54 protein-coding genes and 1 pseudogene (2 of these 55 only partly in view) are annotated in these 57040 nt (G+C 55.7%); 29 read left to right on the forward strand and 26 right to left on the reverse strand.

Going from position 1 to position 57040, the window contains the following annotated elements; translation table 11 throughout:
- On the reverse strand, positions 1 to 96 hold the 5' end (the start) of the coding sequence (locus ACMTNU_RS04820) for an alpha/beta hydrolase (protein ID WP_413934091.1). 948 nt of this gene lie to the left of the window's left edge; only the first 96 of its 1044 coding nucleotides appear in the window; the start codon lies at positions 94 to 96; its stop codon lies beyond the left edge, outside the window.
- 24 nt (positions 97 to 120) lie between these two features.
- Between ACMTNU_RS04820 and ACMTNU_RS04825 the strand changes: the two genes are divergently transcribed.
- Entirely contained in the window at positions 121 to 384 is a 264-nt protein-coding gene (locus ACMTNU_RS04825) for a hypothetical protein (RefSeq protein WP_413934093.1), read from the forward strand.
- Between the two features lie 170 nt (positions 385 to 554).
- Here ACMTNU_RS04825 and ACMTNU_RS04830 read toward each other — a convergent pair whose 3' ends face one another.
- From ACMTNU_RS04830 to ACMTNU_RS04855, 6 genes are all read right to left on the reverse strand, one after another.
- Positions 555 to 1514: an aldose 1-epimerase gene (locus tag ACMTNU_RS04830; protein WP_413934094.1), complete on the reverse strand. Its 960-nt coding sequence runs from the start codon at positions 1512 to 1514 to the stop codon at positions 555 to 557.
- A gap of 40 nt (positions 1515 to 1554) precedes the next feature.
- The gene (locus ACMTNU_RS04835; RefSeq protein WP_413934095.1) at positions 1555 to 1857 is read right to left on the reverse strand and encodes a putative quinol monooxygenase; all 303 of its coding nucleotides are present in this window, start codon (positions 1855 to 1857) and stop codon (positions 1555 to 1557) included.
- A 37-nt stretch (positions 1858 to 1894) separates the two neighbouring features.
- Positions 1895 to 2362: a rhodanese-like domain-containing protein gene (locus ACMTNU_RS04840; protein ID WP_413934096.1), complete on the reverse strand. Its 468-nt coding sequence runs from the start codon at positions 2360 to 2362 to the stop codon at positions 1895 to 1897.
- Between the two features lie 323 nt (positions 2363 to 2685).
- A complete protein-coding gene (locus ACMTNU_RS04845; protein WP_413934097.1) occupies positions 2686 to 3252 on the reverse strand; it encodes a DUF3617 domain-containing protein in 567 nt (188 codons plus the stop codon).
- A 448-nt stretch (positions 3253 to 3700) separates the two neighbouring features.
- Positions 3701 to 4558: a nuclear transport factor 2 family protein gene (locus ACMTNU_RS04850; RefSeq protein ID WP_413934098.1), complete on the reverse strand. Its 858-nt coding sequence runs from the start codon at positions 4556 to 4558 to the stop codon at positions 3701 to 3703.
- Positions 4559 to 4815: 257 nt separating this feature from the next.
- Positions 4816 to 5340 carry a hypothetical protein gene (locus tag ACMTNU_RS04855; RefSeq protein ID WP_413934100.1) on the reverse strand — a complete coding sequence of 175 codons (525 nt, stop codon included), beginning with the start codon at positions 5338 to 5340 and terminating at the stop codon, positions 4816 to 4818.
- Between the two features lie 296 nt (positions 5341 to 5636).
- On the opposite strand from ACMTNU_RS04855, the gene ACMTNU_RS04860 reads away from it, so the two are divergent.
- From ACMTNU_RS04860 to ACMTNU_RS04885, 6 genes are all read left to right on the forward strand, one after another.
- Complete coding sequence (locus ACMTNU_RS04860; RefSeq protein ID WP_413934101.1) at positions 5637 to 5957, forward strand: hypothetical protein; 321 nt, start codon at positions 5637 to 5639, stop codon at positions 5955 to 5957.
- A gap of 181 nt (positions 5958 to 6138) precedes the next feature.
- On the forward strand, positions 6139 to 6771 hold the full coding sequence (locus ACMTNU_RS04865) for an inorganic pyrophosphatase (protein ID WP_413934198.1): 633 nt from the start codon (positions 6139 to 6141) through the stop codon (positions 6769 to 6771).
- Positions 6772 to 6934: 163 nt separating this feature from the next.
- The gene (locus tag ACMTNU_RS04870) at positions 6935 to 7243 is read left to right on the forward strand and encodes a hypothetical protein (RefSeq protein WP_413934103.1); all 309 of its coding nucleotides are present in this window, start codon (positions 6935 to 6937) and stop codon (positions 7241 to 7243) included.
- Between the two features lie 12 nt (positions 7244 to 7255).
- Positions 7256 to 7456: a hypothetical protein gene (locus ACMTNU_RS04875; protein WP_413934104.1), complete on the forward strand. Its 201-nt coding sequence runs from the start codon at positions 7256 to 7258 to the stop codon at positions 7454 to 7456.
- 165 nt (positions 7457 to 7621) lie between these two features.
- Positions 7622 to 8218, forward strand: a complete 597-nt coding sequence (locus tag ACMTNU_RS04880; protein ID WP_413934106.1) for a hemerythrin domain-containing protein — start codon at positions 7622 to 7624, stop codon at positions 8216 to 8218.
- Positions 8219 to 8264: 46 nt separating this feature from the next.
- Entirely contained in the window at positions 8265 to 9869 is a 1605-nt protein-coding gene (locus ACMTNU_RS04885; RefSeq protein WP_413934107.1) for a peptide chain release factor 3, read from the forward strand.
- Between the two features lie 163 nt (positions 9870 to 10032).
- Here ACMTNU_RS04885 and ACMTNU_RS04890 read toward each other — a convergent pair whose 3' ends face one another.
- The 5 genes from ACMTNU_RS04890 to ACMTNU_RS04910 all read right to left on the reverse strand — a co-directional run bounded on the left by ACMTNU_RS04890 (position 10033) and on the right by ACMTNU_RS04910 (position 15387).
- On the reverse strand, positions 10033 to 11496 hold the full coding sequence (locus ACMTNU_RS04890; RefSeq protein ID WP_413934108.1) for an integrin: 1464 nt from the start codon (positions 11494 to 11496) through the stop codon (positions 10033 to 10035).
- Between the two features lie 180 nt (positions 11497 to 11676).
- Positions 11677 to 12276, reverse strand: a complete 600-nt coding sequence (locus ACMTNU_RS04895; protein WP_413934109.1) for a VOC family protein — start codon at positions 12274 to 12276, stop codon at positions 11677 to 11679.
- A 107-nt stretch (positions 12277 to 12383) separates the two neighbouring features.
- Positions 12384 to 13913: an aldehyde dehydrogenase family protein gene (locus ACMTNU_RS04900; protein WP_413934110.1), complete on the reverse strand. Its 1530-nt coding sequence runs from the start codon at positions 13911 to 13913 to the stop codon at positions 12384 to 12386.
- On the reverse strand, positions 13910 to 14998 hold the full coding sequence (locus tag ACMTNU_RS04905; protein WP_413934111.1) for a saccharopine dehydrogenase C-terminal domain-containing protein: 1089 nt from the start codon (positions 14996 to 14998) through the stop codon (positions 13910 to 13912). Before ACMTNU_RS04905 ends, ACMTNU_RS04900 begins: the two co-directional genes overlap by 4 nt.
- 68 nt (positions 14999 to 15066) lie before the next feature.
- Complete coding sequence (locus tag ACMTNU_RS04910) at positions 15067 to 15387, reverse strand: hypothetical protein (protein ID WP_413934113.1); 321 nt, start codon at positions 15385 to 15387, stop codon at positions 15067 to 15069.
- 454 nt (positions 15388 to 15841) lie between these two features.
- On the opposite strand from ACMTNU_RS04910, the gene ACMTNU_RS04915 reads away from it, so the two are divergent.
- Positions 15842 to 16021: a hypothetical protein gene (locus ACMTNU_RS04915; protein ID WP_413934114.1), complete on the forward strand. Its 180-nt coding sequence runs from the start codon at positions 15842 to 15844 to the stop codon at positions 16019 to 16021.
- A gap of 127 nt (positions 16022 to 16148) precedes the next feature.
- Positions 16149 to 16499, forward strand: coding sequence for a hypothetical protein (locus ACMTNU_RS04920; RefSeq protein WP_413934115.1), 351 nt, complete (start codon positions 16149 to 16151; stop codon positions 16497 to 16499).
- A gap of 95 nt (positions 16500 to 16594) precedes the next feature.
- Here ACMTNU_RS04920 and ACMTNU_RS04925 read toward each other — a convergent pair whose 3' ends face one another.
- Complete coding sequence (locus ACMTNU_RS04925) at positions 16595 to 17572, reverse strand: cupin domain-containing protein (RefSeq protein ID WP_413934116.1); 978 nt, start codon at positions 17570 to 17572, stop codon at positions 16595 to 16597.
- 205 nt (positions 17573 to 17777) lie between these two features.
- On the opposite strand from ACMTNU_RS04925, the gene ACMTNU_RS04930 reads away from it, so the two are divergent.
- The 13 genes and pseudogenes from ACMTNU_RS04930 (at position 17778) to ACMTNU_RS04990 (ending at position 30294) form a co-directional block, all read left to right on the forward strand.
- The gene (locus ACMTNU_RS04930; RefSeq protein ID WP_413934118.1) at positions 17778 to 18602 is read left to right on the forward strand and encodes a class I SAM-dependent methyltransferase; all 825 of its coding nucleotides are present in this window, start codon (positions 17778 to 17780) and stop codon (positions 18600 to 18602) included.
- Between the two features lie 194 nt (positions 18603 to 18796).
- Positions 18797 to 20443 carry a hypothetical protein gene (locus ACMTNU_RS04935; RefSeq protein ID WP_413934119.1) on the forward strand — a complete coding sequence of 549 codons (1647 nt, stop codon included), beginning with the start codon at positions 18797 to 18799 and terminating at the stop codon, positions 20441 to 20443.
- Positions 20444 to 20704: 261 nt separating this feature from the next.
- Positions 20705 to 21544 (forward strand): aldo/keto reductase family protein, encoded by an 840-nt coding sequence (locus ACMTNU_RS04940; protein ID WP_413934120.1) that lies wholly within the window; start codon positions 20705 to 20707, stop codon positions 21542 to 21544.
- A 4-nt stretch (positions 21545 to 21548) separates the two neighbouring features.
- On the forward strand, positions 21549 to 21914 hold the full coding sequence (locus ACMTNU_RS04945; RefSeq protein ID WP_413934121.1) for a DUF488 domain-containing protein: 366 nt from the start codon (positions 21549 to 21551) through the stop codon (positions 21912 to 21914).
- A gap of 185 nt (positions 21915 to 22099) precedes the next feature.
- Positions 22100 to 22929 (forward strand): annotated as a pseudogene (locus tag ACMTNU_RS04950) (IS5 family transposase).
- Between the two features lie 664 nt (positions 22930 to 23593).
- Positions 23594 to 24910 (forward strand): hypothetical protein, encoded by a 1317-nt coding sequence (locus ACMTNU_RS04955; protein ID WP_413934122.1) that lies wholly within the window; start codon positions 23594 to 23596, stop codon positions 24908 to 24910.
- 69 nt (positions 24911 to 24979) lie between these two features.
- Positions 24980 to 25324, forward strand: coding sequence for a hypothetical protein (locus ACMTNU_RS04960; RefSeq protein ID WP_413934123.1), 345 nt, complete (start codon positions 24980 to 24982; stop codon positions 25322 to 25324).
- Positions 25325 to 25336: 12 nt separating this feature from the next.
- A complete protein-coding gene (locus ACMTNU_RS04965; protein WP_413934124.1) occupies positions 25337 to 26020 on the forward strand; it encodes a C39 family peptidase in 684 nt (227 codons plus the stop codon).
- Positions 26020 to 26625, forward strand: coding sequence for a hypothetical protein (locus ACMTNU_RS04970; protein ID WP_413934125.1), 606 nt, complete (start codon positions 26020 to 26022; stop codon positions 26623 to 26625). The genes ACMTNU_RS04965 and ACMTNU_RS04970 overlap by 1 nt, the downstream gene beginning before the upstream one ends.
- A 44-nt stretch (positions 26626 to 26669) precedes the next feature.
- A complete protein-coding gene (locus ACMTNU_RS04975) occupies positions 26670 to 27923 on the forward strand; it encodes a hypothetical protein (protein ID WP_413934126.1) in 1254 nt (417 codons plus the stop codon).
- A 246-nt stretch (positions 27924 to 28169) separates the two neighbouring features.
- The gene (locus ACMTNU_RS04980) at positions 28170 to 28322 is read left to right on the forward strand and encodes a hypothetical protein (RefSeq protein ID WP_413934127.1); all 153 of its coding nucleotides are present in this window, start codon (positions 28170 to 28172) and stop codon (positions 28320 to 28322) included.
- A 600-nt stretch (positions 28323 to 28922) separates the two neighbouring features.
- Positions 28923 to 29744, forward strand: a complete 822-nt coding sequence (locus tag ACMTNU_RS04985; protein ID WP_413934128.1) for a hypothetical protein — start codon at positions 28923 to 28925, stop codon at positions 29742 to 29744.
- Positions 29745 to 29949: 205 nt separating this feature from the next.
- Positions 29950 to 30294 carry a hypothetical protein gene (locus tag ACMTNU_RS04990; RefSeq protein ID WP_413934129.1) on the forward strand — a complete coding sequence of 115 codons (345 nt, stop codon included), beginning with the start codon at positions 29950 to 29952 and terminating at the stop codon, positions 30292 to 30294.
- Between the two features lie 71 nt (positions 30295 to 30365).
- On the opposite strand, the gene ACMTNU_RS04995 is transcribed toward ACMTNU_RS04990, so the two are convergent.
- The gene (locus tag ACMTNU_RS04995) at positions 30366 to 32000 is read right to left on the reverse strand and encodes a peroxidase family protein (protein WP_413934130.1); all 1635 of its coding nucleotides are present in this window, start codon (positions 31998 to 32000) and stop codon (positions 30366 to 30368) included.
- A 327-nt stretch (positions 32001 to 32327) separates the two neighbouring features.
- Here ACMTNU_RS04995 and ACMTNU_RS05000 point away from each other — a divergent pair, with 327 nt between their 5' ends.
- A complete protein-coding gene (locus tag ACMTNU_RS05000; RefSeq protein WP_413934131.1) occupies positions 32328 to 33560 on the forward strand; it encodes a TIGR03862 family flavoprotein in 1233 nt (410 codons plus the stop codon).
- A gap of 40 nt (positions 33561 to 33600) precedes the next feature.
- On the opposite strand, the gene ACMTNU_RS05005 is transcribed toward ACMTNU_RS05000, so the two are convergent.
- Positions 33601 to 34314, reverse strand: coding sequence for a hypothetical protein (locus ACMTNU_RS05005; protein ID WP_413934132.1), 714 nt, complete (start codon positions 34312 to 34314; stop codon positions 33601 to 33603).
- Positions 34315 to 34479: 165 nt separating this feature from the next.
- Between ACMTNU_RS05005 and ACMTNU_RS05010 the strand changes: the two genes are divergently transcribed.
- Positions 34480 to 35127 carry a hypothetical protein gene (locus ACMTNU_RS05010; protein ID WP_413934133.1) on the forward strand — a complete coding sequence of 216 codons (648 nt, stop codon included), beginning with the start codon at positions 34480 to 34482 and terminating at the stop codon, positions 35125 to 35127.
- A gap of 9 nt (positions 35128 to 35136) precedes the next feature.
- On the opposite strand, the gene ACMTNU_RS05015 is transcribed toward ACMTNU_RS05010, so the two are convergent.
- The 6 genes from ACMTNU_RS05015 to ACMTNU_RS05040 all read right to left on the reverse strand — a co-directional run bounded on the left by ACMTNU_RS05015 (position 35137) and on the right by ACMTNU_RS05040 (position 47533).
- Complete coding sequence (locus ACMTNU_RS05015) at positions 35137 to 36108, reverse strand: acetyl-CoA carboxylase carboxyltransferase subunit alpha (protein ID WP_413934134.1); 972 nt, start codon at positions 36106 to 36108, stop codon at positions 35137 to 35139.
- A 66-nt stretch (positions 36109 to 36174) separates the two neighbouring features.
- Positions 36175 to 39639, reverse strand: coding sequence for a DNA polymerase III subunit alpha (locus tag ACMTNU_RS05020; protein WP_413934135.1), 3465 nt, complete (start codon positions 39637 to 39639; stop codon positions 36175 to 36177).
- Between the two features lie 277 nt (positions 39640 to 39916).
- Complete coding sequence (locus ACMTNU_RS05025; RefSeq protein WP_413934136.1) at positions 39917 to 42154, reverse strand: hypothetical protein; 2238 nt, start codon at positions 42152 to 42154, stop codon at positions 39917 to 39919.
- A 3-nt stretch (positions 42155 to 42157) separates the two neighbouring features.
- The gene (locus ACMTNU_RS05030; protein WP_413934137.1) at positions 42158 to 43090 is read right to left on the reverse strand and encodes an OmpA family protein; all 933 of its coding nucleotides are present in this window, start codon (positions 43088 to 43090) and stop codon (positions 42158 to 42160) included.
- A 249-nt stretch (positions 43091 to 43339) separates the two neighbouring features.
- Positions 43340 to 46474 carry a hypothetical protein gene (locus ACMTNU_RS05035; protein WP_413934138.1) on the reverse strand — a complete coding sequence of 1045 codons (3135 nt, stop codon included), beginning with the start codon at positions 46472 to 46474 and terminating at the stop codon, positions 43340 to 43342.
- A 573-nt stretch (positions 46475 to 47047) separates the two neighbouring features.
- Positions 47048 to 47533: a hypothetical protein gene (locus ACMTNU_RS05040; RefSeq protein WP_413934139.1), complete on the reverse strand. Its 486-nt coding sequence runs from the start codon at positions 47531 to 47533 to the stop codon at positions 47048 to 47050.
- Between the two features lie 344 nt (positions 47534 to 47877).
- On the opposite strand from ACMTNU_RS05040, the gene purH reads away from it, so the two are divergent.
- From purH to ACMTNU_RS05055, 3 genes are all read left to right on the forward strand, one after another.
- Positions 47878 to 49431 carry a bifunctional phosphoribosylaminoimidazolecarboxamide formyltransferase/IMP cyclohydrolase gene (gene purH / locus ACMTNU_RS05045; RefSeq protein ID WP_413934140.1) on the forward strand — a complete coding sequence of 518 codons (1554 nt, stop codon included), beginning with the start codon at positions 47878 to 47880 and terminating at the stop codon, positions 49429 to 49431.
- A gap of 186 nt (positions 49432 to 49617) precedes the next feature.
- Positions 49618 to 50892 carry a phosphoribosylamine--glycine ligase gene (gene purD, locus ACMTNU_RS05050; RefSeq protein WP_413934141.1) on the forward strand — a complete coding sequence of 425 codons (1275 nt, stop codon included), beginning with the start codon at positions 49618 to 49620 and terminating at the stop codon, positions 50890 to 50892.
- Between the two features lie 257 nt (positions 50893 to 51149).
- Positions 51150 to 51575, forward strand: coding sequence for a hypothetical protein (locus ACMTNU_RS05055; RefSeq protein WP_413934142.1), 426 nt, complete (start codon positions 51150 to 51152; stop codon positions 51573 to 51575).
- A 14-nt stretch (positions 51576 to 51589) separates the two neighbouring features.
- Here ACMTNU_RS05055 and ACMTNU_RS05060 read toward each other — a convergent pair whose 3' ends face one another.
- The 5 genes from ACMTNU_RS05060 to ACMTNU_RS05080 form a co-directional block, all read right to left on the reverse strand.
- Complete coding sequence (locus tag ACMTNU_RS05060; protein ID WP_413934143.1) at positions 51590 to 51931, reverse strand: FmdB family zinc ribbon protein; 342 nt, start codon at positions 51929 to 51931, stop codon at positions 51590 to 51592.
- Positions 51932 to 51992: 61 nt separating this feature from the next.
- Complete coding sequence (locus tag ACMTNU_RS05065) at positions 51993 to 53186, reverse strand: pyridoxal phosphate-dependent aminotransferase (RefSeq protein WP_413934144.1); 1194 nt, start codon at positions 53184 to 53186, stop codon at positions 51993 to 51995.
- The gene (gene coaD / locus ACMTNU_RS05070) at positions 53183 to 53671 is read right to left on the reverse strand and encodes a pantetheine-phosphate adenylyltransferase (protein WP_413934145.1); all 489 of its coding nucleotides are present in this window, start codon (positions 53669 to 53671) and stop codon (positions 53183 to 53185) included. The genes ACMTNU_RS05065 and coaD overlap by 4 nt, the downstream gene beginning before the upstream one ends.
- Complete coding sequence (rsmD, locus tag ACMTNU_RS05075) at positions 53668 to 54237, reverse strand: 16S rRNA (guanine(966)-N(2))-methyltransferase RsmD (protein WP_413934146.1); 570 nt, start codon at positions 54235 to 54237, stop codon at positions 53668 to 53670. Before rsmD ends, coaD begins: the two co-directional genes overlap by 4 nt.
- A gap of 287 nt (positions 54238 to 54524) precedes the next feature.
- On the reverse strand, positions 54525 to 54698 hold the full coding sequence (locus tag ACMTNU_RS05080; protein ID WP_413934147.1) for a hypothetical protein: 174 nt from the start codon (positions 54696 to 54698) through the stop codon (positions 54525 to 54527).
- A gap of 187 nt (positions 54699 to 54885) precedes the next feature.
- Between ACMTNU_RS05080 and radC the strand changes: the two genes are divergently transcribed.
- On the forward strand, positions 54886 to 55590 hold the full coding sequence (gene radC, locus ACMTNU_RS05085; RefSeq protein ID WP_413934148.1) for a RadC family protein: 705 nt from the start codon (positions 54886 to 54888) through the stop codon (positions 55588 to 55590).
- A 104-nt stretch (positions 55591 to 55694) separates the two neighbouring features.
- Positions 55695 to 57040 carry the 5' portion of an elongation factor G gene (gene fusA / locus ACMTNU_RS05090; RefSeq protein ID WP_413934149.1) on the forward strand. Its footprint extends 778 nt past the window's final position, so 1346 of the gene's 2124 nt are visible here — the first part of the coding sequence; it begins with the start codon at positions 55695 to 55697; the stop codon falls past the right edge of the window.

Consider the following 57040-nt stretch of genomic DNA (forward strand, 5'->3'; position numbering starts at 1 on the left):
ATGCTTACCGGAATGGAACGGCCAAATTGGGTGTTTCGGCAAGATCAGGGGAAATGGCTGGCGCATCCCGAGGGGAATCCGCAGCGGGAAGTTCATGCGGCCTCCTTCGATGAGCTGCAGGTGAAGGTGCAGCAGCAGAGCCAAGAATTCGCAAAAAGTCCTCGCGAACTTCCCCGTGTTGAGCGACCCGTGGTCGAACAACCTCGCCTCGATACACCACGGTATGTCATCTCGCTGGATCAAGACAAGTGGCGAGGTTATCTGCAGGGATACCCGGATCAGTCGGCACAAGGGGATTCCTTCGATGAAGTGGAGTTTAAACTCGGTCTCCTCTGGCGTGATCTCCTCGGTAAAAAGTCTCCCACCCTCCGGAAAGCGGCCTGAGCGGTAGGCTGTTCAAGCTCCACCCGATCAACAGTTGTGGCAATAGTTGTCGTTCGTCGTGTGTGAAGCGTGAAGCATCTTTATCTGGAACGAGATACGCTTCACGTACGACGCGTCACGAAAGTCAAAATTCAAACTGCTTCACGGCGAACCGTCTTGAAGAATATTGGCTAGGCCCCACCTCGGTTTGAATCATCCACAGTCCAGCATCCGGAGAAGGTGGCGCCGGGGGCCAATCGCGTGAGTCCCCATTCCGGATGGTTGAAGGCATCGCTTGCACAGGTCATCGGTTCGATGGCAAGGGCAGCGCGCGGAGCATCCGCGATGGCATCTCCGGTATAGATGACCACTGCCGAAAAGGCTGAGTCCATCGTGATGGTGATGGTTCGGTTGCTTGGGATATGACGAAGAGCGGCCGTGGCAATCCCTTGGGTATTACGCTCCAAGTTCACATAGCAATGGTTGAAACGTTGTCGTGCAATCGGGCGAAACCGCCGATAGTCCCATGGCGTATCCGATACAGGATAGATGGTCCCAGTCGGTACGAGTCGTTCATTGAATTCCAAGAATCCGGTACCGGGGATCTGCGCCTCTGCCTCGTCGATGATGTTGGTGCCGACGGTGAAGTAGGGGTGAAACCCGATGCCAACTGGGGCGGTACGGTCACCTACATTTTCGACCTTGAAGGTACATGACAGCCCGGTGGCATTCAGCTCATAGGTCACCCTGATGTTCAAAGAAAAGGGATACCCGCTAGGCCTGTAGGTCTCGGCATCGAGCGTCACCGACATGACTACTCGATTTGAGCCATGGTCCTGGATGTCCCAGGGCATACTCCGAACGAAGCCATGAATAGCGTTCGGCCCCTCCTTGTCGTTACATTCCAGTTGGAACGTCTGTCCCTCGAATGAATACCGTCCGTTCCCGATCCGGCCGGGAAAGGGAATCAGGACATCACCTTGCCCGCCACGTTTCCCGCTGCCACCAGAATAGCCCCAGACAATATCGATCTCCTGTCCGCTTGTATCAAGGAAGAGGTATCGGCGCAACGAGGCGCCCCAAGGGGAGATGACGGCTCGCTGATTCTGAAATGAGAGCGTAAGTTCAGTGTCTGCTGTCATGGATGCCATCGTCGCGGTCCTCCGTGCCGGTACGGTTTTGCACGGCGGGCTATCGCACGACGCCGTATCGACAGATCTGAGGCTCCGAGGCCAGCAGACCGGTCAGCTGTTGCAGCGTGGTCAATAGATGAGGCGTCACGAAATGCGCCTGTTCGGCCGCAGCGCTGGCCCACCGCTCGACGAACACGAACTCAGTCGCATCGGCATGGTTCTGTAAGAGCTCATAGCTGAGACAGCCGGGTTCTCGGCGAGTCGCATCAACGAGGGTCGTCAGGATTGCGCGCACCTGAGCGATCTGATCGGGCTTGGCCTTGGCGAGGGCAATCACACGGAGAGAATTGTCGACAGTCATGGGCTGCTCCACTGTTGGAATCCGACTGGGTGGACGACTACTTGACAAAAGGGTTGCCGGATGTTTTCCAGTCGTCAAGGTTCATGATGACCGCAGAAGTCTGCGTGAATCCCAGTTCTCCAAGAGTTTGAGCGGCAAGGGTCGCACGTCTCCCGCTTTGACATTGGAGCACGATCGGGCGCTCGAGGTTGGCCTTCTCCGAGGATCCGACATGGTCCCAGATTTGAGAATTGATGACGCCGCGTGGGATGTTGATTGCGCCTGGGACGTGCCCGGCTGCATATTCTTGCGGTTCACGCACATCGATGATCAAGGCTTCCTCAGGATGCTCGACAATTTTGCGATAGTCCTCCATGCCGATGGTTCGGACAGGTTTCTGGGGTGCTTCAATTTTCTGCTTGCCTGCAGGCGGGAGGCCTTGAGCGAGAACGGGAGAAGGTATGGATAGGAATGCGCTGATGAGGACAGCAACGGAGAAGATGGTCAATGGATTCATAATCTTCATGCCAGAACCTCCATACAGATGATTGTGTTGTACCTGGGCTTGTCGGGAAGAACGCGGAAAATGTGTGTGCCCAGAGTCGTGTTGTTCCTCAAGGGCTACATTTCGGAGCGATGTAGAGCGGGTTCTGATTGCTGCATCGAGCAGGGCATTTCTATGATCGCGACTCGAGAGCCGGCTTGGAGCTTCCTGTGGAGCGCTACGGTTAGGCGTCATGTCGGAAAAGTTTATGCCTGGGTGGCTTTCGAAGTGGCATCACCTGAGGAAAGTAGAACGCAAAGAAGACCTTGAATTTTCCTCGTGGAAGAACTGTGTCGGGTGAATAATCATTCTTCAAGCCCATCACAGCCGGTACGGAGCCATTTCCCTTTGATATCGATATGAGCCTTTCCTGATCCTCCCTCGCTTCGTTCTCCGACTGCCACGAAGCTGTCCGTTGTTTTTGTTTCAACCGTGAAATGGGTGGTCGAGCTGGGAGGGCCAGGGCACAGCTGGTCGAGCACAAGTTTGGTCGAGGATTTGGAGAGGACCTTGACCTTGCACTGCACTGCCGTATCCTCATCTTCGTCTTGCATCTCCTTGATGATTCGATCCTGACTCAGATCATCTTTGGTAATGCAGGATTGGGTGGTCATGGTGTGGGGTTTGCCTTCTCGTGACTTGATCATCTGCTCCATCTGAGCTCGTTGGGCCGGCGTCATCTTTGCCGACAGTTCGGGTGATAATTTCATCCCAGAGGTAATAGTGGTCACGGTCATTTCCCATGCCCCTGGTTTGACATTGAAAGATTCGGCCTGTGCCTCCGAGGCCGGTGAAAAAAGAAAAGGATTGAAGGTGAGCATGACCCCAATGAGCGTGATCATGTGAGCAAGCTTCCAACGAGTTCTGTGCATGGGCACCCTCCGGAAAAGCTAGGATGTGGTGAGATGACTGGTGTCTGGACCCATCGCCATTCTATCAATGTCAGTTGGCCCAGTCTATGACCAGAAACTTGAAAGAGATGAACCAGGACAGATTCTATAGCCTCCCAGTGAGAAGCTGGAAGACGGTTTCGGCGATCTCAGTATACCGATAGTCGCTGGTTTTGTGGGTGCAGCCCTACAAGGGAATATGAGAAAAAACAAAGGATGACGACCGTGTACGGCGAACTCCTTACCGGTGATCAGGAGGCTGCGAATGAGCGGACCTCCCGAGAACCGAGTTCGGATGAGAGGGAGGCACCTCCCAACGAGGCCTAACGTTTCCCATAGCTGTGTCGTCTTTTCGATCTATCTTGTGCCCTGTGATGAGGGTAGGTGTTCCCTATTTAATTTTCTTCATCTCCCGGCGGAGTCAGATCAGTTACCGCGTGACCTTCTTCCAGTGATAGGTCCCACCATGTTCGCGTGGTGGAATATTCCTCTGTGTGCCGACTCTGGTATACCACCAGATTCCCTTGGCTTGCGTGCCGTCTTCTGAAAGGAGGACTTCAAATCCTCCCTCTCGATCATTGCCCGGCTGGTGCCAGGTGCCTTGCCACAAGCGATTCGTGATCGTAGTGGTCGTGAAGCGACCGCCATGCTGAGTGTATGGCCCGTTTCCGTTCTTGTCGAACGTCGCTTTATAGCGCTTGTCATCCTCAACTTCGATGATGTCCCATTCTCCAATCAGGTCGATAGCAGATGGGGTTTGGGTATTCTCGCTGGTATGTATTGAGGAACCACTTGATGGTGAGGTGAGCGGGCCGTTCAGCTGAGCAGATCGAAAGGATTCATGCCACGATAATAATTGCCATCGGCCGGCCCGTCGTTCCAGCACGCCGGTTTCCCTCATTGGAAGGACGGTTTGTTTGAGTCCTGACCCGTCGGCCACATAACGAATGTAGTCGAGTTCCATGGCATACCAGGCTAGATCCCCCTTCGTCCATACTTTGAGTTCTTTGATCGGAATCTCAAGTTTCTGAGCATTGAGGAATTCCTCCTTCATGCCCTGCTCAAGCTCAGGCCACCCGATGTATTTCCGACCGGCCACTCCGTAGCTGATGATATCGGCGTCGTGGGCCATCATGTGAGAGAGCGTCGGTAAATCCTTCTCGGCATTGGCACGCACGAGCCGTCGGATAGCAGACTCCGGATCAGTTGGTTCGGAGGCCGGCGCGGTCGTGACGGTGATTATGCATAGCGCCAGACTTATCCAGACCGTACATCGGGAAGCATTCATTGATGACTCCTGTTTCGTGACGGATTATCGATAGCACGGTGGTTGGCTCATAGTCAGTTGTGAGAGGCCAGATGCTCAACTCAGGACCACGGTCGGTATCCCATGAGAAGGGGCGTCGGTGTCAAGTCCTAAGATCATGCAGTGAGGTAGCCGGTGCGCAACGAGGAGTAGATTTGTCGGGAGATCGTCGAAGGGGAGGGCAACCCTGGACTTATTTTGGCCAAGCGGAAGTGACCAATTGCGGACGGACACTCACATCAGCGTTCCCATCGATAGCTGACGAGCAACGGCATGCCGGTCAGGACGGCGAGCACTCCGACCGGCAACATCCCCGCCACAGCATGTTGAAGGGCCATGTACTCATCGATCGTGAGGCCATGAAGCGGAAGGACGACCGCTGACTCCGTGAGAATCATCAAGACGAAGGCCACAAACCCGATGCCGAGCCGTATGCGCGGGAGGGGGGGCAGATGGAAGCGGTCGATCGTCCATTTCGCGCCGATGATCATGGCCAACAGGGTGTTGGGCACTTCGAGTAATCGAGCGATCAGTTCGCTGATGTGGAGGGCGATCACTTCAAGCCGCACGACCTCAAGCACGAATCCGACCCCGAGCGCGACGAGAAAATAGACGCCGCCGGCCCGTACCACCAGAGAGGCGCGGGTCTTGTGCCGGACGTCGGGGATTTTCGCAGGGAGGTTTGCTACGGGAGGGGCAGGGGCGTTGATCTGGTCGGTCGAGGGTTGTTCTTCGTGGTCACGTCTATGGCGTGGTGTGCTCATATGTGCGAGGTCAGTGTAGCGAAAAATCCTGGAGACGGCCAATGTTCTTCAAAGTTGTGCATGAGAGTGGAAGGTTATTTGTTTGTGCTGTTGCTCATCATGCCGGTTGAATAACAAATGCATGTATTGAATCGAACGGCCTTGTACGTTCTTTGCGTAGCGACGGTCGTTCTATCGCGGTCTGGGAATGCGAGTGGAGCGAACGGGGTAGTAGATGACTTTCTTACGTACTCGCGGTAAGCTCAGGCCTCGGAAGGACATCTGCGATCGTGAGAATATTCATCAAGGGGGAGAGGATGCGGAAAGGAATAAGCAGGGCAGTCTGTGCGTGCGCGTTACTCGTCGGACTCGGGATGGCTGGAACATCGGCAGTTGTCGCCGCCGATGAATCAATCATGGATGTGAACAGCCCTGATGCGATGAAATCTCTGCTGGAACAGCAAGTCGGAAAGCGCGTGAAGGTCAAGCTGTGTTCAGGCCAGGACGTCGAAGGCAAGGTCGCCAAGGTCGGTTCGCATGCGGTGCAGCTGACGGAGTTGGTCGGGATGGAGTTGTTCGATGCGACGGTTAAGCTGAATGATGTGGCGGCGGTGATTGTGCGGGCGCGCTCGAAATAGTTAGACCCGACCGGGTAGCGAGTTGGTGATTCGTTTTTGGTAAGCAACGTATGGCGGACATTCTGCGAGAGCGAGGAGAGGTGGCATGAAACACGGCAAAGGTCAGAAACGGGGAGAGGACGGCGATCAAGCCGATGAAGCTCGGAACGGGAGCGACCCGTTTCAACGATTGCTTGGGCTCATGTTCAAGGCACATCCGTGGCATGGCGTGTCGATCGGTCAGGAAGCGCCGGACGTCGTCATGGCCTATATCGAAATCGTTCCAACCGATACGGTTAAGTACGAGGTCGACAAGCGGAGCGGGTTCCTCAAAGTCGATCGGCCACAACGATTTTCGAATTGCTGTCCGGTTTATTACGGCCTCATTCCGCAGACCTACTCGGGAGAACAGGTGGCCGGGATCTTTGCAAAACGAGCTCGTCGGAAGGGCATGGTTGGGGACGGTGACCCGCTGGATATCTGTGTCTTGTCCGAAAAAAACATTCCGCATAGCGATATCTTACTCACGGCACTCCCGATCGGCGGGTTGAGTATGGCCGATGGTGGGGAAGCCGACGACAAGATCATCGCCGTGATGCGGGACGACGCGGTGTACGGCAATTTTACGGACATCTCACAATGCCCGACCTCACTTCTTGAGCGTCTCCAACATTATTTTTTGACCTATAAGAGTGCGCCGGGAACGAATCAGCATAAAGTGGAAATTACCAGTGTCTATGGACGGGAGGAAGCGCTCAAAGTCATTCGTGCGAGCCATGCCGACTACCGGGCCCAATATCCGGAACTCAGCTCCTTGTGGCCGAAGCAGCTGTAGGACGTGCCCTACGCCGCTGTGACTATATTCGTTATTCGTGAAGCGTGAAGCGTGAAGCGTCTGAGTCCGGAACGAAATACGATTCACGTGCGACGTTCACGCTGCCGGTTCTGTCGATTCGCTTTTGCCCACCGCATGATGGTGGTAGGCTATCTATCAGCCTATGCCACGCTCTTCCCTTCACCCGCCGATTGCTGAGACCGCGCAAAGGTCCCTCTTCGATCAACCCATCTCTGACGCGGCTGTGGCGGCCTTGTGGCAAGGTCAAGTCACCGATGCGATCATCTTGGTTCGCAAAGAACAACATGTTGATTTGAAAGAGGCCAAAGCTTCCGTCGATGCCTATCTACGAAGTCAGCCCGCGTTGCAACGTCGAATCGAGCAGGATCAGTCCGATGCTCGAACGGGATTGTTTCGTTGGGCGGTGTTTTTTCTGATAGGAGGCGCCGGCCTGCTGTATTTCCTCACGTAGCGGAGGATCAGTATGGAGACAGTCTACATGCTTCTGGCGCTCACTGGAGCAGCGGCCTCGTTTATCACCTTTTGCCTGATGCGATTCCCTCATATCCGGCGGGCGCGGTTTCAACCGTCCGGTCCGTTTTCCTTTCTGGTGTCATTCTCCACGGCCTTCGTCATTTTCTTCATCTCCGTGTTAGCCGTCTACGCCCAAGCTGTCCGACACTGAACGGATGGATGGGACAGTCGGGACGTCCGATCGCCCTGGATCCGACTGTAACCTGACGATCCAAATACCGGTTGATTCCCTGCAGTTCAGAAGGAGCTATGGAATTTGGACTTTCGACCCGGTATGCTTCGTCGCGTCACATAGCGATGCCGTATGAGTTGATCCTTGATCAAATTCGGAATCATCCGAGAAGCACGTATTGTTGGAGCGGTTGCCGTGGAGTTTGTATCGACGGGGCTTGATGAGGGGCATGGGAACGGCTCGATCACCGAGATTTTGGCGGAAGATCACCGGAGACTTGAGCGATTACTGGACTCGGCGGTTGTTGGAGAGGGGCACGTGGAGCGGGAATCCTACAATCGCTTTCGAGCCGGGCTCTTGCGCCACATCGGGATGGAGGAAAAGATTCTTCTTCCTGCGGCTCAGCGGCGGCGTGGGGGAGAGCCGCTTCCCATCGCGACCAAACTCCGGCTTGATCATGGAGCGATTGCGGCTTTGCTCATGCCGACTCCCACGTCAGGTGTCCTGGCGACACTGCGCATGATCCTTGAACAACATAACCTTCTCGAAGAAGGCTCAGACGGCCTCTACCGGACTTGTGACAGGCTTTTGAGGGACGAGGCTGATCAGCTGATGGCTCAACTTCATGTGGCTCCGGACGTGACGGTCCTGCCATGTTCCGATGCTCCGGCTGTCCTGGGCGCTGTCCGTCGGGCGGTGCAGCGAGCCGGTTTCAAGATTTCCAGCGATTTCCCCGGATGATCAGTCTCCTCTTCCGAGAGCAATGTGATACACTGCCGAGTCAATCATGATGTCTGACACGACTCTCTTGAACGAACTTGCGGCTGCGACCAGGCAACGGCGGACCTTTGCCATTATCAGCCATCCGGATGCCGGAAAAACGACGTTGACCGAAAAACTTCTGCTCTATTCCGGTCTAATCCGTACGGCCGGCATGGTGCGCGGACGCAAGGGTGGAAAGACGACGGCCTCGGATTGGATGGGCATGGAGCAGGAACGAGGAATTTCGATCACCGCGTCCGCGATGCAGTTTCCGTATAAGGGCGCGGTCATCAACTTGCTCGATACGCCGGGTCACCAGGATTTTTCTGAAGATACCTATCGCACCTTGACCGCTGCGGATAGCGCCATTATGGTGATCGACGCGGCGAAAGGTGTGGAAACACAAACCCGAAAACTTTTTGCTGTGTGCCGCATGCGGAGGATTCCGGTCCTGACGTTGATCAATAAAATGGATCTGCCTGGGCGTCCTCCCCTGGATCTCATGACGGAGGTGGAGCAGGCGTTGAATATTCACGCGAGCGCCGTCAACTGGCCGATCGGGTCTGGCAGCGACTTTGTGGGCATTGTGACCAGAGTGGATAGTCAGGTGCAGTTGTTCAGTAAGACCATGCATGGCGGAGCGACCAAGGTGGAGACCGATATGCTGCCGTTCTCGGAGCTTGGCTCACACGGCCGAGTGACGGAAGAGATGTTGGCGCAAGTGCAGCATGATCTGGAGCTCTTGGAGATTGCCGGGAATCCGTTCACGCGCGAACAGTTTCTCAGCGGTGACGTGACTCCGGTGTTTTTCGCCTCCGCGCTCACGAACTTCGGTATTGAGAGTTTTCTGGACGCTTTTGTGGAGTTGGCCCCCAGCCCCGGTGCGCGGTCGGCTGACGGGGAGGATGGAGCTGAACTCACGGTCGACCCGATTGATATGCCGTTCAGCGCCTATGTGTTTAAGCTCCAGGCGAATATGAATCCAAAACATCGTGACAGTACCGCATTTCTTCGCGTCTGCTCAGGACGTTTCGAGCGAGATATGGTCGTGAAACATCATCGGCTGGGTCGCGACATTCGTTTGGCACGACCGCACAGCCTCGTGGCACAGGAGCGGAGTACGGTCGAGGAGGCGTATCCGGGCGACATCATCGGGATTATCAACCCCGGCGTCTTTGCCATCGGCGATACGGTCTCGGTGACCGGCGGCTTCAACTTCAAGCCGTTGCCGCAGTTCCAGCCTGAAATCTTCGCGCGTCTTCGACCGACGGATGTCGGGAAGCGAAAAGCCTTCGACAAGGGTGTCTCCCAGATGGCTCAGGAAGGAACCGTCCAGATCATGCGCAGTTTTCATGATCAGGAGATCTTGATTGCCGCCGTCGGTCGACTGCAGTTCGATGTGTTACAGTACCGGCTGCGCAATGAGTATCGCGTGGAAACGATCCTCGATGCGTTGCCCTTCAGCTGTAGCGCTTGGCTGGAGGGGGAGCCGTCCACCTTTAAATCACCGTCGGCTTCGATGATGGTGAAAGACCAACGGGATCGTGTTGTCGTCCTCTTTGGCGATCAGCTGATGAAGACCATCGCGCGGGATCGAAACCCCGATCATGTGCTGCGGGACATGGGCTAGCAGCTGCAGGCGTGCAGTAATCGACTAGTAACTGTCTTTTCTTTATTTTTCGATCGCACAAGGTCAGCCTCCGCCGAATGTCACGGAGTACAGTGGCGGGCCGTCGATCACTGTGTGAAGTCACAGAGTTGCCCGGCCCGCCATATGAATCTGTCGGCACGGGCTATTGAAAGACATAGACAGCGCCGCTGTCGGTGGCGCTATTGTCCGTCTGAATGCCGTTGATGCCGGTGGCATGGCTGTCTTCTAAGTAGGCTCCACTCACAATCGTGCCGTTGTTTGCGGCAATCGCACTGCCAAATGAGTCTCCCGCCTCTCTATTGGAAGCTTTGACGTAGTCGCGTTGAGTCCACGTCGTGCCGCTGCGTGTGAAGACATAGAGGGCGCCGCTGTCGGACGCACTGTTGTTTGTGCCGTCACCATTGATGCCGGTAGCGGCACTATCTTCTCCAGATGCACCGACGGCGAGAGTGTCTCCATGGACCGCTACGCTGATGCCAAATTGATCGCCATTTTCCGTATTGGCTCCCTGCAGCAGGGCCTCTTGGGTCCAGAGCCCTCCGCTACGGGTAAAGATATAGGCAGTGCTGGCGTTATCAGTGCCAACTGCCAGGGTATTGTTGTCGAGAGAGAGGCTTCCACCAAAGCTTGAATTCGCTGCTGAGTTAGAAGCCTTCACATAGGCCTGTTGGGACCAGGTATTACCGCTGCGGGTAAAAACATAGACCGCTCCGCTGCCGCTGGCACTATTGTCCCCCTGGTTCCCACCGATACCAGTGGCGGCACTATCTTCTCCAACGGCCCCGACCGCGAGGGTGTCATGACTCAGCGCGACACTGTTCCCAAATTGATCCCCGCCCTGGGAATTCGAGGACTTGATATAGGCCTGTTGTGACCAGGTCGTCCCACTTCTGGTAAAGACATAGACGGCTCCGCTCGATGGGGCACCGGTGCCGACTTCGGATCCATTGATCCCGGTCGAGGCGCTGTCTTCACCCTCCGCGCCGATGGCGATGGTGTCTCCGTCAATCGCGACAGTATTGCCGAAATTGTTGAACCCAGCAGTGGAGGGTTTCAGATAGGCTTGTTGGGTCCAGGTGGTGCCGTTTCGGACGAAAACATAGGCGGCACCGGCCTGAGCAACGCTGTTGTCCGACTGGTTTCCAGTGACCCCAGTGGCATTGCTGTCTTCTCCCTGTGCTCCCACGACGATGGTGTTGCCGCTGATCGCCACACTGGTGCCGAAGGTATCTAGATCGTCAGGATTGGAGGCCTTCAAATAGGCCTGTTGTGTCCAGATGCCTCCGCTGCGCACAAAGACATAGACCGCACCGATGTCATTCCCGCTATTATTGGATTGATTGCCGTTGATACCGGACGATCCACTGTCCTCCTCCTGCGCACCGACGACCAGGGTATCTCCGTCTATCGCGACGGCGGACCCAAATTTGTCGTTGGGATCTGTATTTGACGCTTTGAGATAGGCCTGCTGGGCGAGGGAGGATTCTGGAAGCGGGCTGCTGTTCCCGCAGCCAGCCATGCCGAGAGATGCATTGATGATACATGCCAACGCTGCGCTCTGCCAAAGGCGGTGGGGGTGTGGCTGCAAGTGAGGTCCGAACGTCATGTCTGCCTCCGGTCATGTGGACGTTGTGGGATGCAGTGGATTACAACACTGGCGTCGTCCCCGAAAGATACCAATGACCTGTGTGCGTTCAAAGCAATAGGTGGAAATTCGCAGGCACGCAGGAGGAGAGGGAATGAGCAGGAAGGCTTGCGTCTCTCGTGAGAGACTGCCGTATTCAGGTCAGCGGGGAGCCGAGGATTTCATCAGGCTGTCGGCCTGCGGCGGTAGGAAGCCGAGGTAGCCTCGGTGCCGTTCCGCCAACTCCAAGACCGTGAAGGGTTGACCGTCGACCATCTCAGGGGAAGAAAAGATCTGCCGGAGATGGCCGCCAGGCTCTCCGACGATGTTGCCGGCAAAGACCACACCGTTTTGTTTCAACCGGGCGACCGCCTGTTCGATGTCCTCGACTCGTACGGCGACATGGTGAAAGACTTTGTCGCCGTACTTGTTCACCCAGCCGGGAATAATGCTGGTCTTGCCTCGCTCGTCCGGGTAGGCCTGATCGACGAAGAGGCCGGGATAGCCAGGTTTACGATAGACCTTTGCGTACCAGTCGTCATACTGCAACGTCTCATCGTACCCATAGCCTAGCGCCACAAACGGTTCTGCGCCCCGGTCGATGTCGTGCGTCCTGATGGTGACATGATCGATGACCGGCCAGAAGCCCACGCCGGTTTCGTCCAACATCGCCTTCAGGACGCCGGCAGCTTGGTTGCGCGCGACATACTCGGCGACCATGCGTTCCATGAGCGTGTCCAAGGCTGTGGCCTGATCGTTCATAGCGGCTCCTTTCCGAAGAAGAGTCAGGAGTCATTGGTCAAAGGTCATGCGAATGAAGCCATCGTTCTTTTTGCGCGTGACGAATGACCATTGACTGCCGACCGTTTTCATCCTCCAAACTTAATGCCTTGGGCTAGAGGCAAATCCGTTCCCCAATTAACCGTGTTGGTTTGGCGGCGCATATAGGCCTTCCAGGAGTCCGAGCCTGCCTCGCGGCCGCCGCCGGTTTCTTTTTCTCCGCCGAACGCGCCACCGATTTCCGCACCGGATGTGCCGATATTGACATTGGCGATCCCGCAGTCGCTGCCCGAGGCCGAAAGAAAGCGCTCGCTCCGACGCACATCGTTCGAGAAGAGGGCGGAGGATAACCCCTGCCGGACGTCGTTCTGCATCGCGATCGCCTCGTCGATCGTCGTGAACGTCATCACATAGAGAATGGGGGCGAAGGTTTCACGTTGCACGACGGGCCAATGGTTTTGTGCTCGCACGATCGTCGGTTCGACGAAGTATCCAGGGCGGGTCAGCACGCGCCCTCCGTGGAGGATCTCTCCACCTTCTTTCTTGATCTCATCGAGAGCGGCACGATAGCCCTCCACCGCCACCTGGTCGATAAGCGGTCCCATGAGCACCTCTTTTTCCAACGGATTACCGATCTGGACTTGTGCATAGGCCTTCACAAGTCTGCCGACGAGCTCCTCGCACCGCGATTCATGGACAATCAGACGTCTGGTCGTCGTGCAGCGTTGGCCCGCAGTCCCGACGGCCCCGAACACAATTGCGCGCACAGCCATATCCAGGTCGGCGGTCTCATCGACAATGACGGCGTTGTTGCCGCTTAGTTCGAGCAAGGTTCGGCCGAGTCGTTGTCCGACCAATGACGCGACTCTTCGACCGACCGGCACCGAACCGGTAAAGGAGATGAGCGGGAGGCGCTCGTCCTGGACCATCTGTTCGACCAGCGCCGGTTGCTCGGCGATGAAGAGCGAAAAAATACCGGCATAGCCCTGTTGCTGCATCACACGATTGCAAATCTGTTGGACGGCCACCGCGCAGAGCGGGGCCTTCGGCGACGGTTTCCAGATGACGGTATCGCCGGCGATCGCGGCCAGGAAAGCATTCCAGGCCCAGACCGCCACGGGAAAATTGAACGCCGTGATGACGCCAACCGGACCGAGCGGATGCCACTGTTCGCTCATGCGGTGCGCCGGCCGTTCGGACTGCATCGTGGCTCCGTAGAGCATGCGTGATTGGCCGACGACGAAATCGGCCATGTCGATCATCTCTTGCACCTCTCCGTCACCCTCAGCTTTGATCTTTCCGACTTCCAGAGACACCAACGTGCCCAACTGATCCTTCTTCTCTCTGAGGGCCTGGCCGATCAGTCGGACGACCTCGCCTCGTTTCGGCGCCGGGACCATACGCCAGACCTGAAACGCCTCAAGCGATTCTTTCGTGATGCGCTGATAGTCTTCTAACGAACAGGGATAGACCCCGGCGATCTGCTCTCCCGTTGTTGGGTTGATCGAGGGGAGCAACGTTCCATCATTGCGACCCGACCACCACCCAGTGCCGGTACTGCCACCGGAGTTGACGGCTTGAATGCCAAGGTCTCTCAATGCGGAGTGACTCGTGCTCATCGAAAGCAACCTCCCAATTCGTTGTCCAAGAAGTTTCGCAATAAGATGGATTCCTGAGTGATGAATCCATGGTACTGCTCAGGATGACTCAAGACAAGGTCCATGACGCAGCAGACACTGGATGCGGTTGTCATTTGGATGGCCGACCAGAGCCTGCCTTTGATGCATTGCGGGTACACTTTTTTGACGTAATTCTCTTCGAAGAAACCATCTTTGTTTGTGCCCGTGACCGAGGCATAGATCAAGACGACATCTTGTAAGGTCTGCGGCACGGCCCGTTCGAGGACGCGTTTCAAGGTGTCCCGGTCTTCATTGAGCTTGAGGTCCTTCATTAAAAGATGGATTTTTTCACAGTGGCCCGGGTAGCGGAGGGTCTTGTAATTCATCGTGCGGACTTTGCCGGCATAACTATCGGCCAACGTGCCGAGTCCGCCCGACGTATTGAACGCCTCATAGAGCAGGCCGTCCAGCTCGATCGTTTCGTAGCCTTCGAGCGGCTGAAGCGGGACTTTCTCGCCTTCCTCAATCCCATAGCAGACGTTGCCGTATTCGTTGATCAGTCCATCGGTCGACCATGTCAGCGAATACTTCAGGGCATTGCTGGGATGGACCGGCAGCGCACCGACACGCATCTTGACCGTGTCCAACGTATCAAAATGTGTCATGAGCTCGTGCGCCACGATACTGATGAACCCCGGTGCCAGACCGCATTGCGGCATAAAGGCATGGGTGGCTCCTGCGCTGAGCACTTTGATCTGGTTGGTGACCTCGACGTCTTCCGTGAGATCGAAATAATGCAACTGATGGGTCAAGGCCAGGCCGGCGACCGTGGGGTTACAAAAATAGGGGAGACTCGAGAGAATAGCATCAAATCGATGGGCGGAGAGATACGTGCTGACTGCGTCCGGATGTCGAACATCCAGGAGGCACGGCGTCACTCGTTCCAACTTGAGCTGGTTGACGAGATGGGTCGGCGCCTCCAGGGTCATGTCGCCGAGATGAACGTCGTACCGACCGGACTGGTTCAGAAGGCAAGCGATGAGGGAGCCGATCTTTCCAGCCCCAAGCACGAGCACACGATTCATGATGGTGCATTATACTCCACTATCATGTTCCGGCCACGTGCTTTGCACATTAGCGCAACGTTCGGTCGTCAACTCGATTCACGAGAGTCGATGACATATTGTGGAGGGACGGTCGGTTCGGTTGTGACATGAGTATATCGGCAGGGGGGGATATCTGCTTGGAGCCTTCGTAAGAGAGTCGTCATCTTCATCGTACCGGGCACTTCGCAGATCCAGACGTGCATGCCGGATTCCAATTCATCGAAGTGACGTTGTACACGAAAGCTCGGCTGTTCCATGAAGTAAGCGGAGAGAAAACCGTTGATGGCCGTCACCACCCAGGAATGGTCTTTGATGTAGCGGTAGGTGAGCCGGAGTTCTGTCACTGTGATCTGTTCATCGGATTCCATGGCTGCACTCTATCAAGTCTGACCCCGAGACTACCACTGTAGAAACAGGACAGCTTATCACCTCACGGGACGAGGAGATGGCTGGCGTGCTTGCGGAAGGTTGATCACCTTGACGAGGGAGTATTGAAGGTGAAACCGGATGGAGCCCCCCTTGCTCTGTGTACCACTTGAGAGTAGGGTAATACTGTCACGTCGCAACCGCCTCATTCAGGAGGTGGTGATCATGGTCCTCCGTGGAGCACAGTCCTTACGGTTCGGACCTGCCGGGTGTGCATCCCTCACTAGACGGGCCCTTTCCTCGCACCAGACCAGATTCAGACAGGAACAGTTCGATGTCATCCATCCGCCGCAAGAAGGTCGGATGACGAGCGGGCATGGGAATGGACTCCACAGAAGAGATTTGTACTGGCAATCTCACAAAGGACTCGCATCGCATGGTGCGAGCAGGTGATGTATGTCATGGGGATATTGGGGAATCGTCATCGGGCTCACAGCCATGGTGATCATGGTGATTGCGTGTATCCGCTTACTGTCTTTGGATGACGACAAGGAGGGACAGAAATCGAGGTTAAATGCCGGCGGATCGGGTGATCGCACACCGGAACCATCAGCCATCAGCAGGCGAGCCGCATGACGGTACGGTGTTGACTCGATCCTTGTGGGTATGAGCGTGGGGGAATGTTCGGGTAAGACGATGGGATTGGGGACGATGGGTGTGTTCATACACCAATCGCTAACGAGGGGAGGGAGCAATGGGGCCGATGAAGACAATCACCAAAGGAAACGCTCTTTACGAGGTAATGGGGGGCAAGTTGATCAAAGACGGGTTCACCAACCAGCAGGACCTGGAAGACTACGTGAATCATCATTATCTTGTCCTGCCGGTCGTTGATAAACAAGGGCGGCCATGGCTGCTCGATGGAAAGCCGATCTATTGCCTTCGCGGAACTCAATACGAAACAGTGAGTGATGAGCGAGTTCATCTTGCCCGCTGTCCAGATTGTGGTGGCATGGGGATTCGAACCGATGAATTCGTTGTCGAATCGGATTGTATCCACTGCACAGTCTGTGGACATGAATTTGATGCCAGGCTGGAGATGATGGAGACGTAGATCGGCGTGCCTCCAGCACACGGGAAGAAGCGACAGGTTAATAATACAGTCCGAGTCGCCTGAAGGGGATGGCTGCCCCCTAGCCATGCACCCGATTAGTTTTTCTGGTGAGTACGTCTGGTCTGGCTGCGGAACCGTGCGGGCGGGACGCCGAACTCCCGTTTGAACGCACGATTAAAAGAAGGCTCCGACTCATATCCCACCTCGCCCGCTACTTCCGCCACGCTCTTGGATGTGGACGTCAGCACTTGAGCGGCGAGCTGCAATCGCCAGCGAGTCAGGTATCCCATCGGGGTATCTGAGAGATAATGCCGAAATCGCTCGGCCAAGACTGAACGTGAGAGACCGACTGCTTCGGCCAGTGAGGCAATCGTCCAGGGGTGGGACGGTTGCTTATGCAACAGCGCCAGCGCTTTCCCCACATCCGGATCCCTTACTCCGGCAAGCCAGCCGGTTTGCGAAGCCGGCAGCTTCTCGATGTACCGCCGTAGCGTATCGGCGAACAACGCCTCGGATAATTTAGCCACGACGGCGGTGGCGCCTGGGCCCGAGGCATCTGCCTGTTCAACCGAATAGCGAAGCGTCTCTTCAAGCCATTTTCCCGACGGGCTATCCCTCATGTTGATCTTGAGCAGGGGAGGTAACCCCGCCAGGAACATCCGGCAGAGCTGCGAATCGCAGGCCATGTAGCCGCAGATCAATCTGGTCAGTTCGCCTCCCCCGCCAAATTGGGAAACCATTTTCCCCTCCGCAAGAACGTGCTGCAGTTGCTCGGTGCTGTCGACCGGCGTGACGGGATGACCGTTACCCATAAGGTGGGCATCGCCGTGCGGGAACATGACGACGTCACCGGGTGAGAGGGTGACCGGTCGTCCATGCTCCTCGATGCGAGCGTAGCCGTGCCCCTCAGTAAGGAGATGAAAAATAATGACATGGCTGGAAGCGGAAGAAAGATATGACGCCATGGCGCACCCATCCGGCTGGCGCACGCACCATGGAGCAGAGAACTCACCGTGAAAGAACACCGCGCCGTCCAGCTTCACGGTCTTTAGCATTTCAGACAAGACATCCATAGGATCCCGTTCGGTAGCAGAGCGTGACGGCTAAAGAAGTCGGACGCTCGGCTAAGTGATCGCGTAGCTTAGCATTCTCCTGATAAGAGAACTAGACGGTCTGCTAAGACGCTGCAGCGCCTGTCCTGTACAGTACACACAGGGACAGCGTGGCACAGTGGGCCGCGCCATCGAATCAATACGGTGACGAAGGGAGGAGAAGATCATGACGAATGCCACGATGGGAGAAATGGAGGGCCTCAAGGCTCAGCTCAAGAAGATTTGGACAGCCGGGGACTATGATCGTTTTTCCCGATTTATGGAAAGTAGCGCCCGCGAGTTTTATGAGCGACTCACCATCGCGCCGGGTAGCCAATTGCTCGATGTGGGTTGTGGCTCCGGTCAACTCGCGCTGATGGCGGCGAAAGACGGCATCAAAGTCACCGGTGTGGATATCGCCGGGAACTTGGTGCAGCGGGCACAGGTTCGCGCCCAGGCGGAAGGGCTGATGGCTCAGTTCCAGGAGGCCGATGCCGAATTGCTTCCGTTCGGCGACGCGAGTTTCGATGTCGTCGTTAGTCTCATCGGCGCCATGTTCGCCCCACGACCTGAACTGGTTGCCCGTGAGCTGCTTCGGGTGTGCGTCCCAGGTGGCACCATCGCCATGGCCAATTGGACGCCGCAAGGGTTTGTCGGGCGGATGTTCAAGGCTGTGTCGAAGTTCATCGCACCGTCCGGGATGCCGGCTCCGGTGTTATGGGGCGATGAGCCGACGGTTCGTGAGCGACTTGGCCACGGGCTGTCACATCTCAATCTGGCGAGGCGGGAGTACCTCTTCAGTTATCCCTTCCCACCGTCGGAGGTCGTGGAATTCTTTCGGTTGTATTACGGACCGATGAATCGGGCCTTCGCACCACTTGACGATGAAGGACAGGCTCGGTTGCGGCAAGAGCTGGAAAGTCTCTGGGGCGCGCATAACCAGGCCGGACCAGACTGCACGGCGGTTTACGCGGAATATCTGGAAGTCATTGGGATCCGGGGAGAGTGGTAAGTATCCATAGAGAACAGAAGGCAGTTGAATATACGGTCATAGAAAGAACGTGACGACGATTATGCTTGATATGGGAACAGTCGTGATCTGGTTTTGCTTGATCAATGTGGGAATGATCCTGACGATACTGATACCTCGAATACGATAGCTCAAACACAGTACCATACATTCGATGACCAAGAAGGAGGACTGTTATGAAGTTTGATCATATTATTGGATTCACGGCGGCGGTTTTGCTGGGCTGTACGCTGTCCAGTACCGCCACAGAGCCATCAGAGACTGACGTACCTCACACGAACCATGCTGACACGGTTCCTCTTTATAACGATCTTGGCTCCCATCACAAACGTATCTCCACAAAAAGTTCTGCGGCCCAGCAGTACTTTGACCAGGGATTACGATTCGCTTACGGATTTAATCATACGGAAGCCATCCGTTCATTCACACACGCCGTAGGGCTCGATCCCAGCTGTGCGCTGTGCTACTGGGGGATCGCACTCGCTTATGGTCCTCACGTCAACGCTCCTATGGACAGGGCGAGCGGGGTTGCAGCGTATGAAGCCGTGCAGAAAGCGTTGTCGCTCAAGTCCCACGCCTCGGCCCATGAGCGTGCCTACATTGACGCACTCGCACAGCGTTATGAGGCAGACCCACCGACCGATCGAGCCAGGCTGGATACGTCGTACTCGCAGGCGATGGAAAAAGTCGCGAAAACCTATCCCAAGGATCTCGATGCTGCGACGCTGTATGCCGAATCACTAATGGACCTTCGCCCGTGGAATTACTGGAAACCGGATGGGAGGCCCTATCCTGGCACAACTGAAATCGTACATCAGCTTGAACGTGTGCTCGCACGCAATCCCAATCATCCCGGTGCCTGTCATTACTATATTCATGCCGTCGAAGCGGTGAATCCAAAGGCCGCGGTGCCGTGTGCCGAACGGCTCGCACGACTCATGCCCGGCGAAGGACATATGGTTCATATGCCTGCGCACATCTACATCCGTGTCGGACGCTGGAACGACGCCATACAGGCCAATCAACATGCGATCCATTCCGACGAGGTGTTTATCGAAGGGCAGCATCCGATGGGCGTCTATCCGCTCGCCTACTACCCGCACAATATCCACTTTCTTGCCTTCGCTTCCACTATGGCCGGGCGCAGTGCGCAGGCGATCGAAGCGGCTGATACGCTGACGTCCAAGGTGAACCTTGATGCCGCGCGCCAGGTTGGAATGCTTCAAGAAATGCTGCCGTATCATGTCCTCACGCTCACGACGTTCGGGAAATGGGATGAGGTCCTGGCTGCGCCGCTTCCACCTGAAGACATCCGCTTCTCCTACGCCATGGCACAGTACGCCCGGGGTGTGGCTCATGCTGCCAAAGCAGAATGGGCCGACGCGCGAGCCGCGCTCGACAACGTGACGGCGAGTGATGCTGCAACGCCGCAAGGGGCGGAAGGGAAGACAGCGCTCTCCATCGCCGTGCAGGCGCTGTCCGGTGAGATTGCCGTTCGCCGAGGTGAAGTTGATGCGGCTATCACTCATTTCCAGGAAGCGGTCAAGATTGAAGATGCAGGGCTCTATTTCGAGCCGCCCAAGTGGTACTACCCCGTTCGACATTCGCTCGGCGCCGCGCTGCTGAAAGCCGGCCGGTCTGCGGAGGCTGAGATGGTGTATCGCGAAGACCTCCGGCGGTTTCCGGAGAACGGATGGTCTCTGTTCGGCCTTGCACAGGCGCTCCGAGCGCAGGGCAAGAAGGATGACGCGACTGCAACCGACGCGCGTTTTCGCAAAGCCTGGCCTGACGCTGATGTGACTCTCACGGCATCACGGTTCTGAAGTTCTACGGGAAGAGACAAGGGAAGGTTGGGGGAGGTCTTGCGTCTGATCAGCATAAGGCTTCCTGATCCGTTGAATCACCCCTGCCGGTTCACGGAACAATAGGAAGGCCGTCTGTCTCGTGTTTCTGTCTTGGGATTGAGGAGTGGAGTCGAATCAATTTGTTGCGGTGTATAGAGGGCAAACACACGTCATCAATTCTTCCGTTGAGACCACCATTGGGAACTGTGTATGGTACGAGCATCCACCGGAGATGCTGCCATGTCATTGACTACCTATAACAACGTCACGATTCCTTCCTTCATGTACGGGACGGCCTGGAAGAAAGAGGCCACCACCGGGCTGGTGCTTCAGGCGGTGGAAGCTGGGTTTACCGCTATTGATACTGCCAATCAACTCGTGCATTACGATGAGGCACGGGTGGGAGAGGCGCTGCTGCAATTGGCGACGCAGGGCATCACCCGCGACAAGTTGTTTCTGCAAACGAAGTTCACACCCGTCAACGGTCAGGACCATCGTCTTCCGTACGACGCACGCGCGAGTATCACGACACAGGTGCAGCAATCATTTGCCAGTTCCCTCGATCATCTCCATACGGACTATCTCGACTCGTACGTGTTGCATGGACCCTATTCACGGCGTGGTCTCGGGACTGAAGATTGGGAAGTCTGGGCGGCTATCGAGTCGCTGTATGATTCCGGCAAAACCAAAATGATCGGGATCAGCAATGTCTCGGCGGAGCAGCTGAGTCTGCTCTGTACGAAAGCCAGGCACAAACCGATGGTCGTGCAGAATCGCTGCTACGCGGCCTTCCGGTGGGATCAAGGCGTGCGTGAGATATGCCGGTCGAACAACATAATTTATGAAGGGTTTTCACTGTTGACGGCGAACACGGGTATCTTTGCCGAACCGGCCATCCGGACGATGGCGGCCAAGTATCAGGCCGGCCTCGCACAAGTTGTCTTCCGCTTTGCCCAGCAAGTCGGCATGCTGCCGTTGACCGGCACGACGAATCTTCAGCATATGAAAGATGATTTGCAATCTGATCGATTCACGTTACTTCCTGAGGAAATCAATCAGATCGGAACTATCGGCATGTAGTCCAATGGGGAAGATCCTGGTCAAACGTGTCTATGAATCAGCGGCTGAGTCTGATGGCTTTCGGGTACTCGTCGATCGAGTCTGGCCTCGCGGAGTTTCTAAGGCTGAGGCAAAGCTTGATCTCTGGCTCAGAGAGATCAGTCCATCGACGGCTTTGCGAACATGGTTCAATCACGAACCGGCTCGGTGGGAGGAGTTTCAACGTCGATATCGTGCTGAACTCAAAGCGAAGGAAGCGCTGCTTTCCGTGATTACAGAACAGGCAAAGGCCAGCCCGGTCACGCTGCTCTATTCGGCCAAAGATGAACAGCATAATCAGGCCGTCGCACTGCAGAATGTTTTGTTAAGGGAAAACTGTGCTGCTGACTGATCCTGAGAGCACTGCGAGTGTGTACCGTCTTTGATCTCTTTCCACCCGGTAGTCTCTTTTCCCAAGATACGGCAATCTGAACGTAGAGTCGTACAGGCTTCTTAGAGCGCGTAACAAAATGACGGGTGAGGGGCGGATGATGTTTCGGGACGTGATGCCGCATACTGGCAATTATGGAGGAACGAATGCCAGGAACCGTCTCGAAATGGCTCCCCGACGACCTCTGGGAGCGAGTCCACCCCCTGCTCCCTAAGCCGCGCCGGCGGCGAAGCCGGTATCCGGGCCGCAAGCCCCTGCACGACCGCGCCGTTCTCACCGGCATTATCTTCGTGCTGCGTACCGGCATCCGTGGCGCGAGATGCCGGCTGAGCTGGGGTGCGGCTCCGGAATGACCTGTCTGCGTCGGCTCAAGCGGTGGCACCGGAACGGTGTGTTTCAGAAGCTCTACGAGGTGCTCTTGGCTGAGCTCCACGGAGCCGACAAGCTGGACTGGTCTCGCGCGCTGGTTGATAGTGCGACCACGAAGGCACCGAGCGGCGGTGAGCAAACAGGCCCCAATCCCACCGATCGCCGCAAGCTGGGCTCGAAGGTACACGTGCTGGTCGATGCTAAGGGCATTCCGCTGGCAATCCAGGTGAGCGGCGCTAATACCCACGATGTCACCCAGGTGATCTCGCTGGTGGATGGGGTGCCGAAGGTTCGGGGGAAAAAAAGGCAGGCCACGACAAAGACCGGACAGGCTGCAAGGGGATCGAGGCTATGACTCCGAGCCGCTCCGCGATCAGCTTCGACGCCGTGGGATCGAGCCACAACTCGCGAAACGGCGGACCGAGCATGGCGCTGGGCTCGGCAAGACACGCTGGTATGTCGAGCGAACCCTGGCCTGGTTCAAGCGCTATGGGAAGATTAGGATCCGCACCGAGAGGCGGGCCGAGAACTACGAAGCGCTGGTCAAGCTAACAGCCTGCCTCATCTGCCATCGAAATCTCTGAGATCATTTTGTTACGCGCTCTAAGTAGTTGTCATTCGAGTAGGAGCGATAGGGTCCACGAAATTATGGTGAAGGTGTACTATTATGAGACAGATATGAGTCGAAGAGTCTGTCTGGAATATGAACTCTATCCAATTGATACCACGACAGTTTCCATCAATGTCCTATCTAAATAGGGGCGTTTAGCTCCGTCTATTTACGCAACATGGCGTAATTCCACAGAGGCTATTGCTGCAGTAGTCAGGACCGGTCGTGCCATTTTGGTAACCATCTGAAGATCAACATGATTATCTTCCTGCACTGACGAATATGACGAGAAGCGCTCTCTTGCAGTTTCTCTGGATGGCGGCAGGCATTCGCGCCGGTGATGTTACAACACTGAGATAACCAGCAGACTTGCTTTGTTCTATCCACACCATTGTGAATCCTAACAGCATAAGTATTTAATTAGCCTGACTGTTTACGGTCTGGCTCATGAATTGCTCTCTCCATTCTCGAACCGGTGATATGGGCAGTGCGAGATGATCAGTGTCGTTCTAGGGACAGAGTCGAACACGGCAGACGTCAAACTATTGAGCAGGGGAATGTGGATATAAAGATGTGGAAGGGAGGTGACGTGCCGCCGTGATAGCAGCGTGAGTGTGATTGGGAAGTCTTTCATCAACCCATTAACTGTGAGGAGGATGCAATGAAGAACGTGATGATCACGACGGCAGTGGTAGCAGTGGCTTTGGGCCTTGCTCCATTCGCAGGAGCTCAAACGGTCGACAACGGCAGTTCCGTGGCGTCTGACCACTCAAAGGCTATCACCAAGACAAAGAATGTTGATAGCCACGATCAGTATTCGAAGACTATTACCAAGAACGATAATGATACGAAGACCGTGACGAAGGACAGCAATAACGAGTATACGAAGACCATCACAAAAAACGATAACGACACGAAGACGATCACGAAGAATGATAACGATACCTATACGAAGACCAAGACAGCTACGGATAGTTACAACACCGTGAAGGACAGCAATAACGACAACAGCAAAACCGTGACGAAGACTGATAACGACACGAAGACTGTGACAAAAGACAGCCATAACGAGAAGACGGTCTGGGATGGGAAAGCCAAAAACTCCGGCGCGTTCGGAGCTGCAGCCAACAACCATTCAACGGCTCATACCGCCTTGGATGTGAATCTGACCAACGCATTCAATAAGACCCACATCGTCAATGCCACCAAGCTCGATGGGTATGTGTCGCACAATACCGTCCATGGAATCGGGAATTATGGTGGCGATGCTCAAAATAATGGGAATTATGGAGGGTATGGCGGAGATGGCTATGCCAAGGCCAAAGCCCATTCCGGTGAGGCCTACAGTGGCAACGGCGGGGATGGTGGTAAAGCTAAGAGCTACAACGGCGATGCCTACACTGGTGATGGCGGTAAGGCCAAGACCGGCGACGGTGGCTATGCCGATGGCGGGAATGGCGGCAAGGCCAAGGCTGGTGATGGAGGGTACAGCTCTGCCCAGCGTAACGGCAATGGCGGTAATGGTGGTAATGGTAGCGTTGGTCTTGGCGCCGGCGCTGGTGGCCGCGGTGGAGATGCGAATGGCGACGCAACCGCTGGCGGAGGTGGTGGAGGTGGCCAAGCACAAGGTGGGAACGGTGCTGCGGCGACCGGTGGAAACAGTGGTGCAGCAACCGGTGGAAACTCTGGGAACGCAACCGCTGGCAATGGTGGTTCAGCAACGGGTGGGAATGGCGGAAACACCGGCAACGCGGAGAGCGGCTATGCGGCTGCACAGAACCAGGACAGTGGAAACGGCGGGAAAGGTGGTCGAGGAGGGGATGCGCATGGTGGAAGCGCCGGAACCTTCAATGCATCGAACACGCTGTCTGGTTTCACCGGTGCGGCGGGTGTGACCGTGGCCATTCAGAATACGGGGATCGCAGCCTTGCAACAGGTTGGGGTTACCACAATGGCGAATGTGACGGTCGGGCACTAAGCAGAAACTGGCTGGAGGAGCGGTCGCTCCTCCAGCCTTCCTGCCGCATTCACGACCAGAGAGGGGACCATGCGTACCTATTTATCAACAGTGGTGAGTATTCTTGGGTTCTGCGTAGGAATGGCTCATGCCGGTCCGCCGGAGAATCCTGAAATGAAATCCTGGGGCAAACCGCTTCCCGTGGCTCAATTGGAATCTCAACGAGGGGGGACGGATACCGGCCCGGTGACGATCAATGCAAACATGCTGAACGCGAAGCTGTTCAACAATAAAGCGACCGATAACGTAACCGGAACCAATACGATCGCTGGCGGGGCATTTGCGGGGGCGAGCGGTCTGCCGATCGTTATCCAAAACTCAGGGAACAACGTGATCATTCAGAGCGGGACTGTTCTGAACCTCACGATGAAATAGGGATCGATGTCAATGAAACTCGCCATCTGGTGTGTGATCATCTTGCTGTCAACCGTGGGCGGAGCGACGGCGGCGACGGTCGAAGTCTCGCCGGGAGTCGGGGGCAGAATGCTGCTTCAGGTCTGGAGCATGCGCGAGCTCAAGGTCCGGTCCGTGGTCTTGCAGAAATACGACTACAGTTGTGGTTCGGCCGCCATCGCCACGCTTCTCACCTACCACTATGATACTCCGACCACGGAGGAAGTGGCGTTTCAAACCATGTTCGACCACGGCAACCAGGGAAAAATCCAGAAAGAAGGGTTTTCATTCCTGGACATGAAACGATTCTTAGAGGCGCAGGGGTATCCAGCCGACGGATTTGAGGTCTCGTTGGACGACCTCTCGAAAGCCGGCATTCCGGCGATCGTCCTCATGGTGGACAACGGCTATCACCATTTTGTGGTGGTCAAAGGCCTGCGTGGGAATAAGGTCCTGCTCGGCGATCCGGCAGTGGGCTTACGGGTGGTGCCGCGCGAGCAGTTCGAAGCTTCCTGGCCCAGTCGGGTGGTCTTTGTCATTCATGACTCACCGGCACGGGGGGAATTCAACACAGCCCGTGATTGGAGCGTCCGTCCGACCTCGCCGCTGGGACGACCGCTCAGCGCCGACACATTGAACAATATTGTTCTGTTTCGCCCAGGAGGGGGGGATTTCTAATGACTCTCTTATTACAGCCGATCCGTCGGATGCTGCAGCTTGTCATGCTGACTCTTCTAGGCATATCGATCATGACTCCAGTCATGGCGTCCGTGAGAGATACGGACTTTACGTGTGGAACGCCGGTGAGTGACGCAGTCTTGGACAGCATGCGGGGAGGATTTCAGATGGACTCGAAAGGTCCCGTGATATCGTTCGGAATTGAACGAAACGTGTTTCTCAATGAGAAGCTCTTTAGCTCGACGATGCTGAATATTCCGGACATGAAACGACTGTTAGAGCATTCAGAAATAAAAGCATTTGGAAACCGGTCAGAGATAAAGCGGGACATGCACCAAGCGGTCATGCATCGTCCGGACATGAAGGTGCCTGATCGTCAGCCGGATGAGACCTTCACGTTCATTCAAAGCGGACCCGGCAATTCGATCGCTCATGATACACCGTCGCTTCCGCCCCATATGACCGTCATACAGAACTCGCTTGACAATAGAACCATTCAGACCGATACCGTCATCAATGCAACCGTGGAAGCCCTTACGTGGGCTCGATCACTTCACCTCGGTAACGAGCTGTCACAGGCCAATATCAGCGCGATCCATCATTAAGCAAAGTCTTGATCCTGGAAGGATAGGTTACCGACGTGGAGCGAATGATCCGGAACACTCGAGCGGTCGTGTGGTGCGTGCTATCCCTGGGGCTCATCGTGAACCCGATGGTCGAGGAGGTGAGTGCCGCTCAACAGGGATTTCTTGCCAAGCGGATGAGCCGTGTTCTGACACCCAAGGGGGTGAACACTCCAGAAAGCCAGGCGCAGTCTTGCCCAGATCCCTCCGCCTATCTTCTTGTAGATCAACAGGTCGCCCAGACTGTCCACCCGCAGCAGTCTGAACAGGAGGAGCATAGCGGCCAAGGGCTTCCTGCGGAAGCGAAACCTTCAGGCCCAGTGGGAGTCGCTCCGGAGCACAAGAAAGAGGTTCTTCCGTCCTGGATGGTTCGGACGTTTGATTTGCCTGGAGCCGGAGTGCTCACACCTAAGGGTACACTCATTGTCGAACCATCTTTGCAGTTCGCCCATCTGAGCAGCAATCGGGTGACCTTGACCGGGTTCACTATTGTTCCAGCCATTACTATCGGACTCATTAACATCCAAGGCGTCAGCCGGGATATTTATACCGCGTCACTGGTCGGGCGGTATGGCATCACGAACCGGTTGGAGGTCGAAGTGCGGGTGCCCTATCTCTATCGAGAGGACTCCATTACCCAGCGACCCGTCGCCACACCGTCTCAGGCTGATACCCTGTCGACCTTCAACGGTTCAGGTCTCGGAGATGTTGAAACGACCGGACGGTACCAAATCAACCAAGGTGGGCCCGATAAACCGTATTTTATTGCGTTCACACGATTTAAGAGTACCAGTGGGACGGGGCCGTTCGAAGTGCCGCAAGATCCGGTTACCGGTGTTCAAACCGAGTTGCCGACGGGGTCCGGCTTTTACATTGTCCAACCGGGCCTTACGGTGCTCTTTCCCAGTGATCCTGTCGTATTCTTCGGCGGTGCGAGCTTCATCTATAATATTCCACGTGATGTGGGGAGCGGAATCGGGCGCGTCGATCCGGGAAGTGGGGGCAATGCCAATATCGGCCTAGGCCTCTCCCTCAATGAAAAGCTCTCGGTGACGTTAGGGTACGACCACACGATCTTTTCGAAGCCGACGTCCGCGTCGAACCTGCTGCTGACTACCGCCCCGCAAGCCACACATATCGGAGTCTTGTTGATCGGAGGGTCCTATCGATGGAGTGACCGCAGCTTTGTCAACTTCGTCGTCGGGGTCGGTGCCACACGAGAAGCCCCGGATCTCCAAGTGACGCTCAGAATTCCGACGGCCTTTTCTCTGTGGAAGTAGTTGAGTCGCTATAGCCCAGCGAAGGGTAGCTGTACGTTCTGGTGCACCACGATGCCGGAGGCTTCGCACTCTTGAAGGCTCTGATTGATTCCCACTCCCAGAGATCAATCCATCCACACCATGACAAACATGGTTTATCAGTTTCTACATTCAGTTCATGACGAACGACATAGCAGGTTCTAGGATTCCAAAGTCATTGCCGTACTCGGCTTGCCTAAACGACGCAGCCATGGGTATTGTAGTTCAATGGATGACACGGTCTGGATGATGCTGGTCGGAGTCGGTGGGGTGGTGCTGTGGTTGCTGAGTTTTCAACGCTACCGCCGCTGGAAAGCCGGCAAACTCGCCGATCAACTCTTACAGGACGTGATAAAAGGCAAGGATGCCTTTCGACGATAATGTCCGGCGTTCTCTGTCCTTACATGCCGAACTGATCTTGTACGGAAGCCGCTGATTTCTTATGATGAGGAGCAACCGGGAAAGTATGGAGGAATTCTCTTTCCCGATTGAGTGATTTTAGGACCTCTCCTTCTATGATTCTGCTCTATCCATCCGACAGGTTTGAAGAGGCACAGATCTTCACGTTTGGGGAACAGTTCAGAGCATCCATCGAGTTGGTAATGGTGGGCGCGGAGTTTGCCCCTTTACGGTCGGAATGGTCTTTCATCGACCTCCGGAGCTCAAGGGGGGAATCGCACCAGAGACAAGAAATGAGGCCCGTAGTTAGCAGGATTCTGCTGATGGTATATGAACAGACACGATTTGAAGGCGAAGAGTAACAGGCTCTGGAAGTAGGCTGTGTTGAGGATGGATTCTGTCAGGGACCATGTTGCTGACACAGCGTGAAACCGCTGAACGCTTGCCGTTCTCGCTCTTCCTTCCTAGAATCACTGCGGCGTCATTGAGCGGCTGATCAACGCGTCTGGGTCGGCGCGGGCACGCGGTATCGATAATGAGCAGCACCCGTGCCTGTGAGCGGAGTGCGTAGTGTTTTAAGGGATGTCCAATTACAACCGAGCAGCCGACGACGTCCGGTTATCGCTTCGCGCCGCGCGGGCGCTGTGTTGTGTGCTTGGCCTTTCGCTTTGGATCTGGCTCGTTCACGCATGGGCCGCTGATCCGTCGACAATTCCCGCAGCCTATTCCAACTGGTCTGAGTGCCAACTCGTGTCGTTAGTCTACCCAGCGCATGATTGTGCGACGCATGGCATCGACAAGGAGCATGGCGCGCAATTATTAGCCTCGATGTCATGGGGTGGGAAAGACGCTCGCCAGCTGCTGGTCATGATCGAAACCTATGAGCAAGAAGGCGGTCAGCGTCCGACCTATGGCGTGACCGAATACAGTGTAGATCTGGTGTTGTTTGACGATGTGAAGGGGACACCGGTGGTGCGAGCCGTGGCCAAAGCCCTATTGGCTCACGGGGGGCACGGCACGTTGGCCTTCGACCATGCTGTGTATAGTCTTAATGATCTCGAACGTGCCGTCGCTATCCGTCATCCGGTGATGCATCAAGGGTTGATGACAAGTCACCTCTATCTCGTTCGTCAGGAGCAGAGCAGCTTCAGGATGGTCTTCAATCGTTCGATGGAACGAGGCTTTGACATGCGAGAATCAGCCGCTTCAGGAGAGCCGGCCTTGGTCCAATCGATCCTTCAGGTGATGCCTCGCCCCACGAGTATGAACGATTTTAAAATCGTGACGCGTCACTTTGGGTGGAATGCGGACGACAGCGTGGATCGTCTGAACGTTCTGCGCAGAACCACGGAGTTGTGGAGGTGGGATGACTCCGGCGGCGTGTACAGGGTACTGCAGGATTGACTGGGGGGCTGCCTACTCAAGCCGGAATTGTTCTGACGGGAAGGCCGGCATCGCTATAGTCATGTCTGTTCTTGCTGGGTGTTCATTTCTAGAGGTTTAGGTTACCGTTGCAATAGGTTTGTCCTGGTTGCATCCTTTTCGAGCCTCCTCCGCCTATAGAGATGAGTGCGGAATCATCCGCAGCTCTCTCTTAAGGAGGTGTCCTATGCCTCCCCCTATTTCAGTGGATGTGCGGGATGTGTCTAAGCCCGTGGCGTTCTACGAAAAGGTGTTCAGCGTGAAGCCGCAGAAGCAGGTGGCCGACTATGCCAAGTTCGACTTGAAAGCTCCGGCCCTGAATTTTTCGCTCGTGTCGTCCAAACAGCTGGGTATCTCACTTTCCGGCATCAAATCCCGCGTGCAACGGGGGCGCAAACAGCTCAAGCGGATGCTTGATGACTATTGCTTAATTGAATTTAATGAGAGTGGTGGCGTGATCGACTATCGCACTCGCTCGACGAACTACGATGGCTGCGCCCCAAACGGATCCTGTGCAGCGGACAAATCATGAGCAGGGAGTTACGACCGAGGGGTACCCGCGCTTAGCAGATACCCCTCGCTGTTGTGAGGAGGGGGAATAACCTATTGGAGCGGAGGAACCACGCCTGCAAACTTCAAGAGATCCGTGATCTCGAAGTCATCGGGAGTGGCTGAGGGCAAGGTCGGCTTCCAGTTCTTGTTGACGGTGAGGTAGGAGTCTTTATCGGCTTTTAAGAGGCCGATAAAGACTTCGCCGACGATTCGGCTTCCCACCGGGCCCATCCGAAGACCGTTCTCGAATACCTCTGCTTCCTTGAGGATGTAGTACCAGAGAGGGGTGCTCTTATCCATGTTGAAGGGAGCCAGTTCCGCGAGCTGCGCAGGCGTCAAGACTCGGACGCCCATGACCCGCGCGATGGCTTGTCCGGATGGAATCCCAAAATTCACATGCCGCATGAGATTCCGAGAGGCCAATGATTGGACGCCGTCATTCGGCAAGCCTGGCGCCGGCACAGGTGAACCTGGGAGCAACATCAAGGGCGTCGACAGCTTGCTGTCGATCTTCTTATTGGGACGAAAGTTGACATCGTCGAACTTGAAGAAGGTCTGCCAGTCGACGAATCGGCGTGGTGCGCGCTTCCCCCCGCGAAGATCATTAGGGTCGTCACCCTCCTGAGCGGCTGACTCGGTGAAGATGAAGGCGAAGAACTCGTTTCCATCAGCTGCCCCGAAATTCACCCGATAACTCGGACGAATCTGGGAATGGCCGAACCGATAGGCCGCTACCGCGAACTCGACGGGAATCAACGGCTCACGGCGTGGTGAGCGAAAGACCGAGTCCTGCGTCCGGTCGGTTACCCTGTAGAAGCGTGGACCGTTCCGCAAGATCTCATCCACTCGATCTTGTCCGATCGTCAGCGGCAGGAATTCATTGAGTACGATCCATTGATAGTGCCACCGTACTTGTTGCTGAGCCTCCTTGAACACGTCTTGAGCAGAACGGGTGACATTGGCTGGATCGGCACGTAACCGATCAACCACGGCATTGTGAAACTTCAGCATGGCCAGGTGAAATTGGCTGAGGAGGAGGTTTTCATCATTTCGGCTGTCTGCGATGATCGCATTATTGTTACTCGGATCGCGGGGTAGGTCGAATCGTTGAGCTCCATTCCGAGACAATGCTTCTGAGCCGAGAATAGCTTCCACCTTGAATTTGATGTCTCCGGAACTGGTATCGTACAGTTCAGGCGATCCTGTAGGACCATTCCCGTACACACTGTCGAGGTCAAACTCGGCGGTTCGGAAATTGGTGGTTCGCCTGGGTTCGGTTCGCTCAAGCAGCGGCGCTTTTAATGCGAGGGTGAGATCATGGTCGAGGAACTGACCGAAGAAAGTGACTCCGGCGGTCATGTTCGGATTGTTGGGATTGTTCGGACTAAAGGTTGGCTCTGTAATCGACAGCTTTGGATCGCTCAGATTGTCCTCTGCGTCAAGGATGCTGCCTTTGACGCCAAGCTGCTTGGCTTGCTCTCGAGTTTCATCGGTCTGTGGCGCAAAGGGCGGGAGCCCTGGGAACATGCGGCTAAACACATCGTCTGGGAAACGGGGACGGGTCGGTCTCGTAACGGTGAGATTATTCTTTTCCGAGAGATCTTCTGCGGCAAGTACTTCCTCTACGGTGCCGGACAATACTCCGGCAAGGCCAAGAATGAGACACCCTGTCGCTCGAATGTGCATGCGAATTCCTCCTACATTGGAATGATGAACAATAGACCGTTCCTATGACGATCTCATGAAAAGCGTTTCTTGCTGCGATGGCCATCGCTGATCGATCGTGCATTTGAGCAAGAGTTGGGCCGCCATGCACGATCTAGGAATTTGGTAAAATCCCACACGAATGGATCGGATGGGTGAACACAGCCTGTATTGCTGTAGTCGAGTGCCAACGAATGAATGTTCCTAGCATCAAGACCTGATTTCCTATGAATACAGGTAATACAGTGTACGGATGATGACTGAAGTCGCAGGTGTGAATAGTCTCGAAATCGTGAGGGGGGGCGAGCAGTGGGATCGGTTATCATCATCGGAGGCGGACCGGCCGGCCTTATGGCGGCAGAAGCAGCCATAGCGGCAGGCGTCACGGTGGATGTCTATGACTCGATGCCGTCTGTAGGGCGAAAGTTTCTGCTGGCGGGAAAAGGCGGTCTGAATCTTACACATTCGGAGCCGATGGAATCTTTTCTCTCTCGCTATGGTGCGAGTCGGGCGTTGATCGAACCGGCGATCCGATCATTTCCTCCGTCGGCTCTGCAGGTATGGGCTCATGAACTGGGCGTGGGGACGTTTGTCGGGACGTCAGGACGGATCTTTCCGGTCGATCTGAAAGCGGCGCCGCTCTTGCGCCTATGGCTTCGCCGGCTCAGACTGAATGGTGTTCGGTTTCATGTTCGACATCGATGGTGCGGCTGGGATGAGCAGGGGAGGCTACGTCTTCTCACAGCAGAAGGAATATCTCTTGCGCAGGCGGATGCGACGGTATTGGCGCTGGGCGGAGGCAGCTGGCCTCAACTTGGTTCAGATGCTGGATGGGTGAAACTTCTGTCCGAACGGCAGGTGCCGATCATACCGTTACAACCAGCCAATTGTGGTTTTAATATTCGGTGGAGCGAGCACTTTCGTGCGAAGTTTGCCGGACATCCCGTCAAGACAGTCGCACTTGTAGTAACGGGCAGGGATGGAACGACAATCCGTCGCATGGGAGAGTTTGTCATTACCGTGAACGGTGTGGAAGGTGGCATCGTATATATGGTTTCAGCGTCTGTGCGAGATACGATTGCCGTTGATGGTAGGGCGACTGTCTGGCTCGATCTCGCTCCTGATCAAACAGTGAAGCAGCTTGAGCACGATCTTTCTCGGCCACGCGGTAAACGGACCGTGGCCACGCACCTCAAACGGTGCGCCGGTATCACAGGAGTGAAAGCTGGTCTTCTGCGTGAGGTTGCCCCGAACGATGTGTTCGCCGATCCTGCTCGCTTGGCGGCTGCGATAAAATCCCTTCCGCTCATACTCGCGGCTCCTCGGCCTATCGAGGAAGCCATCAGTACGGCTGGCGGCCTCTCATTCGAGGCGCTTGATGACAACTTGATGGTGCGTTCCCTGCCAGGCGTGTTTTGTGCGGGAGAAATGTTGGATTGGGAGGCACCCACGGGAGGCTATCTGCTCACGGCTTGTCTTGCAACCGGCCGTCTTGCCGGAGGCAAGGCTGCACAATGGAGCAAGACTCCCGCGATGGGATAAACGTACGGATACCGGTCTCAAGAACGTGCAGGGGATTGTCTTAGGTGAAGAGCCAGTTCCAGAATGTGGTGAGCCAGCTCAGGATCATGCCGATCCATGAGGTGTCTATCTCAGGGGGGTCCGCATTTATCGACGGTGCCGGTACCGATGGTGTGGAAGACGACAAACTCGGTGAGGAAGGCGTTGGTTCCGTGAGCTGAGCCATGACTGGTTCCAGGGTCGGCGACGCTGATGGAGTAAATGGTTCAGCTGTCATGGCCGAGGTGGTGCCGGGCTCGTCCTCATCCACGGTCATCGGCAGAGGAGTCTGGGCATCTTCCCTCTCCTGTCTATACGTCGCGGCCGCGTTTTGCAACGATGCACTCTCATGACGAAGGTCTGCGATCTTACGTGCAAGGCTCCAACTTTGGTTCATCAACGCCGCAACTTGTCCCTTGAGCGATGTGAGCATCGCCTCTGCTCGTTGTCTCATGGCCGGCAACTGCTCTTCTTCACGCTGGACGGCCGCGCGTAATTCAGCGGTCGTCGCGTCTTCACGCCGATTCGCGGCCTGCAGCCCGGCGATTTCCTGGTCAAGCTCCTTCACCTCGTCTCGAACCGATTCAAGTGCTCGCGTGTGTTCTTGTGTTTCGGCCTTGACTCGTTCGTAGGCGCTCCGACTCACGCAGCCAATCTCCGTGAAGAGGGCTCCCGCCAGCACGCACGCAGTGATCCGTTGAAGTACTGCTGAGACTGTGACGGTAGGGGGTGTCATAGGCCTTGCCTCATGGGTGAGTCTGACCAGAAGCACTCGTGCCGGGTTGTGTGGTTGGGTCGATGTGGAGCTGGGCGTCGTGTCGCAAAAAGCGATGGATTTTTCACGATGCTAAGGATGTACATAGATTGGGGGTGCATGTCAACCCACTCGGTACTGGACAAAATGGCTGCTTGGACAACCTGGGTCCGTTTTGCGTACCATGTGGCCATCATGGAATTTGAGCAGCCTCTATCCGTCAGACTCCCAGCGGAGTGTGAAGGTCCCTTACTCGAACGGTTCCTCAAGGCGGAGGCGATGGCCCTGTGGACGGTGCGATCCGCCCGACAGCAGAACGTACCGGCAAACGTCTACAGCTTTCTCAGAAAACATGAAGAAGATGAGCAAAAACATCTGGCCCAGTTTGAGTCGTTGATCGGTCGTCAACCTCGTGAACGTGATCGTCTTCCCTCTGTCCCGGGACAATGGCCAGCGTTAGCGGTTCAGATCTACGGGTATGAGTCGTTGGGGTTGGAATTCGCTCGTCTCCTGTTGATGCTGCGACCGGATCTCGCGTCAATTCTTGAAGACGAGGTGGTGCATGTTGGTTTTTTCGAACGGGAGGTTCGACGCATTCTCTGTGGGGATTCCCATGCTGCTGAACAGGCCTGCGCGTCGGCACGGGCCTGGTGGCGGAGACTGCCGAGAACCGTCGGCCGCTACTTGGAAGCGGACGTGCTTGATCCCTTTCGGGAACACCTGACGGTGCATATTCTGGTGGCGATCGAACGGAGATTTGTGGAGACGGGGTTGTTGAAAATGGAGCTGCGCTGATGGGGATGATTACGTCTGTTCGACAAGGAGGCCGGTCACAGCTCCCATGCGACGATATTTCTGCTCTCGTTGCGCGACGAGTTGATCGACCGGCAGGTCAAGCAGCTCAAATAGTTGGTTGGTGAGGGTCTTCCCGACGAGATCGTAGATCGCCACGGGCTCGCGGTGCGCACCTCCCAGGGGTTCGGGCACGATCGTGTCGATCACGCCAAGGTCCAGCAGGTCCTGCGCAGTCATTTTCAGTGCTGAGGCGGCTGTCTGAACTTTTTCCGGGCTGTCCCATAGAATGGCGGCACATCCCTCCGGGGAAATCACGGAATAGACCGAATGTTCCAGCATCAGGACACGGTCTGCAACGCCGAGCGCCAAGGCTCCTCCGCTTCCACCTTCACCGATGACGACCGAAATGATCGGGACGGTCAACCGAGACATGACGAACAAGTTCCGCGCAATGGCTTCAGCTTGTCCACGCTCTTCGGCACCGATTCCAGGGTAGGCCCCCGGCGTGTCGATAAAGGTCAGAATCGGGCGATTGAACTTTTCCGCGAGTTTCATGAGCCGGAGGGCTTTCCGGTATCCTTCAGGATTGGGCATCCCGAAATTTCGTTGCATGCGTTCTTTAAGGGTCTTGCCTTTTTGATGGCCGATTATCATCACCGGTCGGTCATTAAATCGGGCAAACCCGCCGACGATAGCCCGGTCATCTCCGTAGACTCGGTCGCCATGAAGCTCAAGAAAGTCTCGCGTCAGCTCACGAATATAGTCGAGTGTGCTGGGTCGTTGAGGATGACGAGCGAGCTGTGTTCTCTGCCAGGGACTCAGGTTCTTATACAGCTCGTGTTCGGCCTGCGCCAGCTTGGCCCGAAGCTTTCGGATATCGTTTTGGGAGCTGGCTTTCCCCCCGGTTGCCGCAGCAGAGAGCTTCTCGATTTTCTCTTCAATTTCGCGGAGCGGCTTTTCAAATTCGAGGTAGTCTCGCATGGACGTCGATCAATTCCTTGCAGCGATTGTGGACCGATCGTGGTTGAGTCCCACTAGTATTGGTTCCTACGATAGCAAAGAAAGGGCCCCTTTGCCTAGTACTTCCTCGACATCCGACATGAAATGGTCGCTAGGGCAGACGGTCAGGTTGGGGAGGGGATTGGTCTCCGCTTCCAAAAGTGCCTCTGTTCGAAACAGCATGGAGACGGTGGTGCTGCCAGGATGCCGGCGGAAGATATCGGCCAAGCGAGGCAATTGCTCCCGCACATCCGGGTGATCCGTGAGCCGAATGCGGATCCGTTTGATGGATTGAGTTTGAACGTCAGCTAATGGTTCAATTTTGCTTCCACGAAGCTTGGTTCCCTTATCGCCACGATCAATCGTTCCAGTAATACGTACGATGTGTTCCGGTGTCATCATCTCACCGGCCGTCTTGAACAAATCCGGGAACACGATGACTTCCGTAGTTCCTTGCAGATCTTCGATCGTGAGATAGGCCATACGATCGCCTTTCTTCGTCAGCATGGATTTGACGGTGGCGATGACCCCGCAGATCTTGACCTCACTCCCATCGGCACAATCTTTCAATCCCGTCGTCGTCGTAGTGGACAAGGCGCCCAGCATTGCTTCGTACCGCGTCAATGGGTGGGCGGAAATATAGAAACCGGTGAGTTCGCGTTCGTATTTTAATCGTTGAGCTTGATCCCATTCTGCGACCGACGGCAACGGCGGGATCGGTAAAGGAGCGGACATCCCGTGCCCAGTCATCTCCTCGCCGAAGATACTGATCTGACCACATTCACGCTCGCGCTGAGCCGCGGCTCCTTCCTCCACCGCATGGTCCAGTACGGCCATGAGTTGTGACCGCCTGGCGCCGGTGGAATCAAAGGCACCGGCTTTGATCAGGCCCTCCAACATCCGCTTGTTGACTTTGTGGAGATCAACTCGTCGGCAGAAGTCGAAGAAGGAGCTGAAGGATCCCGTCTGAGTCCGCACGTCCAGGACGGATTCCACGGCGCCTTCACCGACATTCTTAATGGCGGCCAACCCGAATCGAATGGCTCCCTCGGCGACGGCAAAATGCTTTTGGCTGGCATTGACATCGGGGCCCAATACTTTGATCCCCAAATCTCGACATTCTGTAAAATAGCCGACCAATTTGTCTTGATTGCCCATATCGGTCGTCATGAGGGCCGCCATGAATTCGGTTGGGTAGTGCGTTTTGAGATACGCCGTCTGGTAACATACGACGGCATAGGCCGCCGCATGCGATTTATTGAACCCGTAGCCGGCGAATTTTTGAATCAATTCGTACAGCTTCTCGGCTTTTTTCTCGGGGATCTTGTTCTCTTTCGCGCCGTCGAGGAATTTGACGCGCAATTTTTCCATTTCCTCGGGCTTCTTCTTCCCCATCGCCCGGCGCAGGATATCGGCTTGTCCCAATGAAAAGCCGGCAACCTTGTTGGCGATCGCCATCACTTGCTCTTGATAGACGATCACCCCATAGGTGTCCTTGAGGATCGGTTCCAATTCCGGAACCTCGTAGGTAATCGTCACCTTCCCCTGTTTTCGCTTGATGAAGTCGGGAATAAGATCCATGGGCCCCGGTCGATAGAGCGCGATAATGGCGATGATGTCTTCAAACCGGTCGGGCTTCAGTCCCGTGAGCAAATCCCGCATCCCGGAGCTTTCCAGCTGGAACAAGCCGGTGGTTTTCCCCGAACTCAACAGCGCAAACGTGGACGGGTCATCAAACGAGACCTGATCAATGACAAGTGGTGGTGCGTCGGGATGAGTGTCATTGATCAGGGTTTCGGCCCGCCGGATCATCGTGAGGGTTTTGAGTCCAAGGAAATCGAATTTCACGAGCCCGATTTTCTCGACATCTCCCATTGAATACTGAGTCACCACTTCGTCGTTGGCCCCCTTATAGAGCGGCACGTGGTCGGTGAGGGGGCCTTCGGAGATGACAATGCCGGCCGCATGTGTCGAGGCGTGACGCGCAAGGCCTTCGAGTGACTGCGCATTGGCCATCAGTTCCTTGATCTTGAGGTCCGTGTCGACCAACTCACGTAAGCGAGGTTCGATCTCCAGGGCTTGCTGGAGAGAGATGTTCAACTGGTTGGGAATGAGCTTGGCGACCTTGTCCGCGTCTGCGTACGACATCTCCAGCACACGTCCGACATCGCGGATAGCGGCTTTAGCTCCGAGCGTCCCGAAGGTAATGATCTGAGCCACATGGTCGGTGCCGTACTTGTCTACCACATAATTGATGACTTCCCCGCGACGATCCATGCAGAAGTCCATATCGATATCAGGCAGCGAGACACGCTCGGGATTCAAGAAACGTTCGAATAAGAGGGTGTACACCAATGGATCAAGATCCGTAATCCGAAGCGCATACGCCGCGAGACTTCCGGCTGCAGAACCCCGCCCTGGTCCTACCGGAATGCCGCGTGATCGGGCAAATCGAATGATATCCCACACAATGAGGAAATAGCCGGCAAACCCCATCGAACAGATGACCATGAGTTCTTCACGAAGGCGCTGGTCGTAGACCGCCGAGGCAATGTGACTGGGGCGTTCCTTGAGCCGTGCTTGGAGGCCCGTCAGCGCGAGATGCTCGAGATAGGACTCGCGGTCCTTGAATCCGTCCGGAATTCGGTATTGCGGGAGGTAGGTTTTGTTTAAGGGAAGGTCGAGCGCACAATGATCCGCGATGCGGCAGGTATTCATCACCGCGTCTGGAAATTCCGCGAATGCCGGAGCGATTTCATCGGTGGATTTCACATACAGCTGGTCCGTGTCAAACTTCATCCGGTGTGGATCGCTGACCGTTTTCCCTGTTTGCAGGCAGAGCATGAGCTCATGGGGACGCGCGTCTTCCTTGTTCAGGTAATGACAATCGTTGGTCCCGGCCATCGGGATCCCGAGTTTCTTATGGATTTCCACGAGGCCGGCATTTGCGATGCGCTGATGGTCGAGTCCGTTCGCCTGTACTTCCAGGTAGAAATGGTCCTTCCCGAAGATCTCCTGAAATTCTCCCGCTACCGCCATGGCGCCATCCATATCGCTCTGGCCGATGAGATAGGGAATTTCACCGCTCAAGCAACCAGAGAGGGCGATGATGCCATCGTGATGGAGCTTTAATAATTCCTTGTCGATTCGTGGCTTATAATAGAACCCCTCAAGATATCCTTTACTGACCAGCTTGATAAGATTCTGATATCCGGTCAGATTTCTTGCCAGCAGAATCAGATGATAATAGTCGTTATGTGCAAGCCCACTATCCTTTTTGGCATGTCGGCTGCCTAACGCCATATAGGCTTCGCAGCCGATAATCGGCTTGACCCCCACCTCTTTTGCTTTGCGATAAAACTCAACAGCCCCGAACATGTTGCCATGGTCGGTCATCGCGACGGCCGGCTGGTTGAACGACTTGATTTGGCGCACCAGTGGATCAATCTGATTGGCGCCGTCGAGCAGGCTGAATTGTGTGTGAAGATGAAGGTGAACGAAAGAAGATGCCACGAACGGTAAACCTCGTTACGCGATTGTAGTCAGGGTGAACTGAGGAGTCAATGGCGGTTCGTGGTTGTGAGGCGGAGCCCACACTGCTCACGAGGGCTTCGCGAACAGCCGCCGATACGCGACGACGGTATTTGTTATTCGTTCCTTCGATCCTGAGTTTCAGCGTTCAGGTACAAAGTCTCGTATTGTGCAGACACCAAGAATCTGAAACCTAAAAGATGAAACATGGAACCGTTGGCCGGAAGGCTTTATAAAGTGTATCGTCCAAGCGTGTATGTTAGAGCCGTTCTTTGTACTTGTCGTAATGTTGTTTCTTGGCTCCTGCGATCCAATTTTCCCGTTTAATCCGTTCGGGATCGGTCGCGAGTTTCTTGGCTATTTTCTCTACATCCTCAGGCTTCCATCTGGCGATTTGGACAAACGTCCTGGTACCGAGTTTTTGCAGGGTCTCGGCAAAGACTGGGCCGATACCTTGGATTTTTTTGAGGTCATCGCTCTGCCTGGGTTTGCTGGCTTTGGAAGGACTGCCGGGACCGGGAGTCTCGGTCCCATTGGGGCGGAGCTGGGGAGTGGGCGCCGTTGTCGGAGCAGGTGGCGTCGTGCGCAAGGTCGCACGCAATTCGCGCAGGCGTTTTTGGAGGCGCTCGATCTGCTCGTCTTTTTCTGGAATGGTCTGAACCTCATTCTGGAGAGCCTGGCGTTCGGTGCGGAGGCTCTGTAGCTCATGCTGGAGAGTGGCAAGCTGTTCGTCTCGTTCCTGTACCCGTTGTTCATCGAGCTGATGTTGGGCTTGCAGGTCTTTGTGGATCTGGTTCTGTTCGAGGAGTTTCGCAGTCTCGCGTTCAAGGGTCTGGACAGTCTGTGCGTGAGTGCGTTCCCATTCACGCAATGTGGCCTCTCTCTCCCGCAGGAGGTGGGTCACCGGCACCAGTTCGTTGATGCGTCGGTCGCGTTCGGTCAGGGCCCCTTCCAGCTGCTGGATGGTGCCACGATGGGCGGCTTCGCGATCACTCAGTTCAACTTCCAGTTGGTGGATGCGGTCTTGAGCCGCTTCCAATTTCTTCACTTGGGCGCGGAGCCGATCCCGATCGGCCAAGCCCTCGTTGAGCTGGGCGATCTCTTCACGGAGGATACGGATTTCTTCTTTCAAAACTTCGCGGGCCTGTTCAGCGCTTTGAGAGGATTGGTGGGCAGCTCGAAGGCTCTCGGCTTGGGTTTCCGCATGAGCATCGAACTCACTGATCCGCTGGTCGCGGTCGGCGAGGGTCTGTTCGAGTTGCTGGATGGTGTTGCGATGGGCGGCTTCGCGATCACTCAGTTCAACTTCCAGTTGGTGGACACGGTCTTGTAGCGTCTCAAACTGCTTCACCTGAGTACGGAGCCGATCCCGATCAGCCAAGCCCTCATTGAGTTTGGCGATATGGTCTCGGAGGACCCGGATCTCTTCCTTTAAGACCTCGCGAGCCTGCTCGGCAGCCTGACGGGACTGTTGCGCACTGCGGAGTTCATCTATCTGTGCGGCGACGCTTGCATCAAACTCACCGATCCGCCGGTCGCGGTCGGCGAGGGTCTGTTCGAGTTGCTGGATGGTGCCGCGATGAGCGGCTTCGCGATCACTGAGCTCGATTTCCAGTTGGTGGATGCGGTCTTGAGCCGCTTCCAACTTCTTTACTTGAGTGCGGAGCCGATCTCGATCGGCCAAGCCCTCGTTGAGTTGGGCGATATGGTCTCTCAGGGCACTCACTTCCCGTTCCATCACTTCGCGGGCCTGCTCGGCGGTCTGGCAGGTTTGCTGGGCAGCTCGAAGGTCTTCGGCTTGAGTCTGACCCTGGGTATCGAACTCGCTGATCCGTCGGTCACGGTCGGCGAGGGTCTGTTCGAGTTGCTGGATGGTGCTGCGATGAGCGGCTTCGCGATCACTGAGCTCGATTTCCAGTTGGTGGATGCGATCTTGGGCCGTTTCAAGTTGCTTCACCTGGGTGCGGAGCCGATCCCGATCAGCCAGGCCCTCGTTGAGTTGGGCGATATGCTCGCGCAGGACTCCCACTTCACGTTCCATGACGTCCCGGGCTTGTTCGGCGTTTCGACAGGTCTGTTGAGCCTCTCTGAGTTCATGAGTCTGCGTTGCAAGAATCGCTTCTATTTCGCTGACGCGTCGGCGAGCCGCAGCCCCCTCTCCTTCCGAGGCCGTCAGTTGTTTTGATCGGGTTGTGAGTTCTACCTCAAGGGCCTTGAGCCGCTCATTGCGTGCGATCAGCTCACGTTGAACGGAGGAATGCAGTGTCTCGGACGACATGACCTTCTGTTCAAGAATCTGCACGGCCGAAGTTTTGACCTTTAAATCGTGCGCCATGGCCTCCATGGCCTGCTCTTTGGTCCGTAACAGACCTGCGGCGTCATGAGAGGGCTTCTCTGGCGAGCGTGTAGGAATTTGCCGCAACCACCAGCCGACTCCGAACCCGAGTCCGGCCGCAATGAGCAGACATCCGATCATCTGGCTAATCAGTGTCATCATAGGTCACGTGGTCCTTATCATGAGCAACTCGATCCGCTGATTCTGCGGGAGCCCAGGTTGATATTTTCTATTTGAGAGAGGACGCGTTGATCCGTAGCCGATCGTGGTAAACGGGTTGGTGAGTCCATGGTCGGTCAAGTATTGCTTGACGGCGTCAGCGCGCTGTCGGCTCAACCGTAAGTTATGCTCGGCTGCACCACCGATATCGGTATGGCTTGCGATCTCAATCGGTGCAGTCGGCACTTTTCGAAGGAGTCCGACAATGTGATCCAGGACCGCCTGACCTTTGGTCGTGATCGTGGCGCTGTCTGGTTCGAACTCGATCGAAGATTTTGCAAGGACTTGATTCAGTGACAACTGGAGGGCGGTGAGTGAAACGGACGCAGGTGATGAGGCGGTGGCCTGTGCCACCATGACGCGGTCTTCGATTCGTAATCCCGCTCGTACCGCCGGAGCCATCACCTGGAGGATGTCGGCTTTTTCGCGAGGACTCGCGACCTGACCGGTCACAACCAAGGAGTGTCCATCAATGATGATGGAGCCACGTTCGACCATCCATCCCAGGATCGGCAGGAGTTGTGGAATAGTGTCGACCCATGCTGCCGTACCGACGTGTGTGTCGACGGTGAATTGGTCAGTCACACGAATTCCTTTTTTTGCATACAGGGTTTGAGCTTGCTCAAGAATCGCAATCTTACTCCGCTGACTGGGTAATGAGCCGCGAAGGATCAAGGTGTTTTGTTCGAAACTGACATACAGTGAAGCCGGCGTGAGCGCGACGGCCCGTGGTTGTGAAGAGAGATGCCGGGGGATACACACCATAGCGAGCAGCATCAGGGCCGCGATACCGCCGGCAAGAATTCTTCCACGCCTCATGAACTCGGCGCGCTGTAGATGGGTCGGGTCACTGATGTGCGGGTCCTGACGATACCACATGTCACGACTATGTACTAGGTGAGCGGTGTTCAGTCAAGCAGGTCAACGACAGGGGGACCGGTGCCATGTGCAATTCAGGTTCCAGCCCGTCTCTGTGGAGATGCAGGCATGGACGTGATTAAAGCCGAGTCCGAGGTCAACCCCCAAATCTTAATTGGATATTCGGTAAGCTAATTACATGGGCGTATGACTGGGCTAGGAGACGAACCGTTCGGAGTCGTTGCCGACCAATTTTATCGGCAACGAGGGTTACAGCCGTTCCTTGTACTTTTCGTAGTGCTGCTTTTTTGCTCCCGCGACCCAGTTCTCACGCTTGATCCGCTCGGGATCAGTCTCAAGCTTCTTGGCGATCTTTTCGATGTCCTCCGGTTTCCATCGCGCAATTTGGATAAATGTCCGGGTGCCCAGTTTCTGGAGCTGGTTGGCATGGGCCGTCCCGATCCCGTCGATTTTTTTTAGATCGTCCGCATGGACGGGCTTACCGGCTCTAGGTTGTTGTCCGACGGGGGTATTTTGCCCGGTTGCATTCTGGCGCGGTGAGGCGACGGGCTTGCTGACTTTGGGTTGTGGGGAGTTTGGCCCAGCTCCCTTCTGGTGATGCGGCTGCGATGAAGCGGCGACTGATGAGGGGGTTGCTTTCAGTGCTGCACGCAGTTCTTTGAGTTTCTTTTGCAGGCGATCGATCTGTTCAGCTTGTTCCGGAATACTCTGCACTTCCTTGCGGAGCGCTTGTCGTTCCGCTTGCAGGCCCTTCAGCTCTCGCTGGAGGTCGGCGATCTGGGCGTCACGTTCTTGCAGGTGTTGTTCATCGAGTTGATGCTGCGCCTGGAGTTGGTCCTGAGCAGCACAGGATTCGTGGAGCTTGGCGGCCTCAGCTTCAAGGTCCTGCATCGCACGCGCGTGCGTCCGCTCCCATTCTTTGATCGTGGCCTCTTTCTCGTGAAGGAGGTGAGCGGCCGGCACCAGTTCGTCGATGCGGTGGTCGCGGTCGGCCAGGGCCCGTTCCAGTTGCTGGATGGTGCCGCGATGGGCGGCTTCCCGGTCACTCAGTTCCACCTCGAGTTGATGCACGCGCTCTTGGGTTGTATCCAGTGTTTTCAGTCTCGCTCGGAGTCGTTCCCGGTGGGCCAGGCCCTCGTTGAGTTGGGTGATCTGTTCGCGGAGGATGCGGATTTCCTCCTTCATGACCTCCCTGGCCTGCTCGGCAGTCCGACAGGCCTCCAAGGCATCCCGGACTTCGTCTCCCTGCGCGGCCGCCAGCGAGTCAAACTCACTGATCCGACGGTCTCGCTCCGCGAGGGCCTGTTCGAGTTGCTGGATGGTGCCGCGATGAGCGGCTTCCCGATCGCTCAGTTCCACTTCGAGCTGATGCACGCGGTCTTGTGCCGATTCCAATTTCTCCATGCGGACTCGGAGTTGATCCCGGTCGGCCAACCCCTCATTGAGCTGGGTAATCTGTTCACGGAGGATGCGAATCTCTTCGTTGAGTACTTCCCGGGCCTGCTCAGCCGTCTGACAGGCTTGTTGCGCACCGCGGAGTTCATCCATCTGGACGGCGGTGCTCGCATCAAATGCACTAATTCGGTGATCTCGCGCTGTGAGGGCCTGTTCGAGTTGTTGGATGATGCCGCGATGAGCGGCTTCGCGATCGCTCAGTTCCACTTCGAGCTGATGCACGCGGTCTTGGGTTGCCTCGAGTTTCTTGACCTGGGCGCGCAGGCGGTCTTGGTGAGCCAGGCCTTCATTCAGTTGAGCGATCTGTTCACGGAGGACGCGGATTTCCTCCTTCAGGACATCCCGGGCTTGTTCGGAGGTCCGACAGGCCTCTAAGGCATCCCGGACTTCGTCCCCCTGCGCGGCCGCCAGCGAATCAAATTCACTGATCCGACGATCTCGTTCGGCGAGGGCCTGTTCGAGTTGTTGGATGGTGCCGCGATGAGCGGCTTCCCGATCGCTCAGTTCCACTTCGAGCTGATGCACGCGGTCTTGGGTTGCCTCGAGTTTCTTGACCTGGGCGCGCAGGCGGTCTTGGTGAGCCAGGCCTTCATTCAGTTGAGCGATCTGTTCACGGAGGACGCGGATTTCCTCCTTCAGGACGTCGCGAGTCTGCTCGGCGGTCTGAGAGACCTGTTTGGCAGTGTGGAGTTCTCCTAGGTGGGCTACAGTAAGGGCATCGAGTTCTCCGATACGACGGTCTCGTTCGGCGAGAGCCTGTTCGAGTTGCTGGATGGTGCCGCGATGAGCGGCTTCGCGATCGCTCAGTTCCACTTCGAGCTGATGCACGCGGTCTTGGGTTGCCTCGAGTTTCTTGACCTGGGCGCGCAGGCGGTCTTGGTGAGCCAGGCCTTCATTCAGTTGAGCGATCTGTTCACGGAGGACGCGGATTTCCTCCTTCAGGACGTCGCGAGTCTGCTCTGCTGTTCGGCAGGTCTCCAGGGCATCCCGAACTTCGTCCGCCTGCGCAGCCGTAAGCGTATCGAATTCTCCGATGCGACGATCGCGTTCGGCGAGGGCCTGTTCAAGTTGCTGGATGGTGCCGCGATGGGCGGCTTCCCGATCGCTCAGTTCGACCTCCAACTGGTGGACACGACCGCGCATCGATTCCAGCTCTTTGACTTGGGCACGAAGGCGCTCTCTGGCCGGGAGCCCTTCGTTGAGTTGGGTGATTTGGTCACGGAGGATGCGGATTTCCTCCTTCAGGACGTCGCGAGCCTGCTCGGCCGTCTGGCGGGCTTGCTGTGCACCACGGAGTTCATCCGCGTGGGCAGCGGCGCCGACATCAAACGCCCCAATCCGCTCATCTCGTTCCGCGAGAAGTTGTTCGAGCTGTTGAATTCTGCGGCGATGAGCGGCTTCCCGATCACTCAGTTCAACCTCCAGCAGATGGACGCGATCTTGTGCCGATTCCAGCTTCTCCATACGGACTCGAACTTGATCACGGTCTGCCAGGCCCTCGTTGAGCTGGGCAACATGTTCGCGCAGGACACGAATCTCTTCCTTCAGGACATCACGAGCTTGCTGGGCCCCGCGGAGTTCGTCCGTTTGGGCGGCAATGACTGATCTCAGCTCCGTTACTTGTTGTTGTGCTGCGATGCCATCAGTCTCTATATCCGCCACTCGCCTCGATCGGAGGGCTAATTCTGTTTCGAGCGCCTTGATCTGCTCGCCGCGAGAGATGAGCTCTCGTTGTGCTGAGTTGAACTGCGTTTCCGATGACATGATTTTCTGTTCAAGAATCTGCATCGCCGCAGTCTTCACTTTCAGATCATGGGACGTCGTCTCCAATGCCCGTTCCTTAGTCCGTAGCAGATTGACAAGCTCTTGGTATTGTTGCTCCAAAGAACCCTTTGGAGGAGGCTGCAACCATCTGCCCAGTGTACTCATAGTGAATCAGTCCTTACAGCAGTTCTGTGATGATGCGGTTAACGATGGTTTGTGGGCTCCTGCGTCATATGAAGCGGGAGATCGTATCGAACTCTTTCGGGAGAGGTTTGCAAGCAAAGGGGCCGTCTGTCGCAGGTGAAGAGGAACGGTCGTAGGGGGAAGTATGGACGCCATGCTGCAGGTGAGAGTTTCCGCATGCTTCATGAGGTCATAATCCCACTGTGGATGATGTGATGTCCAAGGTTCAACGTGCGACCGTACCATAATTGCTAAGGCAGGTACTAGGGTGAAAATTGACCACTGGATAGCCCTCGGTGAGGGGGCAGGAGGGGCTCAGTTTGCTGAGCGGTCTGGATTCTCCCAGGAAGAGCGGGAGGCTTGCCATGCCCACACTTGGTTGCGAGGACGTATGGATCGTTCCGAAATGGGTAGGTGAGTTGATAGCGGTCTCTCCAGACGCTGTCGGTGCAAGTGACACGATCGCTTCTTGCCGAGGTGCCTGAAGCGGCAGGCTCACTCCTTTGCCGTGAGCCCGCCAGTGAGATCGCTCCTGTGATGTCCTTTGGCACAGGCCTATGCGTGGGCGGCCTGGTGATCGTCCCGGCGGCGGCGAAGGTTTGTGCCGATACGGGCCCGTTCCTGTTCATATCCCATGGCGGTGAAATACAACGCGCGATCGAAGAACTGCGCGAGAATATGCATCAGCTCCAGCTCTCCCTGCAACTGCATGGGAGTATCAGAAAACCCTTCGCGTTGGACAAAGGCTGTCATGTGCTCTCTCGTTGCCGTAATGGCCCAGAGGAAATGGCTATAGGCCACGCCCTGAGCGGCTCGCCGGGCACCGAGTTCCGTGTAGCGGCGCTCGATTTCGGTCTCGGTCATGTCCATCAGCCAGTTATTCAAGTTTTGGTAGATTTCGCGGGTGCGGGCCTGAAGCTCGTCGGGTGGGACTTTCCGTAAATCGCTACAGCGTGGAGAATTCCATACTTTCTCGCTCAGCTCTCGAGCAAGTTTTTCGGAGTTCTTCTCGATCAGCCTCACCAATCGGCCAGCCAGCATAGCGCACCTCCCTAGTGAGTGGTTGAGGTAGAGGAATGCACGTCGAGCATGTATGCAATAATGTATCCAATAAATGCACATTACTTGAATGACGGTATCCGCGTCAATGACACGTTTGTTGGGCGAGCCGGCACGCATCAGACCACGATAGCTGGTGTGAGGAAAGGACAGAACCCATGGTCTCCCTGACCCGTCATGGATTGACTCAAAGCAATTTCATTGCACATGTGGTGATGAGTCCCTGTTGCCTTGAACTTACCCCACTCATTTGCTATTCTTCGCCACCCTTTCACAGCCGACGGGTCTTTTCCTAATTTGCACACGATTTGTTAAGGAGTATTGATATGGCCGGCATTAAGCGGGCGTTGATTAGTGTTTCAGATAAGACCGGAGTCATCGAGATGGCCAAGGGGCTGGAAGCGCTCGGGGCGCAAATTTTGTCGACCGGAGGAACATCGAAGGCGCTTCGCGATGCCGGGGTGAACGTCACGGATGTGGCGGCCTATACTGGCTCTCCGGAGATTCTTGATGGTCGGGTCAAAACATTACATCCCAAGATCCATGGAGGCCTACTGGGTCGGCGTTCCCTTCCGGCACATGTCGAACAGATGAGTCAACATAGAATCGGTCCGATCGATGTTGTGATCGTGAATCTCTACCCCTTTGAAGCCACCATTGCTAAGCCTGATTGTCGTTTCGAGGACGCCATTGAAAACATCGACATCGGTGGTCCGTCCATGTTGCGCTCAGCCGCCAAGAATCATGACGACGTGCTCGTTGTCGTCGACCCAGCCGATTACTCCCGGGTGCTGGATGCACTGAAGACCGAGACCGCGACACCGGCGCTTCGTCGTGAACTAGCGATGAAAGTCTTTCAGCATACCGCGCGCTACGATGGATTGATCGCCGGCTACTTGGAAAAACACACCAAGGGTGGAGAGGTCAAGTTCCCCAAGGTCTTGTCGCTTCAGTTTGAGTTGAGCGAAACGCTTCGCTACGGAGAAAACCCCCATCAGCAGGGTGCGTTCTATCGGGAACTCAACAGCCATGAACCATCGGTATCGCGAGGGAAGATTCTGCATGGGAAGGCGATGTCCTACAATAACTTCCTGGATGCCAACTCTGCCTTGGAACTGGTGAAAGAATATCACGACACTGCCGTCGCAATCATTAAACACAACAATCCATGCGGCGTGGCGCTGGCGGCCACACCAGTGGAAGCCTATGTAAAGGCCAGGGAGACCGATCCGGTCTCGGCGTTTGGAGGCGTGCTGGCATTTAACCGTGTCGTGGATCTGGCGACTGCCAAGGAAATTACGTCCACATTTGTTGAGGTCGTCATCGCTCCGGGGTTTGCCGACGATGCTCTCGTTGAGTTGAAGCGCAAGAAAGATCTTCGGTTGTTGGATATCGGCCCCTTGACGAAGGTCAAGCAGGAGGGGTTTGATCTGAAGAAGCTTGTCGGTGGGTTGATCGTGCAGGATCGCGATCTTGGAGTCTTGACGGATCTTCGTGCACTGACGGTGCCGACGATCCGCAAGCCGACGGACGAGGAGTATGCCGCCTGCGCGTTTGCATGGACCGTCTGCAAACACGTGAAATCGAACGCCATCATTTACGCGAAGCCTGGCCAGACGGTGGGGATTGGAGCCGGGCAGATGAGCCGTGTCGACTCCGTGAAGTTGGCCGCGATGAAAGCGCAAATGCCGGTGAAGGGATGCGTGATGGCGTCGGATGCGTTCTTTCCTTTCCGCGATGGTCTCGATGCCGCTGCTGAAGTGGGGATTACCGCCGTCATTCAACCCGGTGGATCAATTCGCGACGCAGAAGTCGTCAAGGCAGCGGATGAGCATGGGATGGCGATGATTCTGACCGGTATGCGTCACTTCCGCCATTGATTGGATATTGAATCGGCTGCCAGCGGAATTCCCCGCCTTGCCGAATCAGTTTGCGAGGCCAGTCGCATCGCTCGGGGCCTCAACGGACCAACAAGCTGGACGCCTTGGCACTTCGCTTGCTCTGGTCTTGCCGGGACTCGTTTTGAATATCCTCAATCTCATGTATTCATTTCTTAAGACAACATTATGAAGATTCTTGTTGTTGGTAGTGGAGGGCGCGAGCACACGATGGTGTGGAAGCTTGCGCAGAGCCCACGGAAGCCGATCCTGTATTGTGCCCCAGGTAATGCAGGAATTGCTTCATTGGCAACTTGTGTGTCGATCAAGGCGGACGATATTTCCAAGCTCAAAGAGTTTGTCATCCAGGAACAGATCGACGTGACGGTCGTAGGACCTGAAGCGCCACTGGCGTTGGGCATCGTCGACGAATTTCGGAAAGCGCGGCTTCGTGTTTTTGGACCGACTCGGAATGCGGCTCGCGTGGAGACGAGTAAGACCTTTTCAAAAGAGGTCATGGCGCAGGCCAAGATTCGCACTGCACAGGCGAGGAGTTTTAACAAGGCAGCAGAGGCGTTGGCGTATCTTGAGCAGCACGGAGTGCCGGTCGTCATCAAGGCGGATGGGCTCGCTCAGGGCAAAGGCGTCATCATTGCCACGACTAGTGAGCAGGCTACGCAAGCGATTCAAGATTGCATGGAAAAAGCGGTCTTTGGGCCAGCTGGTCAGCAGATCTTAATCGAAGAGTTCCTGGATGGTGAAGAACTGACGATCATGGCCTTTACTGATGGCACGACCATCGTGCCGATGCCGCCGGCTCAAGATCACAAGCGAGTCGGGGATCGAGACACTGGATTAAATACGGGTGGGATGGGGGCCTACTGTCCAGCGCCGCTTGGGACAAATGCACTCAGAGATCAAGTAGTCCGTGAAGTCTTACAGCCAATGGTTGATGCGATGGCTCGTATTGGCTCACCGTTTCAGGGCGTGCTCTACGCTGGCCTGATGATTGTCAACGGGATCCCCTATGTGCTTGAGTTTAATGCTCGGATGGGAGATCCTGAAACACAGGTCGTACTGCCGTTGCTGAAGACGGATTTACTCGATGTCATCGAAGCGGTGATCGACCATCGGCTCGAGCAACTACCAGTTGAATGGTCTGGAGAAGCAGCCGTGTGCGTGGTGATGACCTCCGGAGGCTATCCTGGTGCGTATCAGCAGGGAAAGGTAATTACTGGTCTTCCTACGACTAGTACAGGGTCATCGTCTTCCGTTGTCTTTCACGCTGGCACTGCGCAGCGCGACAAGGAGATTGTCACAGCAGGGGGTCGTGTGCTCGGTGTGCTGGGCCTGGGCTCGACACTTTCAGATGCTCGACGTGAAGCTTATCAAGTCGCGAACACAATTTCATTCGAAGGGTGCCACTTCCGGACCGATATCGCCCACCGCGCATTAAGAATGTAGTGTGCGCTCGCTCCAATTCCCTACCAGTATCTCTCGTGCAACCTTTTCCAATCCGGCATGATGGTCCAAGATTTTCTGGGAGGTCCGCTTGGTTTCTCCTAGGTCCGAATAGCCAGGGTCAATCACCTTCGGTTGTCATGTGCCCAATCTGTTAGAATCCCATCTCCTTACCCGTGCGGACGCATTTACTTGCTGTATGGAGATACGGTACGTAGAGCCGTGATCGACAGGCACACATGATGAAAGGGGAGACCACAATGATTCAGCACCCGCGGCGGTTCGTCGGTGCAGTTGTCTGTGTGGGAGTAGCGGTGAGTCTGCTGGGTTGTGACTACTGGCCGCCGGCGCTGCAGGATGAGATCGAACAATTACGTGCCGAAACTCAGACGCTGACGATGGAAAAAGCGCAACTTCAGGCTCAAGTCGTCGACTTGGCCAGAGTCAAGCAGGAACTCCAGGGACAGATCGAAGATCTGAGTCGGACAAACCGAGAGAAAGGCGTCATCATCAGCGGGCTGCAGAGCCAGTTGGAAACATTGCGTATCAAAGCCGTCAAGGCGATGAGTCCTAAGGCATCGACTCACAAAGGTCCATCCAGATCACCTTCAACCTCGGCTTCCAAGGGAGCGACAAAGTCTCCAGGAAGTAAGCACGCGACTCCACGATCCATGGGAGTGCGGTAGCCTGATTTCGATGGTCATGAAGAGGGCGTGGTTGTTGAGGAGCCGGTGGAGCTTGACGCCGGTGTCGGTGAGGAGGAGGGTGTGGTTGTCGTCGTTGTTGCCGGCGAGGACGACTCTTTCTTTTCCGATGATTTGGTCGAGGTCGTTTCACCTCCGCCACTAGACGGGGGTTTTAGCTTGTCCGAATAGTCGGTCACGTACCACCCGCTTCCCTTAAACATGATTCCTGGCGACGAGATGAGGCGTCTGACGGCTTTCCCGCAGCGTTCGCATGCGGAGAGGGGGTCATCCTTGATGCTTTGCTTCACCTCAAAGCGATGCTGACAGCTATCACATTGGTATTCATACGTCGGCATGGGTACGTCCTTCCTCCATCATGTTTCGATTCTTGGTCTCATTCAACAGGCTGTTTGAGGCTTATACCAGCTTGGCAAAGGCTTGTCCAAGCCGTTCAAGTCCCCTGGTGATGTTCGTCATACTGGTGGCGTACGACAATCGGAGATGGTCGTGACTGCCGAAGGGCTCGCCCGGGACGACCGCAATGTGTGCATCATTCAAGAGGTAATTGGCCATCTCGTTTGGTGTCTTGAGCATACCTGAAGGCCCTCGTTTTCCCAACAATCCCCTGATATTAGGGAATGCATAGAAGGCGCCACGTGGCATCGAACAGGTTACACCTGGGATGTTGTTCAACCCCTCGACGATCGTCTTCCGCCGGCGTGAAAACTCTTCGACCATCTTGAGCGTGAACGGTTCTCCAAGACGCAACGCGGCGACGGCCGCCTTTTGTGCGATCGAACACGGATTGGAGGTGCTCTGACTTTGAATATTGGCCATGGCTGTGATGAGCTCTTTCGGACCTGCCGCATAGCCGATACGCCACCCCGTCATGGCGTAGGCTTTTGAGACTCCGTTAATGATCACGGTTCGTGCAGCAATCTCAGCCCCTAACGAGGCGATGCTCACGTGACTGGCTCCATCGTAGAGGACTTTTTCATAGATCTCATCGGAAATCACGATGAGATCATGACGAATCGCTACCGCCGCGATTTGTTCCAAGGTGCCGCGATCATAGGTGGCCCCGGTTGGATTGCACGGGCTGTTGACCAGAATGGCTTTTGTTTTCGGCGTAATGAGCCGTTCAAGGTCAGCAGGCCGAACAGCATACCCCTCGTCTTCTCTGGTGGGCATGAGGATCGGGGTCGCATCGTTCAAGAGGGCTTGATCCGAGTAGGAGACCCAATACGGCGTGGGAATGATGATCTCATCCCCTGCTTCGAGTAACGCTTCCGCCAGATTATACAGCGAATGTTTGGCGCCGCACGACACCAGGACTTGAGACTTTTCATACCGGACTCCAAGTTCAGCTGATAATTTCTCGACGATGGCGCCACGCAACTCGTCAATGCCTGAGGATGGAGTATATTTGGTAAATCCCGCACGAATTGCAGCCTCAGCTGCGGCCTTGACCGGTTCCGGTGTATCGAAATCCGGTTCTCCGGTTGAAAAGTCGACGATGTCTAACCCCTGTGCCGCCATGGCCTTGGCTGTCGCCGCCATGGCGAGTGTGGGGGAGGGCGCGATGCGGCTGACACGGGCAGCAAGTTTCATGATTTGAGACTCCTGATACGATCGTTCAGACGGCGTGCGACCTCAGGATGGAGAAACTCAGTCAGTGCACCTCCATGTCGTGCCACCTCCTTGATGATGGTCGACGAAAGGTATGAGTACTCCTCGCTGGGCATGAGGAACACGGTCTCCACGGTTTTGGCTAATTTGCGATTGATCAGCGCCATCTGAAATTCGTGCTCAAAGTCTGAAATCGCGCGTAAGCCACGAATAATGGCGTGGGCACCAGACCGCTCGACATAGTCGACCAACAAACCTTCGAATTGCGTGACTTCGATTTGGGGTAGGTCCTTCATGACGAGTTTCACCATCTCGACGCGTTCAGTGACAGTGAACAGCGGATGCTTCGAGGGATTCAGAGCCACGGCCACCACCACTCGATCAAACATCCGAAGGCTACGAGTGATGATGTCAGTGTGCCCGTGGGTGATGGGGTCAAATGTGCCGGGGTAAATGCCAGTTTTCATGTTTCGTGGTGATGTGGACGAGAGTAGCGCGAGAGGGTCGTGTCGCCATAGCGATACTGCCGGTGCAGGGTGGTCGGACCGAGCGCCGCAGGAGCTGCAGATTTTTCTCCATGTTCGACGATGAGCCAGGTATCCATGGCACAGAGCGTCTCGATCATTGATTCACTCAATACTGAAAAAAGTCTTGCCGTTTCCGCATAGGGTGGATCGGCAAAGACAATATCATAAGGGCCATGCCACTGGTCTGGGCGCTGAAGGAACTGTTCAACCGTATGGGCCTGTATGGTCAGTTCTGCGCCAATCTCACAGAGGCGTTTATTTCGTTGGAGAAGGTTCACGGCGTCCCTGTTCCACTCAACGGCGGTGACATGGTCCGCGCCACGGCTGAGAGCTTCGATTCCGACCGCGCCGGTTCCAGCATAGAGGTCTAAGAAACGACTGTGTGGCAACCGATTCCCAAGAATAGAAAACAACGCTTCTCGAACTCGATCAGAGGTTGGACGCAGGGTCTGCGTTTGTGGCCCATAGAGACGCCTTCCACGGTAGGTTCCTGCTATCACACGCATTCCACACAGAGCCCCACCATAATATGATGAGGTGAACTCTAACATAGCGTTTTTACAGGGGTCAAGAAACTGTGGGATGAGAAGGGACAGTGTTGACGGCGAACGTGACGAATCCCGACAATTGATCGTGAAGTCTGAGGGGAGATATACCGGTAGCTTTGACCGTCTTTTATGGGAAGACTATAATGATCCTGCCTGTGCGCGATGTCCGAGAACTTCCGTGATCTGCTCGGACTGTCGCACAGACTCTACGGGCTTGGAATTCGAGCCTGAATGGTCGAATGGGTTTAGCGCGTCCCAACGGTCTGAGAATCGCGGGCAGCCAAACTCTTTCGGCGATTATTGGAAATGGTGCGGTCGATAATGGCGCCGCAGTTGATGCATTTCCATGCATAGAATACGAGAAAGAAGTCCGAGAACCGCTCCAACATCATCATTCCCTTGCATTTCGGACATTCCATTGAACCCTCCCAGGGTGGTTACGTTCACAGCTGACGGCGAATTTAAGCAAAAGCTGCACCAAATTGTCATTCTGTTTGTTTTCAATGACTTACGGTTTACGTAGTTGACTGGAATCAGCTATTTCCAGGAAATTGACAGTACAAAAGAGTCCGGCTCGTCAATTTTTTGTCCATCACGAGGGTTGTCATGGCAGGCAGAGATCGCGGAAATGGCATTGCGCACTGGCCCCAAACGGAGCGACCGCGTGAGCGTCTGCTGGCCAAAGGGCCGGAAGCCCTGTCCGACGCCAATCTATTGGCTATTCTGCTGAGAACCGGCCGTCGCGATGCCTCAGCCGTCCAGGTCGCACTGGAACTTCTTGATCGGATGGGTGGGCTGGGGGGGCTTGCTGCCTGCGGGACCGACGAACTCTGCACCATCCCTGGAATTGGTCCGGCCAAAGCAGCTCAGCTCAAGGCTGCCCTGGCACTGGGGAGACGATCACTCGCTGCGCCACTCTCAACCGGAACGCGTATTTCATCGAGTGCTGATCTCTACAAGCACTTTCACCCGCTCTTGCGTGAGGTGAAGCACGAACTGTTTAAGGTGGTCCTGCTGGATGCTAAGAATGTCGTCATCAGAGAGGTGACGGTGTCTGAGGGCAGCCTGACGCTCAGCATTGTACATCCGCGTGAGGTCTTTGCCCTGGCCGTCCGTGAATCGGCAGCTGCCGTGATTCTGCTTCATAATCATCCCAGTGGAGATCCCACACCGAGTGGAGAAGATCGGCAGTTGACGAGTCGACTGGTTGAAGCCGGCCGATTGTTGGGGATTCGTGTGGTAGACCATGTCATCCTCGGCGATGGTCGCTATGTGAGTTTTGCGGACGAGGGGTGGCTGACCGAGCAGTAGGCGATGGCTGACACCATGGGAACGCTCGTCAACCTGAGTACGGTAATAACACAGTGAGGCTTACAATGTCGTAAGACACTATTGCTGCACAAGGAGGGCCGAACATGGAAACAATCTGTGTAGAGTCCGTCAGGAATGTGGCCATCATATCCAGTGCCGGTGCAGGGAAGACCTCTCTCTGTGAGGCCTTGTTGTACACGGGTGGAGCTCTCCCTGTACTTGGCTCCGTCACGCAGGGCACGACCGTTTCTGATTTTGAGCCTGAAGCGCTCCGTCATCGTACGTCGACCAGTACCAGCCTGCTCCAGTTTTTCTGGAATCATACCCAATTTACCCTTCTCGATACGCCGGGCGCACTCGCGTTACTCGGTGAGTCGATGGCCGCGCTTCGTGCCATCGATGCGGTCGTGCTCGTGATGACCGAACAGATCGGCGTGCGCACCGAACTGGCTCGCCTATGGGCAAGGATCAAAGAGTTGGAAGTTCCCTGTATGGTGTTCCTGAACGGGCTTGATAAGGGTGGTGTCGCCTATGAGAACGCGCTTGAACAGTGTCGTCAACAACTTGGCTGTCTGCTGATTCCCATGACGGTGCCGGTCCGTTCAGGTGGAACGTTGGATGGTGTGATTGACGTGCGGCTCAAACAGCTTGTGCGATCCGGACCGAGTTCCGTGAAAGCCGAGTTTCTCCCGATGGCAGCGCATCTGGAGGAGAGTCTGAGCCGAGCACGAACCCAGCTATTGGAGGCCGTGGCAGAGAGTGGAGAGGCACTGCTGGAGACCTATCTCGCAGAGGGCGACTTGAGTGAGGACGCTCTGCGTGAAGGCCTGCGTCGGGGGATGGTGACCAGGCAATTGCTTCCCGTCTATGCCGGATCAGCCACGCAGAACGTGGGCGTGTGGTCGCTACTTGACGCCATAGTGAGTCTTCTCCCATCACCGGCTGAGCGCGGCGTGGCTCATCCGTGGTACGGTGTCCAGCCTGAGACACAGGACACGTGCGAGCGGAAGGGGACTATCGACGAACCTTTTTCCGCGTATGTCTTTAAGACGATCATTGACCCATTTGTCGGTCGTTTGTCCTACTGTCGCGTCGTGTCAGGGAGCATCCATGCTGATTCGACGGTGCTCAATGCATCAAAGCACGTACGAGAGAAACTTGGCCATTTCTACCGAGTCTTGGGGAAGCGGCATGTGGCGGTTGATTCCGCCAAGGCTGGAGACATTGTGGCGATGGCAAAACTCAAAGACACGCACACCGGTGACACGTTGGCCCATGAGGGGAGTCCCATTTGCTATCCGGGACTTGGTCTACCGAAACCAATTCTGTCGTATGCGATCGAGGCCAAGTCGAAGGCGGATGTCGACAAGGTCAGTCTCGGCCTGCACAAACTCATCGAAGAAGACCCGACGCTGGAATTCTCCCGAAACGAGGAGACCAAAGAAATGGT

Origin of the sequence: Nitrospira sp. BLG_1, from assembly GCF_047338595.1 — a bacterium.
GTDB lineage: Bacteria > Nitrospirota > Nitrospiria > Nitrospirales > Nitrospiraceae > Nitrospira_D.

Bases quoted from the DNA above. Each gene is read 5' to 3' on its own strand.
- ACMTNU_RS04830 (WP_413934094.1), bottom strand. From the start codon at position 1,514: ATGGCATCCATGACAGCAGACACTGAACTTACGCTCTCATTTCAGAAT.
- ACMTNU_RS04835 (WP_413934095.1), bottom strand. From the start codon at position 1,857: ATGACTGTCGACAATTCTCTCCGTGTGATTGCCCTCGCCAAGGCCAAG.
- ACMTNU_RS04840 (WP_413934096.1), bottom strand. From the start codon at position 2,362: ATGAAGATTATGAATCCATTGACCATCTTCTCCGTTGCTGTCCTCATC.
- ACMTNU_RS04845 (WP_413934097.1), bottom strand. From the start codon at position 3,252: ATGCACAGAACTCGTTGGAAGCTTGCTCACATGATCACGCTCATTGGG.
- ACMTNU_RS04850 (WP_413934098.1), bottom strand. From the start codon at position 4,558: ATGAATGCTTCCCGATGTACGGTCTGGATAAGTCTGGCGCTATGCATA.
- ACMTNU_RS04855 (WP_413934100.1), bottom strand. From the start codon at position 5,340: ATGAGCACACCACGCCATAGACGTGACCACGAAGAACAACCCTCGACC.
- ACMTNU_RS04860 (WP_413934101.1), top strand. From the start codon at position 5,637: ATGCGGAAAGGAATAAGCAGGGCAGTCTGTGCGTGCGCGTTACTCGTC.
- ACMTNU_RS04865 (WP_413934198.1), top strand. From the start codon at position 6,139: ATGTTCAAGGCACATCCGTGGCATGGCGTGTCGATCGGTCAGGAAGCG.
- ACMTNU_RS04870 (WP_413934103.1), top strand. From the start codon at position 6,935: ATGCCACGCTCTTCCCTTCACCCGCCGATTGCTGAGACCGCGCAAAGG.
- ACMTNU_RS04875 (WP_413934104.1), top strand. From the start codon at position 7,256: ATGGAGACAGTCTACATGCTTCTGGCGCTCACTGGAGCAGCGGCCTCG.
- ACMTNU_RS04885 (WP_413934107.1), top strand. From the start codon at position 8,265: ATGATGTCTGACACGACTCTCTTGAACGAACTTGCGGCTGCGACCAGG.
- ACMTNU_RS04890 (WP_413934108.1), bottom strand. From the start codon at position 11,496: ATGACGTTCGGACCTCACTTGCAGCCACACCCCCACCGCCTTTGGCAG.
- ACMTNU_RS04895 (WP_413934109.1), bottom strand. From the start codon at position 12,276: ATGAACGATCAGGCCACAGCCTTGGACACGCTCATGGAACGCATGGTC.
- ACMTNU_RS04900 (WP_413934110.1), bottom strand. From the start codon at position 13,913: ATGAGCACGAGTCACTCCGCATTGAGAGACCTTGGCATTCAAGCCGTC.
- ACMTNU_RS04905 (WP_413934111.1), bottom strand. From the start codon at position 14,998: ATGAATCGTGTGCTCGTGCTTGGGGCTGGAAAGATCGGCTCCCTCATC.
- ACMTNU_RS04910 (WP_413934113.1), bottom strand. From the start codon at position 15,387: ATGGAATCCGATGAACAGATCACAGTGACAGAACTCCGGCTCACCTAC.
- ACMTNU_RS04915 (WP_413934114.1), top strand. From the start codon at position 15,842: ATGTCATGGGGATATTGGGGAATCGTCATCGGGCTCACAGCCATGGTG.
- ACMTNU_RS04920 (WP_413934115.1), top strand. From the start codon at position 16,149: ATGAAGACAATCACCAAAGGAAACGCTCTTTACGAGGTAATGGGGGGC.
- ACMTNU_RS04925 (WP_413934116.1), bottom strand. From the start codon at position 17,572: ATGGATGTCTTGTCTGAAATGCTAAAGACCGTGAAGCTGGACGGCGCG.
- ACMTNU_RS04930 (WP_413934118.1), top strand. From the start codon at position 17,778: ATGACGAATGCCACGATGGGAGAAATGGAGGGCCTCAAGGCTCAGCTC.
- ACMTNU_RS04935 (WP_413934119.1), top strand. From the start codon at position 18,797: ATGAAGTTTGATCATATTATTGGATTCACGGCGGCGGTTTTGCTGGGC.
- ACMTNU_RS04940 (WP_413934120.1), top strand. From the start codon at position 20,705: ATGTCATTGACTACCTATAACAACGTCACGATTCCTTCCTTCATGTAC.
- ACMTNU_RS04945 (WP_413934121.1), top strand. From the start codon at position 21,549: ATGGGGAAGATCCTGGTCAAACGTGTCTATGAATCAGCGGCTGAGTCT.
- ACMTNU_RS04955 (WP_413934122.1), top strand. From the start codon at position 23,594: ATGAAGAACGTGATGATCACGACGGCAGTGGTAGCAGTGGCTTTGGGC.
- ACMTNU_RS04960 (WP_413934123.1), top strand. From the start codon at position 24,980: ATGCGTACCTATTTATCAACAGTGGTGAGTATTCTTGGGTTCTGCGTA.
- ACMTNU_RS04965 (WP_413934124.1), top strand. From the start codon at position 25,337: ATGAAACTCGCCATCTGGTGTGTGATCATCTTGCTGTCAACCGTGGGC.
- ACMTNU_RS04970 (WP_413934125.1), top strand. From the start codon at position 26,020: ATGACTCTCTTATTACAGCCGATCCGTCGGATGCTGCAGCTTGTCATG.
- ACMTNU_RS04975 (WP_413934126.1), top strand. From the start codon at position 26,670: ATGATCCGGAACACTCGAGCGGTCGTGTGGTGCGTGCTATCCCTGGGG.
- ACMTNU_RS04980 (WP_413934127.1), top strand. From the start codon at position 28,170: ATGGATGACACGGTCTGGATGATGCTGGTCGGAGTCGGTGGGGTGGTG.
- ACMTNU_RS04985 (WP_413934128.1), top strand. From the start codon at position 28,923: ATGTCCAATTACAACCGAGCAGCCGACGACGTCCGGTTATCGCTTCGC.
- ACMTNU_RS04990 (WP_413934129.1), top strand. From the start codon at position 29,950: ATGCCTCCCCCTATTTCAGTGGATGTGCGGGATGTGTCTAAGCCCGTG.
- ACMTNU_RS04995 (WP_413934130.1), bottom strand. From the start codon at position 32,000: ATGCACATTCGAGCGACAGGGTGTCTCATTCTTGGCCTTGCCGGAGTA.
- ACMTNU_RS05005 (WP_413934132.1), bottom strand. From the start codon at position 34,314: ATGACACCCCCTACCGTCACAGTCTCAGCAGTACTTCAACGGATCACT.
- ACMTNU_RS05010 (WP_413934133.1), top strand. From the start codon at position 34,480: ATGGCTGCTTGGACAACCTGGGTCCGTTTTGCGTACCATGTGGCCATC.
- ACMTNU_RS05015 (WP_413934134.1), bottom strand. From the start codon at position 36,108: ATGCGAGACTACCTCGAATTTGAAAAGCCGCTCCGCGAAATTGAAGAG.
- ACMTNU_RS05025 (WP_413934136.1), bottom strand. From the start codon at position 42,154: ATGATGACACTGATTAGCCAGATGATCGGATGTCTGCTCATTGCGGCC.
- ACMTNU_RS05030 (WP_413934137.1), bottom strand. From the start codon at position 43,090: ATGTGGTATCGTCAGGACCCGCACATCAGTGACCCGACCCATCTACAG.
- ACMTNU_RS05035 (WP_413934138.1), bottom strand. From the start codon at position 46,474: ATGAGTACACTGGGCAGATGGTTGCAGCCTCCTCCAAAGGGTTCTTTG.
- ACMTNU_RS05040 (WP_413934139.1), bottom strand. From the start codon at position 47,533: ATGCTGGCTGGCCGATTGGTGAGGCTGATCGAGAAGAACTCCGAAAAA.
- purH (WP_413934140.1), top strand. From the start codon at position 47,878: ATGGCCGGCATTAAGCGGGCGTTGATTAGTGTTTCAGATAAGACCGGA.
- purD (WP_413934141.1), top strand. From the start codon at position 49,618: ATGAAGATTCTTGTTGTTGGTAGTGGAGGGCGCGAGCACACGATGGTG.
- ACMTNU_RS05055 (WP_413934142.1), top strand. From the start codon at position 51,150: ATGATTCAGCACCCGCGGCGGTTCGTCGGTGCAGTTGTCTGTGTGGGA.
- ACMTNU_RS05060 (WP_413934143.1), bottom strand. From the start codon at position 51,931: ATGCCGACGTATGAATACCAATGTGATAGCTGTCAGCATCGCTTTGAG.
- ACMTNU_RS05065 (WP_413934144.1), bottom strand. From the start codon at position 53,186: ATGAAACTTGCTGCCCGTGTCAGCCGCATCGCGCCCTCCCCCACACTC.
- coaD (WP_413934145.1), bottom strand. From the start codon at position 53,671: ATGAAAACTGGCATTTACCCCGGCACATTTGACCCCATCACCCACGGG.
- rsmD (WP_413934146.1), bottom strand. From the start codon at position 54,237: ATGCGTGTGATAGCAGGAACCTACCGTGGAAGGCGTCTCTATGGGCCA.
- ACMTNU_RS05080 (WP_413934147.1), bottom strand. From the start codon at position 54,698: ATGGAATGTCCGAAATGCAAGGGAATGATGATGTTGGAGCGGTTCTCG.
- radC (WP_413934148.1), top strand. From the start codon at position 54,886: ATGGCAGGCAGAGATCGCGGAAATGGCATTGCGCACTGGCCCCAAACG.